Origin of the sequence: Actinophytocola sp. (genome assembly GCF_049647105.1) — a bacterium.
Lineage (GTDB): Bacteria > Actinomycetota > Actinomycetes > Mycobacteriales > Pseudonocardiaceae > Actinophytocola.
Genome location: NZ_JBARWZ010000036.1, coordinates 57,672 through 101,742 on the forward strand (window position 1 = coordinate 57,672; position 44,071 = coordinate 101,742).

Annotated in this window: 40 protein-coding genes (1 of these 40 running past the window's edge); 19 read left to right on the top strand and 21 right to left on the bottom strand. The window is 71.3% G+C overall.

The features are described 5' to 3' along the window. The 7 genes from WBA97_RS05330 to WBA97_RS05360 form a co-directional block, all read left to right on the top strand. Nucleotides 1–440: the final stretch of an ABC transporter permease gene (locus WBA97_RS05330; RefSeq protein WP_424229554.1), read on the top strand. It extends 619 nt beyond the left edge of the window; the window shows 440 of its 1,059 coding nt (coding positions 620–1,059); the start codon falls outside the window, past its left edge; it ends in the stop codon at nt 438–440. Further along, nucleotides 433–1,287 carry an ABC transporter permease gene (locus tag WBA97_RS05335; RefSeq protein WP_424229555.1) on the top strand — a complete coding sequence of 285 codons (855 nt, stop codon included), beginning with the start codon at nt 433–435 and terminating at the stop codon, nt 1,285–1,287. The genes WBA97_RS05330 and WBA97_RS05335 overlap by 8 nt, the downstream gene beginning before the upstream one ends. Nucleotide 1,288: 1 nt before the next feature. Next, complete coding sequence (locus WBA97_RS05340; RefSeq protein WP_424229556.1) at nt 1,289–2,104, top strand: ABC transporter ATP-binding protein; 816 nt, start codon at nt 1,289–1,291, stop codon at nt 2,102–2,104. Continuing rightward, nucleotides 2,101–3,099 carry an ABC transporter ATP-binding protein gene (locus WBA97_RS05345; protein WP_424229557.1) on the top strand — a complete coding sequence of 333 codons (999 nt, stop codon included), beginning with the start codon at nt 2,101–2,103 and terminating at the stop codon, nt 3,097–3,099. Before WBA97_RS05340 ends, WBA97_RS05345 begins: the two co-directional genes overlap by 4 nt. Continuing rightward, entirely contained in the window at nt 3,096–3,908 is an 813-nt protein-coding gene (locus tag WBA97_RS05350; RefSeq protein ID WP_424229558.1) for an alpha/beta fold hydrolase, read from the top strand. The genes WBA97_RS05345 and WBA97_RS05350 overlap by 4 nt, the downstream gene beginning before the upstream one ends. A 117-nt stretch (nt 3,909–4,025) precedes the next feature. Continuing rightward, entirely contained in the window at nt 4,026–5,465 is a 1,440-nt protein-coding gene (locus WBA97_RS05355; RefSeq protein WP_424229559.1) for an MmgE/PrpD family protein, read from the top strand. Further along, on the top strand, nt 5,458–6,921 hold the full coding sequence (locus WBA97_RS05360) for a dihydroorotase (protein WP_424229560.1): 1,464 nt from the start codon (nt 5,458–5,460) through the stop codon (nt 6,919–6,921). Before WBA97_RS05355 ends, WBA97_RS05360 begins: the two co-directional genes overlap by 8 nt. A 5-nt stretch (nt 6,922–6,926) precedes the next feature. Here WBA97_RS05360 and WBA97_RS05365 read toward each other — a convergent pair whose 3' ends face one another. The 6 genes from WBA97_RS05365 to WBA97_RS05390 all read right to left on the bottom strand — a co-directional run bounded on the left by WBA97_RS05365 (nt 6,927) and on the right by WBA97_RS05390 (nt 14,313). After that, nucleotides 6,927–7,928 (bottom strand): sodium:calcium antiporter, encoded by a 1,002-nt coding sequence (locus WBA97_RS05365; protein ID WP_424229561.1) that lies wholly within the window; start codon nt 7,926–7,928, stop codon nt 6,927–6,929. A gap of 86 nt (nt 7,929–8,014) precedes the next feature. Next, complete coding sequence (locus tag WBA97_RS05370) at nt 8,015–9,223, bottom strand: cation:proton antiporter (RefSeq protein ID WP_424229562.1); 1,209 nt, start codon at nt 9,221–9,223, stop codon at nt 8,015–8,017. Between the two features lie 14 nt (nt 9,224–9,237). After that, a complete protein-coding gene (locus WBA97_RS05375; protein ID WP_424229563.1) occupies nt 9,238–10,725 on the bottom strand; it encodes an FAD-binding oxidoreductase in 1,488 nt (495 codons plus the stop codon). A gap of 2 nt (nt 10,726–10,727) precedes the next feature. Next, nucleotides 10,728–12,503 carry an NAD(P)/FAD-dependent oxidoreductase gene (locus tag WBA97_RS05380; protein ID WP_424229564.1) on the bottom strand — a complete coding sequence of 592 codons (1,776 nt, stop codon included), beginning with the start codon at nt 12,501–12,503 and terminating at the stop codon, nt 10,728–10,730. 20 nt (nt 12,504–12,523) lie between these two features. Next, nucleotides 12,524–13,327 carry a TauD/TfdA dioxygenase family protein gene (locus tag WBA97_RS05385; RefSeq protein ID WP_424229565.1) on the bottom strand — a complete coding sequence of 268 codons (804 nt, stop codon included), beginning with the start codon at nt 13,325–13,327 and terminating at the stop codon, nt 12,524–12,526. Then, nucleotides 13,327–14,313 carry an L-tyrosine/L-tryptophan isonitrile synthase family protein gene (locus WBA97_RS05390; protein ID WP_424229566.1) on the bottom strand — a complete coding sequence of 329 codons (987 nt, stop codon included), beginning with the start codon at nt 14,311–14,313 and terminating at the stop codon, nt 13,327–13,329. Before WBA97_RS05390 ends, WBA97_RS05385 begins: the two co-directional genes overlap by 1 nt. 228 nt (nt 14,314–14,541) lie before the next feature. On the opposite strand from WBA97_RS05390, the gene WBA97_RS05395 reads away from it, so the two are divergent. Next, a complete protein-coding gene (locus WBA97_RS05395; protein ID WP_424229567.1) occupies nt 14,542–15,039 on the top strand; it encodes a pyridoxamine 5'-phosphate oxidase family protein in 498 nt (165 codons plus the stop codon). Nucleotides 15,040–15,042: 3 nt separating this feature from the next. Here the strand turns inward: WBA97_RS05395 and WBA97_RS05400 are convergent, their stop codons facing one another. The 3 genes from WBA97_RS05400 to WBA97_RS05410 are packed head-to-tail and all read right to left on the bottom strand — an operon-like array spanning nt 15,043 to nt 17,641. After that, nucleotides 15,043–15,699 (bottom strand): maleylpyruvate isomerase family mycothiol-dependent enzyme, encoded by a 657-nt coding sequence (locus WBA97_RS05400; RefSeq protein ID WP_424229568.1) that lies wholly within the window; start codon nt 15,697–15,699, stop codon nt 15,043–15,045. Further along, complete coding sequence (locus tag WBA97_RS05405; RefSeq protein ID WP_424229569.1) at nt 15,696–16,535, bottom strand: fumarylacetoacetate hydrolase family protein; 840 nt, start codon at nt 16,533–16,535, stop codon at nt 15,696–15,698. The genes WBA97_RS05400 and WBA97_RS05405 overlap by 4 nt, the downstream gene beginning before the upstream one ends. After that, nucleotides 16,532–17,641 carry a cupin domain-containing protein gene (locus tag WBA97_RS05410; RefSeq protein WP_424229570.1) on the bottom strand — a complete coding sequence of 370 codons (1,110 nt, stop codon included), beginning with the start codon at nt 17,639–17,641 and terminating at the stop codon, nt 16,532–16,534. Before WBA97_RS05410 ends, WBA97_RS05405 begins: the two co-directional genes overlap by 4 nt. Nucleotides 17,642–17,688: 47 nt before the next feature. Here WBA97_RS05410 and WBA97_RS05415 point away from each other — a divergent pair, with 47 nt between their 5' ends. The 5 genes from WBA97_RS05415 (at nt 17,689) to WBA97_RS05435 (ending at nt 22,204) form a co-directional block, all read left to right on the top strand. Continuing rightward, entirely contained in the window at nt 17,689–18,432 is a 744-nt protein-coding gene (locus tag WBA97_RS05415; RefSeq protein WP_424229571.1) for an IclR family transcriptional regulator, read from the top strand. A gap of 62 nt (nt 18,433–18,494) precedes the next feature. Then, the gene (locus WBA97_RS05420) at nt 18,495–19,397 is read left to right on the top strand and encodes a transporter substrate-binding domain-containing protein (protein WP_424229572.1); all 903 of its coding nucleotides are present in this window, start codon (nt 18,495–18,497) and stop codon (nt 19,395–19,397) included. Beyond that, on the top strand, nt 19,394–20,272 hold the full coding sequence (locus tag WBA97_RS05425) for an amino acid ABC transporter permease (RefSeq protein ID WP_424229573.1): 879 nt from the start codon (nt 19,394–19,396) through the stop codon (nt 20,270–20,272). Before WBA97_RS05420 ends, WBA97_RS05425 begins: the two co-directional genes overlap by 4 nt. Then, nucleotides 20,269–21,069 (top strand): amino acid ABC transporter ATP-binding protein, encoded by an 801-nt coding sequence (locus tag WBA97_RS05430; protein ID WP_424229574.1) that lies wholly within the window; start codon nt 20,269–20,271, stop codon nt 21,067–21,069. The genes WBA97_RS05425 and WBA97_RS05430 overlap by 4 nt, the downstream gene beginning before the upstream one ends. Then, complete coding sequence (locus WBA97_RS05435) at nt 21,062–22,204, top strand: CapA family protein (RefSeq protein WP_424229575.1); 1,143 nt, start codon at nt 21,062–21,064, stop codon at nt 22,202–22,204. The genes WBA97_RS05430 and WBA97_RS05435 overlap by 8 nt, the downstream gene beginning before the upstream one ends. A 4-nt stretch (nt 22,205–22,208) precedes the next feature. On the opposite strand, the gene WBA97_RS05440 is transcribed toward WBA97_RS05435, so the two are convergent. The 8 genes from WBA97_RS05440 to WBA97_RS05475 all read right to left on the bottom strand — a co-directional run bounded on the left by WBA97_RS05440 (nt 22,209) and on the right by WBA97_RS05475 (nt 31,044). After that, nucleotides 22,209–23,132: a PaaX family transcriptional regulator C-terminal domain-containing protein gene (locus WBA97_RS05440; protein WP_424229576.1), complete on the bottom strand. Its 924-nt coding sequence runs from the start codon at nt 23,130–23,132 to the stop codon at nt 22,209–22,211. A 65-nt stretch (nt 23,133–23,197) separates the two neighbouring features. After that, the gene (locus WBA97_RS05445) at nt 23,198–24,316 is read right to left on the bottom strand and encodes a CapA family protein (protein ID WP_424229577.1); all 1,119 of its coding nucleotides are present in this window, start codon (nt 24,314–24,316) and stop codon (nt 23,198–23,200) included. Further along, nucleotides 24,313–25,785, bottom strand: coding sequence for an MmgE/PrpD family protein (locus WBA97_RS05450; protein ID WP_424229592.1), 1,473 nt, complete (start codon nt 25,783–25,785; stop codon nt 24,313–24,315). Before WBA97_RS05450 ends, WBA97_RS05445 begins: the two co-directional genes overlap by 4 nt. Further along, nucleotides 25,782–26,720 carry an ABC transporter ATP-binding protein gene (locus WBA97_RS05455; RefSeq protein WP_424229578.1) on the bottom strand — a complete coding sequence of 313 codons (939 nt, stop codon included), beginning with the start codon at nt 26,718–26,720 and terminating at the stop codon, nt 25,782–25,784. Before WBA97_RS05455 ends, WBA97_RS05450 begins: the two co-directional genes overlap by 4 nt. Next, nucleotides 26,717–27,703 carry an ABC transporter ATP-binding protein gene (locus WBA97_RS05460; protein WP_424229579.1) on the bottom strand — a complete coding sequence of 329 codons (987 nt, stop codon included), beginning with the start codon at nt 27,701–27,703 and terminating at the stop codon, nt 26,717–26,719. The genes WBA97_RS05455 and WBA97_RS05460 overlap by 4 nt, the downstream gene beginning before the upstream one ends. Beyond that, nucleotides 27,700–28,506: an ABC transporter permease gene (locus WBA97_RS05465; protein WP_424229580.1), complete on the bottom strand. Its 807-nt coding sequence runs from the start codon at nt 28,504–28,506 to the stop codon at nt 27,700–27,702. Before WBA97_RS05465 ends, WBA97_RS05460 begins: the two co-directional genes overlap by 4 nt. Next, nucleotides 28,503–29,510 carry an ABC transporter permease gene (locus tag WBA97_RS05470; protein ID WP_424229581.1) on the bottom strand — a complete coding sequence of 336 codons (1,008 nt, stop codon included), beginning with the start codon at nt 29,508–29,510 and terminating at the stop codon, nt 28,503–28,505. The genes WBA97_RS05465 and WBA97_RS05470 overlap by 4 nt, the downstream gene beginning before the upstream one ends. A 4-nt stretch (nt 29,511–29,514) precedes the next feature. Beyond that, nucleotides 29,515–31,044 carry an ABC transporter substrate-binding protein gene (locus tag WBA97_RS05475; RefSeq protein WP_424229582.1) on the bottom strand — a complete coding sequence of 510 codons (1,530 nt, stop codon included), beginning with the start codon at nt 31,042–31,044 and terminating at the stop codon, nt 29,515–29,517. Between the two features lie 209 nt (nt 31,045–31,253). On the opposite strand from WBA97_RS05475, the gene WBA97_RS05480 reads away from it, so the two are divergent. The 4 genes from WBA97_RS05480 to WBA97_RS05495 all read left to right on the top strand — a co-directional run bounded on the left by WBA97_RS05480 (nt 31,254) and on the right by WBA97_RS05495 (nt 37,425). Then, nucleotides 31,254–33,284 (top strand): acetate--CoA ligase family protein, encoded by a 2,031-nt coding sequence (locus tag WBA97_RS05480; protein WP_424229583.1) that lies wholly within the window; start codon nt 31,254–31,256, stop codon nt 33,282–33,284. Further along, on the top strand, nt 33,281–34,498 hold the full coding sequence (locus tag WBA97_RS05485; protein ID WP_424229584.1) for an FAD-dependent oxidoreductase: 1,218 nt from the start codon (nt 33,281–33,283) through the stop codon (nt 34,496–34,498). The genes WBA97_RS05480 and WBA97_RS05485 overlap by 4 nt, the downstream gene beginning before the upstream one ends. A 31-nt stretch (nt 34,499–34,529) precedes the next feature. Then, nucleotides 34,530–36,134, top strand: a complete 1,605-nt coding sequence (locus WBA97_RS05490) for a long-chain-fatty-acid--CoA ligase (RefSeq protein WP_424229585.1) — start codon at nt 34,530–34,532, stop codon at nt 36,132–36,134. Between the two features lie 115 nt (nt 36,135–36,249). Continuing rightward, entirely contained in the window at nt 36,250–37,425 is a 1,176-nt protein-coding gene (locus WBA97_RS05495; RefSeq protein WP_424229586.1) for a thiolase family protein, read from the top strand. Nucleotides 37,426–37,448: 23 nt separating this feature from the next. Here the strand turns inward: WBA97_RS05495 and WBA97_RS05500 are convergent, their stop codons facing one another. The 4 genes from WBA97_RS05500 to WBA97_RS05515 all read right to left on the bottom strand — a co-directional run bounded on the left by WBA97_RS05500 (nt 37,449) and on the right by WBA97_RS05515 (nt 42,684). Next, nucleotides 37,449–38,582, bottom strand: coding sequence for an ABC transporter ATP-binding protein (locus WBA97_RS05500; protein ID WP_424229587.1), 1,134 nt, complete (start codon nt 38,580–38,582; stop codon nt 37,449–37,451). Then, complete coding sequence (locus tag WBA97_RS05505; RefSeq protein WP_424229588.1) at nt 38,579–40,354, bottom strand: ABC transporter permease; 1,776 nt, start codon at nt 40,352–40,354, stop codon at nt 38,579–38,581. Before WBA97_RS05505 ends, WBA97_RS05500 begins: the two co-directional genes overlap by 4 nt. Next, nucleotides 40,335–41,387, bottom strand: a complete 1,053-nt coding sequence (locus WBA97_RS05510) for an ABC transporter substrate-binding protein (protein ID WP_424229589.1) — start codon at nt 41,385–41,387, stop codon at nt 40,335–40,337. Before WBA97_RS05510 ends, WBA97_RS05505 begins: the two co-directional genes overlap by 20 nt. Nucleotides 41,388–41,496: 109 nt before the next feature. Further along, complete coding sequence (locus WBA97_RS05515; RefSeq protein WP_424229590.1) at nt 41,497–42,684, bottom strand: cytochrome P450; 1,188 nt, start codon at nt 42,682–42,684, stop codon at nt 41,497–41,499. Between the two features lie 71 nt (nt 42,685–42,755). Here WBA97_RS05515 and WBA97_RS05520 point away from each other — a divergent pair, with 71 nt between their 5' ends. Together WBA97_RS05520 and WBA97_RS05525 are read left to right on the top strand one after the other, a co-directional pair. Further along, a complete protein-coding gene (locus WBA97_RS05520) occupies nt 42,756–43,940 on the top strand; it encodes a cytochrome P450 (protein WP_424229591.1) in 1,185 nt (394 codons plus the stop codon). 20 nt (nt 43,941–43,960) lie between these two features. After that, nucleotides 43,961–44,071: SDR family NAD(P)-dependent oxidoreductase (locus WBA97_RS05525; protein ID WP_424229593.1), on the top strand; the 111-nt coding region annotated here is incomplete at its 3' end.

Sequence of the window (44,071 nt, forward strand, 5' to 3'; positions counted from 1 at the left end):
GCGGCGACCTCACGACCTTCGGTTCCGCGATGGCGCACGCCGCGCTGCCCGTGCTCGCGCTCGGGCTCGTCTACTCCGCCTACTTCGCGAAGACCGCGCGCGGCAGCATGGGTGCCGCGCTCACCACCCCGCAGGTCGAGTTCGCGCGGGCGTGCGGGCTGCGGGAGCGCACCGTCGTGCGGTACGCGTTCCTCGCCTCGCGCACCACGGTCATCACCTACGTCGCCATCCTGTTCGGCTCGCTGCTTGGCGGCGCGGCCATCGTGGAGCGGGTGTTCAACTGGCGGGGCATGGGCCAGTGGGCGCTCGAAGGCGTGCTCAAGGTCGACGTGCCGGTCATCCAGGGCTTCGTGATCACCGCGGGCCTGATGACCCTGACCCTGTTCCTGCTGCTGGACCTGCTGGTACTGGCCCTGGACCCGAGGGTGAGCTATGAGTGAGCCGACTCTGACAAGGCCAGGGCCCGGTGCGGTGACCCGGTGCTGGCTGTTCCTGCGTGCCAACCCTGGCATCACGTTCGGCGGCGGGATACTGCTCCTGATGCTGCTGGCCGCGTTCTTCGCGCCACTGCCGTACGGGCCGACCACGCCGGACCCGACGAACGTGCTGCAGACCCCGTCCGGCGCGCACATCTTCGGCACCGACGCCAACGGCTTCGACGTGTTCTCCCGGGTCGTCGCGGCCGGGCGGCGGGACCTGCCGCTCGCGCTGATCGGCACCCTCGCGTCCCTGGTGATCGGCCTGCTGGTCGGGCTGCCGCTCTCCACGAAGAGCCCGTGGAGCGAGCGGCTGATGCGTGCACTCGACGCGTTCCAGTCGTTCCCGCTGATCGTGCTTTCGGTGACGATCGTGTCGCTGACCGGCAACAACATCCAGAACATCGTCTACGCCATCGTGATCATCAACGGGCCGCGCTTCATCCGGCTGATCCGCGGCGAGGCACTGTCCATTCGCGACGGACGGTTCATCGAGGCCGCGGTCGCGACGGGCGCGCGGCCGAGGCGGATCGTGTTCCGCCACATCATGCCCAACGTCGTCCACGTGTGCCTGGTGCAGTGCTCGCTCACCGCCGCCAACGCGGTGATCGTCATCGCGGCGCTGAACTTCCTCGGCGTCGGCGTGTCCCCGCCCGACCCGACGTGGGGGTCGATGGTGCAGGTCGGTGCGCAGGGCATCTCGACCGGGCAGTGGTGGGTCGCGATGTGGCCCGGGGTGGCGATCTTCATCGCGATCGCGAGCCTGAACGTGCTCGCCAACGGGATCCAGCGCAGGGTGGAGGGGAGCTGACATGCTGAGCGTTTCCGGGCTCACGACCGAGTTCCGCACCCGCGTGAGCGGGGTGCGGGCCATCGAGGACATCTCCTTCGAGGTGCCGCAGGGCGTCGCGGTCGGGCTGGTCGGCGAGACCGGCTCCGGCAAGTCCGTGACGATCAGGTCGATCCTCGGCCTCCTGCCCGCCAGCGGCCGGGTCGTCGCAGGCCGGGCCGACTTCGACGGGGTGGACCTGTGCACGGCGAGCCGCAAGCAGCTGCGCGGCATCCGCGGCAGGCGGATCGGTTTCGTCGCGCAGAACCCGTTCGGCTCGCTCAATCCGGTGCTGTCCATCGAGAAGCAGTTCGCCAACGTGATCCGCGCGCACCGGAAGCTGAGCAGGGCCGACGTCCGCTCGCTGGCGATGGAGCGACTCGACTCGGTTCAGGTCCGAGGGCCGGAGCGGGTGCTGCGCGGGTACGCCCACGAGCTGTCCGGTGGCATGGCGCAACGGGTGGTGATCGCGCTCGCGATGCTGCACGATCCACCGCTCGTGATCGCCGACGAGCCGACCACGGCGCTGGACGTCACCGTGCAGCGCCAGATCCTCGACCTTATCGACGGGCAGGTCTCGGCAGGCAACCGGTCGCTGCTGCTCGTCACCCACGACCTCGGTGTGGTCGCCCAGTACTGCAGGCAGGTCGTCGTCATGAAGTCGGGACACGTGGTGGAGACCGGCGCGGTCGCCGACGTGTTCGGGGACCCTCAGCACGCCTACACCAGGCAGTTGCTGGCCGCGGTGCCGCCAGCGCCGTGGTCGATGGCCGCGAAGGCGGAGGTGACGGGCGCATGAGCGAGTCATCTTCCCGGCAGCTGATGGAACTGACCGACATCCGGCATGTCTTCCGCCGCGGCGGCAAGGAGGTGCACGCGATCAACGGGGTCTCGCTGTCGGTCGGTGCCGGCGAGACGGTCGCGGTGATCGGCGAGAGCGGGTCAGGCAAGTCGACGCTCGGCCGGGTCGCGCTCGGGCTGATCACCCCGTCGGCGGGCTCGGTGACCTTCGACGGGACCACGCTCGGCGGGCTGTCGAAGACGGAGCTGCGCGGGATGCGCTCCCGCATGCAGGTGGTGTTCCAGGAACCGTACGAGTCGCTGAACCCGCGCATCAGGGTCGGCGACATCGTCGAGGAGCCGTTGATCATCCACCGAGGCGAGCTGTCCAGGTCGCAGCGCCGCGCGAAGGTCACGGCGATGCTCGAACGGGTCGGCCTCGCGCCGGAGCACGCCGAGCGCTACCCGCGCAACCTGTCCGGCGGACAGCAGCAGCGGATCGGGATCGCGCGGGCCATCATCACCGAGCCGGAGCTGGTGGTGCTGGACGAGCCGACGTCCTCGCTGGACGTCTCGGTGCGGGCCCGCGTGCTCGACCTGCTGCGGGACCTGCAGCGGGAACAGGGCATCTCCTACATCTTCATCTCCCACGACCTCGCCACCGTCGGGCTGATCAGCGACCGCGTCGCGGTGATGTACCTCGGGCAGATCGTCGAGCAGGGGCCGACCGAGGAGGTGCTCGGCAACCCGAAACACCCGTACACCAAGGCGTTGCTGTCGGCGACGCTCTCCACGGTGGTGGGGGAGAAGCGCGAGCACGTGCCGTTGCGCGGCGAGATCCCCAACCCGTCGTCGGCCCCGGTCGCCTGTGTCCTCAGTGGACGCTGCCCGATCGAGATCGAGGAGTGCTCCTCGGGACCGGTCGCGCCGCGCCGGATCGCGGAGCGGCACGACGTGGCCTGCCTGCGTGCGGAGCGGGTCGACAGCCTGCTCGCCGTCGGGGAACCGGAGTGAAGGCCGGCTATCTGCGTGCCCCGTGGGGCCTGGTGCACTACCGGGCGGCCGAGGAACAGGTCCATGACGATCGGCCGTTGCTGGTGATGCTGCACCAGAGCCCGCTGTCGTCGCGCCGGTACCGCAAGGTGCTCGGCGAGCTCGCCAGGTTCTGCGTGCCCGTCGCCGTGGACACCCCGGGATACGGGTGTTCCGAGGTGGGCTCCGGCGTCGGCAGGGACGAGTGGACCGTCGACCGGTACGCCGACCTGGCGTGGTTCGTCGCCGACGCGTTCGGCGCCGAACGGCCATGGCTGTTCGGCAGGGCCACCGGCGCGGTGTTCGCACTGCACGCCGCCGCCCGGCGCCCGGGTCGGGCGGCGGGTGTGGTCCTGCACGGTGTGCCGGTCTACACCGAGGAGGAGAAGGCGGCCAGGCTCGCCGACTTCGCGCCGCCGTACACGCCGACACCGGACGGGGCCCACCTGGACTGGATCTGGCGGCGGGTCACCGGCGAGTACCCGTGGGCCGGGCCGGAGCTGGTCACCGACCTGGTGCGGGACTACCTGCACGCCGGCCCCGACTTCGCGTCGTCCTACCGGGCGATCTGGCGCCACGACCTGCACGCGTCCGCACGGCGGGCAGGCAAGGTGGACCTGTTGCTCGCCGGCTCGGCCGACCGGATCGGCTACATGCACGAACGGGCGGTCACCGCGATCGAGCACCGGGAGGCCCGGGTGCTGCCGGGTGCCACCGACTTCGTGGCCGAACAGGACCCGGCCGCGTTCTGCCGCGCACTCGCGGCCGTCATCGAGACCAAGGGGGCATGAGCACGTGAGTGACGGACCGCTGTCCGCGCACCGGGTACCGCTGGTGGAACGGGGTATCCATCTCGTCGAGACGCTGGACCTCGAGGAACTGGCCGTGGTCCAAGGGGAGGTGCACCAGTGACCGAGCAGACGACCGAACCGACGCTGAGCAGGCGACTCGCGTGCTTCGCCGACACCGTCCGGCGCACGACGCTGCCCGAGGAGGTCGCATCGAGTGTGCGCGACCGGATCCTCGACGTGCTCGGCCTGTGCGTCGCGGCGCGACGGCTCGACACGAGCGCCGCCGCACTCGCGTACGTGCGTGAGCAGGGCGGCGCCGGGCAGGCACACGTGATCGGCGACGCGACGCTCGTGCCAGCGGCGCTCGCCGCGCTCGCCAACGGGGTGCTGGCGCACTCGCTGGACTACGACGACACGCACCTGCCGTCGGTGCTGCACCCCAGTGCGTCGGTCGTGCCCGCCGCGCTGGCCGCTGCCGAGGCGGCGGGCGCGGACGGGGACGCGGTGCTCGCCGCGGTCGCCGCCGGGCTCGAGGTGTGCGTCCGCCTCGGCATGGCGGGCTACGACCGGGACGCGAAGAACTCGACGTACTTCGAGCACGGCCAGCACGCCACGTCGATCTGCGGCGCCATCGGCGGCGCGGTCGCGGCGGCGATGCTGCTGGGCCTTGACGAGGACGGCATCGCCAACACCATCGGGGTGTCCGCGTCGATGGCCGCGGGCGTGATCGAGGCCAACCGCACCGGCGGCACGGTGAAACGGCTGCACTGCGGGTGGGCGGCGCACGCCGCGGTGAGTGCGGCACAGCTGGTGCGGCACGGCTTCACCGGCCCGCCGACCGTCCTGGAAGGCCGGTTCGGGTTCTTCGAGGCGTTCCTGCGCGGCGAGTTCGACCCGGCCGAGATCACCGACGGGCTTGGTGAACGCTGGACCGTGCCGGGCATCTTCTTCAAGCCCTACCCGGCGAACCACTTCACCCACACCATCGTCGACGCGGGTCGCGCGCTGCGCGAGCAGGGCGTCGACCCGGCGGAGATCGAGTCGCTGACCATCGGGGTGCCCGCCGCCGTGGTGCGCACGGTCGGCGAGCCGATCGCACGCAAGCGCACCCCGGCCACCACCTACGAGGCGCAGTTCAGTGGCCCGTACGCCGCGGTCGTCGGGCTGCTCGGCGGCGCGGGCCTCGGTGCGTCCTACGCGGACTACGCCGAGGCGCTGCTCGGCGAACCCGCTCGCGTCCGGCTGATGGCGTGCACCGACGTGGTCGCCGACGACGAGTGCTCGGCGATCTTCCCGTACCAGTTCCCCGCCGTGCTCCTGGCGCGAACCCGCGACGGTCGCGAGTGGACGGCCAAGGTGCTCGTCAACCGCGGCGGCCCCGACCACCCGCTCACCATCGACGAGCTGCGTGCGAAGTTCCGCGACAACGTGGCCGGTGTGCTGACCGACGACGCGGCGGGTGCCGTCGAGAAGTGCGTCGCCGGACTGGGGAACGGCACGCGCCCCGACGAACTGCTCGCGCTCGCCCACGAACAGAAGGAACAAGGGGATGTCTGAGTACGACCTGGTACTGCACAACATCGAGCTGGTCCGGCCGGGCGCCGACGCACCGGAGCGCACCGCGATCGCGGTACGCGACGGGAGGATCGCCGGTGTCGGTCCCGAGCTGGCCGGCGCGGCCGCGACCGAGGTCGTCGACGGCGGCGGGAAGCTCGCGTTCCCCGGCGTCGTCGACGCACACCAGCACTGGGGCATCTACAACGAGCTGGGTGCCGACACCGAGTCGGAGAGCAGGGCGTGCGCGCAGGGCGGGGTCACCACCGCCCTGACCTACATGCGGACGGGGCAGTACTACCTGAACAAGGGCGGCGAGTACGGCACGTTCTTCCCCGAGGTGCTCGCCACCAGCGAGGGCCGGTCCCATGTGGACTACGGGTTCCATCTCGCGCCGATGATGAGCAGGCACATCGAGGAGATCCCCGAGCTGGTCGAGAAGTTCGGCGTGCCGTCGTTCAAGGTGTTCATGTTCTACGGCTCCCACGGCCTGCACGGCCGGTCCAGCGACCAGAGCAAGTTCCTCATGATCCCCGATGGCGAGCGGTACGACTACGCGCACTTCGAGTTCGTGATGCGCGGCATCCAGGCCGCGCGTGAGGCCTTCCCCGACCGCGCCGACGAGATCTCCCTTTCGCTGCACTGCGAGACCGCCGAGATCATGACCGCGTACACGAAGATCGTGGAGCGCGACGGGAAGCTGACCGGCCTCGAGGCGTACTCGGCGTCCCGCCCAGCGCACTCGGAGGGCCTCGCGATCTCGATCGCGTCGTACCTGGCGCACGAGACCGGGCTCGCGAACATCAACCTGCTGCACCTGAGCTCCCGCAAGGCGGTCGACGCCGCGCTGCGGATGGCGGAGGCGTTCCCGCACATCGACTTCCGGCGCGAGGTGACCATCGGGCACCTGCTCGCGACGTTCCGCACCGCGCACGGCATCGGCGGCAAGGTGAACCCGCCGCTGCGCGACCAGGACGACGTGGACGCGCTGTGGGAGTATGTCCTGGACGGCACCGTCGACTGGGTGGTCAGCGACCACGCCTGCTGCCGCGACGAGACGAAGTTCGGTTCGCCGCGCGAGGACGTGTTCGTGGCGAAGTCCGGGTTCGGCGGCACCGAGTACCTGCTGGCAGGCCTGGTGTCGGAGGGCCGACGGCGTGGCCTGCCGCTGGGCCGGGTCGCGGAGCTGATCTCCAGGAACCCGGCGCGGCGGTACGGCCTGCGTACCAAGGGCGACGTCGCGGTCGGCTTCGACGCGGACATCGCGCTGGTGGACCCGGACCACACGTGGGTGGTCCGCGCGGCCGACTCCGAGTCGACGCAGGAGTACACCCCGTTCGAGGGCTTCGAGCTGTCCGCCCGGGTCACCGACACGTTCCTCCGGGGCCGGCGGGTACTGGCGGAGGGCAGGGTGACCGGTGAACCGGCGGGCCGGTACCTGTCCCGCCCGACGGCGTAGGGCCATCACACCCCGACGAACAGGTACACCAGTACGCCGCCGTACAACGCGGCCCACGTGAGGATCCACGGTGTCGTGAACCGGCCGGTGCGGCGCACGTTGACCAGTGCGAGCGCGCCGCCGACGAACGCGCACGCCATGGCGATCACGGCGGCGGGCTCCAGCTGCCACGAGACGAACACGAGGCCGATGGAGACGGGGATCGCGGTCTGGAAGACCATCGCGCCGGTGATGTTGCCGAGGGCGAGCGCGTCCTTGCCCTGCCGGACCCACAGGATGCTGTTGAGCTTCTCCGGCAGCTCGCTGGCCAGCGGCGCGAGGGCGAGCGCGAGCACGAGTGCGGTGATGCCGAGCGCCTCGGAGAGGCGTTCGACCTCGTGCACGAACAGTTCCGCGCCGCCGACGATCAGGGCCAGGCTCACGATCACCTGCGCGATGACCAGGATGTTCCTTGGCGACGACGGCCTTGCCGGGTCGAAGTACAGCCTGCCGAGGTCCTCGTCGTCATCCGAGTCGCCCGCGCGGACGACCGTCCGCCAGACGTAGACGCCGTAGGCGATGACGAACACGCCTGCCATCACGACGTGCACGGTCTTGCCGACGGGCACCACACCGAGCACGAGCCCGGCGCTCAGCAGCACCAGGAACACCGACAGGTCCCGGATGGTGGACGACCGGTGCAGCTCCAGCTGGATGCCCTGGTCGCGTCGCCCGCGTGCCAGCCAGGTCGAGGTGCCCACCACCACCATGCCGAGGGTGGCGAGCAGGAACGGCGCCCCGATGATGGCGCCGATCGCGATCTGCCCGGACTGTTCGCCCGCGATGATCGCCATGACCGGGATCGTGGACTCCGGCAACGCGGTCGCGACGGCGGCCAGCACACTGCCCACCGCGCCGTGCCCGAGGTTGAGCCGCATGCCCGCCCACTCGACGGCGTTGGTGAACGCGATGGCTCCGGCGAGGATCATGGCGAAGCTCAACGCCAGCCAGGCCACTGTGAGCACCATCTGGTCGGCCCTTTCGTGTGCCCGGGTGTGTCGTTTCGACGAGTAGTAGTTCCCGCGAAACGCCCGGCCAACCGTCCTCGCCGAGTTCAGGCGGCGAGGACCTCGCGTGGCTGGGGGACCAGCCGCAGCAGGGGAGCCGCCATCAGGGTCGTCACGAGCGCCATCAGCAGCATGATCGTGAACAGGGTCGGCGTGATGACACCGAGCTCAAGGCCCACGGTGAGGATGACGATCTCCGTCAGGCCCCTGGTGTTCATCAGCAGGCCGATCGTCGCCGAGGACTGCCAGGTCTCGCCTGCGGCGCGGGCCGCCAGTGCCGCGCCGCCGAACTTGCCCGCGACGGCCACCACGATCACCAGCGCGGTGACCCCCCAGAGAGCAGGCGAGGTGAGCAGGTCGACGCGGGTGCCGAGGCCCACGACCACGAAGAACACCGGCAGCAGCAGGTAGGTGACCGTGGTTTCGAGGCGGTCGTGGACCTCCTGGCGCCACGGCTCGCGTCGCGGCATCACCACCCCGGCCAGGAACCCGCCGAAGATGGCGTGGATGCCGATCTGCTCGGTGGTCCACGCGCTCACGAGCAGGAGCACCAGCACCGCCCACAGCGGCACGCGCTCGAACCTGGTGAGCAGCGGGGCGATCACCTTGAGCATGACGAGCACGTACACGACGGCCAGCCCGATGGTCGCCGCGGCGTCCCACATCCCGGAGGACGACGTGGTGGCCACGACCACCGCCAGCAGGCACCACGCCGTCACGTCGTCGATCGCCGCGCAGGTCATCGCCAGCACGCCGGTCCGGGTCCTGATCAGACCGGTCTCCTGCAACAGCCTGGCCAGCACCGGGAACGCGGTGATCGACATCGCGGCGCCGATGAACAGGACGAAGGCCAGCCGGTCGACACCGGCGCCGTAGGCCGGGTACAGCCACAGTGCCAGCGCGGCACCGAGCAGCATCGGCACCACGATCGACGCCTGGCTGATCGCCACCGCTCTGCGCCCCTGGCCGCGCAACGACCGGAGGTTCAGCTCGATCCCGATCAGGAACATGAACAGGGTCAGACCGAACTGGGCCAGCACCTTCAGCGCGCCGATCACCCCGTCCGGGAACAGGAACCCGAACGCCTCCGGCCAGAACAGTCCCAGCACGCTGGGTCCAAGCAGGATGCCCGCGATGATCTCGCCCATGACCCTCGGCTGGCCGACCTTCGCGATCAGCCAGCCGACGGTACGGACGCTCACCACGACCGCGCCGACCGACAGCAGCGCCTGAACGTTCGCCGCGGCAGCGGACATCCTGTCTCCTCCGGTCAGAGCCTGCCGTAGCGGCCCGGCGCGATGACGTGGTCCGGGTCCAGCGCGTTCTTGAGCAGCTCACCGGCGGCCCAGACCGGGGTGTCCTGACCGGTCAGGTAGGCCATGTTCGCGATGTCGACGCGGTAGAAGCGGAACCCGTCCTCGTACAGCGCGCGGTGCAGCGCTGCACTGCACGCGTGGGCGTTGCGTACCTGCGCGGCGTCGGTCGTGTCGAAGTAGACGTTGATCACCGACTCGAGCGCGTTCGCGTCGACCGGGTTGAGTGCGATCGCGGGCACGAGGTCGTACTGCGCGCACACCTTCTCCACCAGCTCGACGGCCTCGGTGACCACCGGGCCGTCCGCGGGCAGGAACGGCATGCACGCGAGCATCCCGTACCGCGTCGCGTCGAGGTCGTCGGGATCGGCGACATCGGACCCGTCTCCGAGCGTCTGGTAGAGCCCGTTCATGAACACGCTGTTCGACTCGCCGCTGTGCACACGGAACATGCCGTCGACCATCGGGTCGGCGCCCGCCATGTCCTCCTGGGAGAAGAACGTCACGGCGCCGCCCAGCGGCGCGAGCGCCGCGGTCAGCTCTTCCCGCGCGAACGCCACATAGGCGGCGGAGCCGTCGATCGCGGTCACCCCGGTCCACGTGGCCGACTCGGTGCTGGCGCTCATCGTGAGGATGCGCTTGTCGTTGAAGACGTGCACGATCGAGCGCAGCGTGCGGTCGCGGAACAGGCCGGACACGGTGTCGATGGCGTCCGCGAGCCGGGGGTCAGGGAAGGTGAACATGAGCATCCGCATGGCTTCCTGTGCGGGCACCAGGTTCACCACCGCGGAGGTCACCACGCCGTAGTTGGACTGCGTGAACAGCCCGTCCAGGTACGGGCCCATACCGTACTTGTAGTGGTGCGCCTCGCGGATGTTGTCGTCGTTGCCCCAGTACCCGGTGCGCACCAGGTCACCGGTGCCGAGCACGACCTCGACGCCGCGCACGTCCTCCGTGCGGTGGTTGCGGAAACCGGTGCCACGTTCGATCGCGTTGCCGAGCACGCTCGACTTCGGCGAGGACCCGGTGACGTTGAGCAGCAGCCGCAGCCCGCGTTCGCGGAGGTACTCACCGAGCTGTTGTTGCGTCACACCGGGTTCGATGATCGCGTAGTGGTGCTTCTCGTTGACCTCGCGGATCCGGTTCAGCTTGCCGAGGTCGAGCAGCGCGCACCCGTCCCTCGGTGGCACCCGCGAGCCGAGGCCCCAGTTCTTGCCGGTGCTGTACGGGTAGAGGGGCACGCCGGTCTCGCGGGCGATCCGCACGACCGTGATCACGTCGTCGACCGAGTCCGGCCGCAACGCGGCCACAATGGACCGTGGGCCGTAGGCGGTCGTGTTGCGCAGCAACGCGTCCAGGCCGTCCTGGTCGCTGGTGACGGCGTCATCGCCGAGCAGGTCGCGCCACTGACCGATGGCGCGTGCGTGGTCGGGAGTGGTGGTCATGGTCACGCCGCCTCCGCGGTCGGCGCGGCCGACGCCACGGTCACCACACCGGCCAGGTACAGCCGCTTGAACAGCTGTAGCTGGGGGAGTGTCAGCGTGTCGAGGAGTTCCTGGTAGCGCACCGGCCCACTCGCGAGCAGCGCGGCCAGCTCAGCGGCGCCGTCGCGGTCGAGCCCTCGGATCTCCTGGGTCGGCGTCTCGAACCGTTGGCAGGGAATCGGTTCGGCCGTCGGCGACGGTGCGACGTGCCCGTTCGCGACCGGGTCCTCCCAGTACTTCGCGATGGCCTCCTTGACCGGCGGTGGCAGGTCGAACGGCGGTGGCGGGATGAACGCCTTGAACCCCGGCACGTCCAGCCCAGGACCGGGCCGCACCCGGACGTCCGCCGCCAGCTCCAGTTCGGTGTCCGGCGTCAGGTCCTCCGGTTCGGCGAGCGCGGCGGCCGCGGCGAACGGGCCGTTGCGGTCGAGGTCGGCCATCCGCCTGCTGCCACTGGTGATCACCTGCAGCAGGTCGGGGGTGAAGCCGGTGTTCAGCAGGGCGTCGAAGGTCCGCTCCTGGATGCCGAGGTCGACCGTGTTCCCCCTGCTCTGCCAGTAGACGCTGCCGGGGTTGTTCTTGCCGATGGCGTGATACCACTGGTCGATGGACAGCGCGTAGGTCTTCGCCATCCCGTGCCAGCCCTCGTCGTAGTCGTGCCAGAGGTCGCGGGCCTCGCGCTCGGAGGTGGCCGGATCGGCGCTCTGCTTCAGCAGCAACGCGGCGGTGGCGGCCTGGTTGGCCGCGAACGCGACGCCGGAGGAGAACAGCGGGTCGACGAAGTAGGACGCGTCGCCGATGAGCAGCCACCGCTCGTCGTAGTTCGCGAACTGGTCGTTGATCATCGAGTAGTTGGTGGCGGTGAGCATCTTGTCGGCGATCGGGGTGACGTCCTGGATCAGCTCGCCGAGCAGCGGCACCTGCTTCACCGTGTCGATGAAGACGTCCTGCCTGGTGAAGTCCTTGCCAGCCAGCTTGAGCACGGCCGGGTTGGTGACGATGCCGATGGAGTGGGTCAGCACCCGCTTCCCGTCGACGAACTTCGGCACCGGGATGTACCAGCACCAGCCGTCGGGGAAGGCGAAGCAGCCGATCGGTGACACGTTCGGCTCGTGGAAGACGTTCCAGTCCTCAGGCATCGACTGCACGGACTGTCCGCCGAGGAAGTGCTGCCAGATGGCGATGTTGCGGTAGCCGGACAGCCACTCGCGCTTCTGCTTGGCGGCGATGCTGTTGCGTCGGCCGGACGCGTCGACGAAGTAGCCGCCGCGCACGGTGGTGCCGTCCTTGAGCGTCACGACGCACCCGTCGCCGGTCGGCTCGAACTTCGAGACCGACACGCCCTGGAAGACGTCCACTCCCGACTCCGCGGCGTGGTCGAGCAGGATGTGGTCGAACTCGGCGCGGTTGACGTGCATGGCCCATCGGTGCACGCCGTCGTTGACCCAGTTGGCGTGGTCGAAGAACGCGACCTTCGGGTCACCGTCCTCCCAGTTGAACACGCCGCCGTACTTCTTCACCCAGCAGTCGCTCGCGAGCACCTTCTCCAGTGCGCCGCTCTCCTCCAGCACCGGGATGAGCGGGTGCGCGAAGGACTCCCCGATGTGCTCGCGCGGGAAGACCTCCTTCTCGAAGACGCACACCCGCAGGTCGCTCTGCCGCGCCAGCAGCGCGCCGAGCGTCGAGCCGGCGGGCCCGCCACCCATGATGATCACGTCGTACTCTGGCCGAACATTCATCGTCTGTCCCCTCGCGGTGCTCAGATGACCTGGATGCGCTGCAGGTGCCTGGACGGGTCGCCTCGGAACGCGTTGCGACCGTGCACCAGCGCGTGGTTGTCGACGATGACGATGTCGCCGTCGCGCCACTCGTGGTGGTAGCAGACCTCGGGGTCGTGCAGCCGGTCCCGGAGGTCGGCCATGAACGGGCCCGCGTCCTGGGCGGGGACACCGGACATGGTGAGGAAGAGCGGGTTCAGGTACCGCGCGGGGTCGAGCGGCTCCGCGTAGCGGATGGTGGTCTCGCCGGTCACCGGGTGGGTGGACAGCAGCGGTTGCGTCACGTTGCCGCCGTAGTGCGCGAGCTTGTCGGTGCGGTAGGTGACCTCGACGGACTCCCACGTCCTGCGCAGTTCCGGACCGGCCCGGCGGACGACCTCCGCCGTGTCGCAGAAGACCGTCTCCCCACCGGTGCCCGATGGCGGGGCACTGACGCACTGGAAGAGGAACAGGCTGGGGGTGGCGCGTGCGAACGCGCCGTCCCAGTGGAACGGCACGTCTCCCCGGCTGAACAGGTAGTTCGACGGGTCGTCGTGGATCACGAGGTCGAGCACCGCGCCGAAGTCCCAGGTGAGGATCTCGCCCCAGTTCTCGCAGTAGCCGACGAGCTGGTCGGTCTCCAGCAGGTCGAACCCGCGCAGCACCACCACCTTGGACTCGATCGTCCAGTCCCGCAACAGGTCGGGCGGGATCCGGCGCACGTCGGCACCCGGTTCGGCTTGCACCACCCGCCCGAACGGTCGCAGGTCGGTGCGGATCAGGTCTGGTGATACGGATCGTGTCATCAGGCGGCCTTCCCCTGAAGCTCGGTCATCTCGGTCGCTGCGGGACGGACGAAGTGGCTCGGTCTGCTGTTGCGCCAGATCAACGAGGCCCGCATGTTCTCCGCGTCGCTCCGCTTGACGAGCGTGAACCTGTGGCCGTCGTCGACGACCACGCCGTGCCACGGGGTCAGCCAGCTGTCCGTGGTCCTGATCATGTGGAACCCGATCTTCTGCCCGTGGCGTTCCTGCGGGTGGATCGAGAGCCGCAGCGAGGCGGGGAACACGTCGCCGATCAGTTCGCCCCAGGCGTTGCTGCGCTGGATGACCTGGTAGGCCATCTCCTTGCAGTGGGTGCGGAGCTTGGTGCGGGAGAGCTCGGGCCGCAACGCGGTCTGGTCCTCGACCATGAAGCGGTGGATCCCGTTGAACAGCCCGCGTCTGGCCGGCAGCTCCTTGACCTGCATGCGGATCTCGTCGATCGACTGCGCGTACTTGAGCAGCAGCGTGTCCCGCATGTCGGCGAACGACGCCGAGCGGAACGCGTCGTCGAGAGAGTAGATGTCCACCGAACCACCACCGGTGGCGCGGATCATCCTGCGCAGCTCGGTGCGGTATTCCAGCACGTCGTCGTCGGGAATCCCGAGTACGTCGCTGAACACGTGGCCGTCCGAGCAGATGGTGATCCGCGCGCCGGGCGGGTAGACGTGGCTCAGCTGGTCGCAGAAGGACTCCAGGAACCCGATGGCAAGGTGTTCCCCGAGATCGGGCAGCGTGCCGAGCACCTTGTTCGGGTTGCGGGACTTCGCGGGAAACGCCGGAAGCACGAAGTGCACCGGTCTCCCCGCGACGACGAAGTCCCTGACCTTGTCCCGGTGCACCGCGAAGCAGGTCTCACATGGCCGCTCCGCACACGGACCGGCGGTGTCGTCGGTCCGCCGGAACTCGAAGATCAGCTGAAGAAGTTGCCGGACCGTGTCGTCCGTGGAAAGGGGTGGAGCAGTCCGCATTGGTCACTCCCTGTTCAAGACCACGACCGTTCGTAAGCGCTCGCAGACCATGTCTACGGCAGACTGCTTTTCTTCTGTTGGTGACGAAGTGGTCATGCGGTGGAATCGGCATGAGTACGGCTCGAAGCCCACGGTCAGGACGTTGCCCGCGCCACGGGCCGGTGATGCCGTCGGCGACGGCGTAGTCTCTTTTGTGGCGTTGTCTCACCTAGTGACAAAGGGGTGCTCATGGGTGTGAACCAGCGCGACCAGGTCGTGATGTCCGACGACGAGATCGCCAGGTTCCTGTGTGAGCAGCGGGTGGCGACCCTGGCGACGATCGGCCCGTCCGGCCAGCCGCACCTGGTGGCGATGTGGTTCGCCGTGATCGACGGCGTGGTGTGGTTCGAGACGAAGGCCAAGTCGCAGAAGGCGGTGAACATCCGCCGCGACGGCCGGGTGACCGTGATGGTCGAGACCGGCCACACCTACGACGCACTGCGTGGTGTCGCGCTGGAGGGGCACGCCACCATCGTCGACGATCCGGCCGCGCTGTGGGCGGTCGGCGTGAACGTCTGGGAGCGGTACAACGGCCCGTACAGCGAGGAAGTGCGGCCGATGGTCGAGTTCATGCTCGCCAAGCGGGTCGCCGTGCGCATCGACGTCGCGCGCACCCGGTCGTGGGACCACCGCAAGCTCGGTCTGCCCGCCTTGGAGCTCGGCGGTACCACGGCCGAGTACCTGTAGGGCTCAGAGCCACCGTGGCAGCGCCGGGAGCGACGGCTCCCGGCGACGTCCGCTGAGCCACGCCGCCAGCTCGGGCACGGGCATGGTGACGTGCACGGGTGTGCCGTCACCGGCGATGTCCCAGGTCCGGTCGGCGGAGGTAACCGTAAGAGCCGGTCCGTTCCCCTGCTTGTCGCGCCACCGGGCGATGTCGGTCACCAGCGCCTCGCACACCCCGTCGGGCAGGTCGGCGAAGTCGGTGCCCGCCGCCAGGTCCACCGCGTGGACCGCGACCTCCCTGGTGCGCAGCCATGGCAGCTCGGTCGCCCGCACCGTGCGGCCCTGCGCCGTCACGACCTCCGCCTCCCACCGGGCCGCCGGCAGGCCGGCGAGGTCCGTCGCGAGGGCGGCGGCCGAGGCGTGCGCCGTGGCACGGAGGTCCGCCGGACTCCTGCGGGCACCCAGCTCGATCTCCTGGTCCCGTTCGTCCGGTGAGGCGTACATCGGTGTCCGGACGCCGGTCCTGGCCCACGTGACCAGTCGCCGCAACGCGTCCGCGTTGGCGGCGACATGGGCGACGACATGCGCGCGGGTCCAGCCGGGCAGCACCTCGACGGCGAACTCGTCGTCCGCGATCTTGTCCATTGTGGACAGGAACAGCCCGGTGGCGGCCTCGATCACGCCTGCACCGGGGCCTGCGCACGGGCGACGTTGGTCAGCGTGCCGATCCCCTCGATCTCGGTGCTCACGGTGGCCCCGTCGGTGAGGTACCGCCGAGGGTCCCTCGCGTGGCCGACGCCGCCGGGTGTGCCGGTCGCGATGACGTCCCCCGGGCGCAGGGTCACGATCTCGGAGACGTACCGGACCAGTGCCACCGGGTCGAAGACGAGATCCTCTGTGGTCGACTCCTGGACGATGACGCCGTCGACCGCGCACCGCAGCGCGAGAGCGGGCCGGACACCGCCCGGCAGCTCGTCCGGCGTGACCAGCACCGGGCCGAACGGGGTGCTGCCCTCGAAGGTCTTGCCCTGCAGCCACTGCGGTGTCCGGTACTGCCAGTCCCGCATGGTGATGTCGTTGAGCACCGAGAAACCGGCGATCGCGGCCGCGGCCTGCGCCTCGGTCGCGCGGCGGACCGGTGCGCCGATGACCACCGCGAGCTCGGCCTCCCAGTCCACCGCGTCGGACGCGGGGTCGAGCGCGATGTCGTCCTGGGGGCCGACCAGCGCCTCGGCGTACTTGGCGAACAGCGTCGGGTGGGCAGGCAGCTCGCGCCCCATCTCCAGGATGTGGTTGCGGTAGTTCAACCCGACGCACACGATCTTGCCCGGCCGGGGGACCGGCGGCGCGAGGTCGGTGACGGGGTGGTGTGCGCCGTCGCGGGCCGCGACGGTTCGCCAGCCGGGGTCGGCCAGCAGCGCGCCGAGATCCGGCGCTGGTAGCTCGACCGCGGTCGTGTCGTCGAGCAGGCGGGCGGCGGTGGTCCGGCCTGCCAGCCGCAGCGTGGCGAGCCTCATTCGTCACCCTCCTGAACCCGGTAGGCGTGCAGACTCTCGAAGATCGGGGTGTCGCTGAAGCGGAACAGGTCCACCTCGGACTCGGCGGTCACCGCGAACGGCACCCAGGACGGCACCGCGACGAGGTCGCCGCGTTCGACCCGCCATGCCCGGCCGCCGAGCGAGACCCGGCCGGTGCCGTCGAAGACCTGCCAGACCGACGAGCCGACCTCGCGCCGGGTCGTCGTGGTGGTGCCCGCGCACACCCGGTGCATCTCGGCGCGGATGGTGGGCAGGACGTCGCCGCCCGTCGTGGGGTTGCTGAACCGGACCGCGGCGTGGCCCCGTTCGACCACGCCGGGCCTGCCCTCGGCCGCCAGTTCCAGCTGCGCCGACAGCGCGGCGTCGGTGTGTTCCCACCGGTAGGCGGTGATCGGGGAGGAGGGTGTGGCGCCCGGCTGGGAGACCGGGCGCAGCCCGGGGTGTGCCCACAGCCGCTCCGCGTATGAGCGGGCCGGCGTCGAGCGGTTCTCGACGACGTCCGGCCCCAGCTCGAAGAACGCCGAGCCCGTGGCGTGCACGAACGGGATGTCCAGCCCGTCGAGCCACGCCATCGGGGTGTCGCTCTGGTTGTGGTGGCCGTGGAAGCGCCACCCTGGCGTGAGCAGCAGGTCGCCGCGGCGCATCGCCACCGCGTCGCCGTCCACGACCGTCCACACGCCCTCGCCCTCGACGACGAACCGGAACGCGTGCTGCGTGTGCCGGTGGACGGGGGCGTCCTCGCGCGGGTTCAGGTACTGGATCGCCGCCCACAGGGTCGGCGTCGCGTACGGGGCCCCGCCGAGGCCGGGGTTGGCGAGCGCGATCGCCCGCCGTTCGCCGCCGCGTCCCACCGGGACCAGTTCGCCGGACCGGCCCGCGATCTCCAGCAGCCGTGCCCACCGCCACACGTGCGGGGCCGCGTCCGGCTTCGGGCTCGTCGGCATCAGGTCGCCGATCTCGGTCCACAGTGGAACGAGCAGCTCGCTCTCGAAGTCGCGGTAGAGGCGCGCGAGGTCGGGGGAGGGCGTTGGCTGACCTGGTGCGTCCGGCATCGCGAGCCGGACGGGGGACTCGGTCGACGTCATGGCCCGACGCTAGCGCCGTTCTGCTCACCGGCATCTAGGATTCTGTTGTGCGGAACAAACCGGCCTACAGCATCGAGTCCGTCGACCACGCGCTGCGTCTCGCGGTGCTCCTCCAGCAGGAGGGGCCGCTGCGGGGCAGCGAGGTGGCGGAGCGGCTCGGCGTGGCCCGCTCGACCGCGCACCGGTTGCTCGCGATGCTCGTGTACCGCGAGTTCGCCGTGCAGGACCAGGACAAGCGCTACGCCGCGGGACCGGTGCTGTCCCACCCCGTCGCGGCGGAACCGGTCACCAGCCTGCGCGAGCTGGCGCTGCCACACGTGCGGGAGCTGGTCCGCCGCTGCGGGGAGACGGTGAACCTCACCGTCCTCCACGGCGCCGACGTGCGGTTCGTGGTCAGCGTGGAGTGCGACCAGGTGCTGCGGGTCGGTGACCGCGAGGGGAGGCTCCTCCCGGCCAGTCTCAGCTCCGGCGGTCTCGCGATCCTCGGCGCACGCGGCGAGGAGGGCCTCGAGCGGTACTGCGCGGGCGACGCCGACCTCCCGGCGCTGCGCAGGGAGGTGCGCCGGGTGCGCCGCCAGGGGTTCGCGGTCAACGACCAGCGCACCGAGGCGGGGGTCACCGCCATCGGCCGGGCGCTGCGGGACCAGGCGGGCTCGCCGGTCGCCGCGGTGTCGATCGCCATGCCCACGGCCCGCTACGACCGCACCCGCCTGCCCGAGTGGGTCGCGTTGCTCACCGCGACCACCTCGGCGATCGAGCGAGCATCCGGCCTTGACACAACCCGGGCCTGACGTTAGACACTATTGCTCACGCACGTAATGTGTAATCACATATATCAACGGCGGGAGCACCGATGCTCAAGTCCCGTGGAACCCTTCTCGCGTCGCTGGCCGTGGTGCTCGTGACCACGACCGCCTGCGGCGGTTCGTCCGACGACCCCGGCCAGGCACCCGCGGACAACGCGGGCAACGCGCACCACGACAAGCTTCCCCAGCAGTTCAAGGACTCCGGCGTCATCCGCTTCGCCGGCGACTCGCACCCGCCGTACCGGATCGTCGGCGCGGACGGCAAGACCGTCACCGGCATCGACCACGACATCCAGCAGGCACTCGGCGAGGTGCTTGGCGTCCGCACCGAGATCGTCATCGTGCCCGGCCTTCCCGCCGCGCTGTCGGGCATGCTGTCCGGCCGCTACGACGCGTTCAACGGCCCGGTGAAGGACACCGAGGAACGGGAGAAGCAGTTCGACGCCATCGTCTGGATGGTCACCAGGACCGCATACCTCGTCCCGAAGTCCGGCGCGGGCGACATCAGGTCCAGCGACGACCTGTGTGGCAAGCGGGTGTCCGGTGTGGACGGCAGCATCATCGAGGACCAGACCACCCGGCTGTCGGACTGGTGCGCGGACAACGGGAAGCAGGCCGTGGAGTTCGTCGGGCTCGCCGACACCAACGGCACGATCCTCGCCGCCAAGTCGGGCCGCGCGGACGCCGTCGGCATGACCGAGAGCGCCGCCCTCGACGCGATGGCGGCGGCCAAGGGCGAGTTCGGCTATGTCACGCAGACCGACGAGCAGGGCGCGGGCGTCGACCAGCTCGCCATGCTCGTGCCGAAGTCCGGCGGGCTCGGCCCGGTCATGCTCGAGGCGTTCGAGGAGATCTTCGCGAACGGCGCGTACGACAAGATCATGAAGAAGTACGGGCTGGAGAAGGTCGCCGTCGAGGAGCCGAGGCTCAACACGGCGGCCGCGCAGTGACCACCACCGTCGCCCCGGTGCCACCGGACGTCGACGTCGCCACCGCACGCCCCCGTCCCCGGCCGCTGCGCTGGCTCGGTGGCGCGGTGCTCGTCGTCCTCGCCGCCCAGGTGGCCTGGTTCGTCACGCACAACGACCAGCTGGAGTGGCCGGTCGTGGCCGAGTACCTGTTCGACCCGAACGTGCTGGCCGGACTGGGCACCTCGGTCCTGCTGACCGTCGTCGCGATGGTCGCCGGCTCGGTGCTCGGCGTGCTGCTCGCCATGGGGCAGCTGGCCGACTTCGCGCCGGTGCGCTGGGTGTGCACCGTCTACGTAGGACTGTTCCGCGGCATCCCACCGCTGGTGCAGCTGCTGTTCTGGTTCAACCTCGCCTACCTGCTGCCGCGCCTGTCGATCGGGCTCCCGTTCGGGCCGACGTTCGAGTCGTGGTCGACGAACGAGGTGATCACCCCGCTCACCGCCGCGCTGATCGGGCTGACGCTGCACGAGGCCGCGTACATGGCCGAGATCGTCCGCGCGGGCATCCTCTCGGTGGACTCCGGTCAGCGGGACGCGGCGATGGCGATGGGTTTCACCGGCGGGCAGACGTTCGTCCGCGTGGTGCTGCCCCAGGCGATGCGGGTGATCATCCCGCCGAGCGGCAGCCAGTTCATCTCGCTGCTGAAGGGCACGTCGCTGGTGAGCGTGATCGCCATGACCGACCTGCTGCACGCGGTCCAGTCCGTCTACAACCAGACCTACCAGATCGTCCCGCTGCTGATCGTCGCGTGCTTCTGGTACCTCGTCGTGGTCACCGCGCTCTCGTTCGGGCAGCAGCGCCTCGAACGACGGTTCGGCCGGGGGCAGCGGACCGCGGGCGGGAGGCGGTCGTGACCCCGGTGCTGAGCGTGGCGAACATCCGGCGGAGCCTCGGTGCGCACGCCGCGCTCGACGACGTGAGCCTCGACGTGGCGGAGGGCGAGGTCGTCGCCGTCATCGGGCCGTCCGGTTCCGGCAAGTCCACGCTGGTCCGGTGCGTGCACCAGCTGGAACCGATCGACAGCGGCGCCATGTACCTCGACGGCGAGCTGCTCGGCCACGAGCGGGACGGCGCGACGCTGCGCCCGCTCCCACCGCGCAGGGTCGCCGGCCAGCGGCGCCGGATGGGCATGGTGTTCCAGCAGTTCCAGCTCTTTCCACATTGGACGGTGCTGCGCAACATCACCGAGGCCCAGGTGCGGGTGCACGGCCTCGGTCGCGAGCAGGCGCGTGAGCGGGCGATGGAGCTGCTCGGCAAGGTCGGCCTGACGGAGAAGGCGGACGCCCACCCGAGGCAGCTCTCCGGCGGCCAGCAGCAGCGGGTGGCGATCGCCAGGGCACTCGCCACCCGGCCGCGGATCATGCTGCTCGACGAGCCGACCAGCGCGCTGGACCCGGAGCTGGTCGACGAGGTGCTCACCGTGGTCCGCGACCTGGCGGCGGCGGGCATGACGATGGTCATCGTCACTCACGAGATCGCCTTCGCCCGTGAGGTCGCCGACCGCTACGTGTTCATGGACCGCGGCCGGGTCGTCGAGCAGGGTCCGGTCGGCGGCGTGCTCGGGGACGGCACGTCGGACCGGCTGCGTGCGTTCCTGTCCCGCTACACCAGCCAGCTCACCGCCTCCCGAGGAGCGCAGACCGATGCCTGACCCGATGACCGTGCTCTCGGTCGGGGACCTCGTGCTCGACGAGCCGGACCCGGCCTCCTTCCTCGCGCCGGCCAGGGCGGTGCTCGCGGGCGGCGACGTCGTGATCGGGCATGTCGAGGTCCCGCACAGCACCTCGGACGTACAGATCAGCACGGACATCCCGGCGCCACCGGCCGACCCGGCCGCGCTGCACGCCTTGGCACAGGCCGGTTTCCATGTCGTGACGCTGGCGGGCAACCACGTGTACGACGTCGGCGACATCGGCGTGACCGACACGATCGCGCACGCACGCGCCGCCGGGCTCGTGACCGCGGGCGCCGGTACCGACCTCGACGGCGCACGGGAACCGGCCGTGCTCGAACGCGACGGGCTGCGGATCGGGGTGCTGAGCTACAACCTCGTCGGCCCGCGCGAGTCGTGGGCCACCTCCCGCAAGGCGGGCTGTGCGTACGTGCGGGTGCTCACGCACTACGAGCTGGACCACGCGACCCCGGGCGGGCCGCCCAGCGTCTACACCTTCGCGGACCCCGCGAGCCTGGCCGCGATGACCGACGACATCGCCGCGCTCGCGGAGCGGGTCGACGTCGTGGCGGTGTCGATGCACAAGGGGGTCGGGCACACGCCCTCGGTGCTCGCGATGTACGAGCAACCGGTCGCACGGGCCGCGGTCGACGCGGGCGCGCACGTCGTGTTCGGCCACCACGCACACATCATGCGCGGCATCGAGGTCTACCGGGGACGGCCGATCTTCCACGGCCTCGGCAACTTCGTGACCGTCACCCACGCGCTCACCCCGACCGGCAACGACAGCGCCGAGCGGGCCGCGTGGGCACGCAGGCGGGTGGAGCTGTACGGCTTCACGCCCGACCCGGACATGCCGTGCTACCCGTTCCACCCGGAGAGCAGGAACACGGTCGTCGCCGTGTGCCGCTGCACCCGGGACGGCATCGTCTCCGCCGGGTTCGTGCCGTGCTGGATCGACGACGCGGGCCGCCCGGTCCCACTGTCGCGTGTGGACGGCGGCGATGGTGTCGCCGACTACGTCGGCCGCATCGGCAAGGAGGCGGGCCTGGACACGGTGTTCGAGTGGGACGGCGACCAGGTCGTGCTGCCCGAGGTGGGCACCGTCGGCTGAGACCTCAGCCCGCGAAGTCGGAGCCGTGGCCGAGGACCAGCGCGGCCACGTCCTTGTCGAACTGGCCGACGACCTGCTTGACCCGCTGCTCGGCGAGCCACGCCAGCTCGTCGTACAGCTCGGCGAACAGCTCCCTGGCCCGCGCCCTCGGCCACGGCCGAGGCAGCAGGGTCGCGGGCAGTTCCGGGTCGAGCCCTGGGAACCGCCGCCACGCGTCCATGAGCGCGGTGCGGACGACCAGCGCCTCGGCCGTGCCGATCCGTCCTGCCCGCAGGCGCTGCCGGACCGACTCGTACTCGGTGACGAAGGCGACGTAGGAGGCCTGCAACGCGTCGAGGTCCCACGCGTTGATCGGGTGCCCACCGGCCGGGCTGCCGTCCGCAACCTCGGACCGCAGCACGGTGGCCGTGTCGATGGTCAGTTCGTCGAGGACCCCGGTGATCTCCGCGACGCGCTCGTGCGGGGACACCCACACCCCGTCGAACAGGGACGCGAACCCGAGCCAGCCCAGGCGGGTGCGCAGGGTGTGCCGCAGGTCCCGCTGGTCCTCCGGCACCGAGAACACCGCGACCGTCCACTGTCCAGACCAGGGTTCCTCCGTCGCGCCGAACGTCGTGATGTGGCGGAGGCCCTCCGCGAGCACCCGTGCCGCGCGGCTGCTCAGCGCGTACGACGTGTGGCGGCCCGCCCGTGACAGCTCCAGGAGGCCGCGGCGGGACAGCCTGCTCAGCGCCGCCCGCGCGCTGATCTCGGTGATGGCGAACTCGCCGAGCAACGCCACGAGCGCCGCGGACGGCAGTGGTGCGCGCTGGCCGTACCAGTAGTCGCCGAGCAGGGTGAGGAGCAGGTGCTGGGGGCTGCCGCCGGACTGCATCCTGGGGAGGTCGAGGTCGGCTCGCGCAGGCGGGTCCTGGGGGGCGGCGGTCATGCCGTTACTGTACAGTTTGGTGTCCGCTCGACACGAGTTACGTTTGCTGTCGTGCGACGAGTGGCTCATGCCGGGGCGGCGACCAGGACGTGGTCGCCGTCCACCGTGAAGGCCGTGTCCAGTTCCTGGTCCGTGCCCGCCGCGGCGAGGTAGCCGACCACCTCGCCGAACCTGGGGTCCTCGGGGGACAGCAGCTCCGGCACGGACTGCCTGCTGATGTCGGCGGGCCGGAAGCCGACCGACGTGATCCGCCCGCCCTCGATCACGCAGCGGACGAGGACCGTCTTGCGGGAGTCGGGCGGGAAGTTGTAGCTGCTGCCGAGGTCCGGCTCCCAGCCTGGGTGCAGGCGCAGCAGTTCGCGGAAGCTCGGCCGGGCGGCGTGCTCTGCGGTCATGGGCAGGTCCATCGCGAAGTTGCCGAGGCTGTAGAAGATCGCCTTGCCGCGGTACACCTCGACGCCCTTCAGGAGGTGCGCGTGGTGGCCGAGGATCAGGTCCGCACCCGCGTCGACCGCGGCGTGCGCGACCTCGCGCTGGTAGTCCGCGAGCACGGCGGGCACGAAGTGCACGCCCCAGTGCAGCGACAGCACCACCACGTCGGCCAGTGCGCGTGCCTTTCGCACGTCGTCGAGCAGTGCGGCAAGGTCGTCGCGGTGCGCGTAGGTGTGCACGCGGGCCGGGGTGCCCGGCTGGTCGGGTTCGACCTGCTCGTAGTAGGTGTGGGCGCGTAGCGGTGCGCAGCCCGGCCGGGTGTCCGTGGCCCAGTACCCGGCCGGAAGGATGCTGCAGTAGGCCAGGAACGCGACCGTGGTGCCGTCGTGCTCGACGATTCGTGGCGTGCGGGCCGAGGAGAGGTCCGCGCCGACACCGGCGACGGTGACACCGGCTCCCGTGAGCGCGTCGATGGTGTCGTGGAAGCCCTCGGGTCCCCAGTCCATGCAGTGGTTGCCCGCCCACGAGAGGACGGTGAAGCCGGCGTCACGCAGGTCCTGCGCCGCGCGTGGGTCGCACCGTGCGGTGTGCCGGGCCTGCGGCAACCGGGTGCCGCGCCGGGTCAGGTTCATCTCCAGCTGACCGAAGACGATGTCCCCGCCGCGCAGCGTGTCCCGGACCCGGCTGAACAGTGACGCCGGGTCGGCGCGTTCGGGGCCGAGGTCGCCGACGGCGTACAGGGTCGTGGTCATGGTGTCTCCTCGATGGTGCGGCGCAGGGGAGCGGTGACCGCGTCGACCGGACCGTCGTCACGCAGCGCGTCGACCGCCGCGACCACCGCCGCCGCCGTGCGGTCACCGACGACGGGTGCGGCGAGGCCGGTGAACTTGGCGCGGACCTCGTCACCGGACAGCGGCAGGGCGGGGGTGCCCCGTGCCTCGGCCCGCGCGGTCAGCTCACGGCCACCGGCCCGGATCGTGACCCGCGCGAGGAGCCGGTGGGGGAACACGGCCTCGGCCTGCGCGTCGACCTCGAGCCGGACCCGCTCGGCGACCCTGGTCACGTCCGGCAGGTCGAACCCGGCCGCGCGCAGGCGGGCGTACTCGGCAGGCCCGTTGCCGCCGAGCACGAGCCGGGTGGCGACGGCGTGTTCGGCGCTGAACTGCGCGCCGGTCATGTCCTTCGGCCGGGGGCCGATCGCGCCGACGTGGTGGCGTGTCGCGGCGTCCGTCCCGACCACGACCTCGTCCACGGTGGACAGGTCGAGGCCGGGACGTAGCGCGGCGGCCGCCTCGATCGGGGCGTGCAGGCCCGCGCACACGCAGAACCGCTTGACCGCGAGGCCGTGCACCCGCCACGCGGTACCCAGCTCGTCGGTGAGTGCTTCGGGGCGGGCGTTGGCGACGAAGGCGTGCAGCAGCCCGCGTTCGCCCTCGATCGCCGTCGGCGGGCCGGGGAACCCCTCGGCTGCCAGCCGTGCCGCGCGGATGCCACCCATCGCGGCGAGCCCGGCGTGCAGCCGCTTCACCTCACCGCCGGAGCGCGTGTATTCGGTGACGCCACCCGCCTGGCTCGCCGCAAGCCCGAACGCGGAGGCCATGGTGGCCGGGTCCAGCCCGGCGAGCCGGCCGGCGACCGCGGCGGCGCCGAACACCCCGTGCACGCCGGTGACATGGAACCCGCGGTCCGAGGTGAGCGACGGCGTGGTGGCCAGCCCCAGGCGCAGCACCACCTCGAAACCGGCCGCCAGCGCGGTGAGCGCGGCGTGACCTCGGGCGCCACGCGACTCAGCCACCGCGAGCGCGGCGGGCACCACCACGCAGCCGGGGTGGGCGAGCGCGGGCAGGGCGTAGTCGTCGATCTCGAAACCGTGGCCCGCCGTGGCGTTCGCGAGTGCCGCCCATTCTGGGCGCCCGGTCCCGGTGGCGCCGAGGATCGTGCACGGTCCGTCCGGGGTCTCGCCGAGTGCGTACCGGCGCACCACTGCGTTCCACGGCATGGTGGCGCCGAGCAGTGCCGCGCCAAGGTGGTCGAGCGTATGGGCGAGCACCCGGTCCACCACGTCGTCGGGCAGGGCGTCATGGGTCAGCCCGGCGACGAACGCACCCAGTGCGGCCGTTGCTCCGCCGTGTTGGTGATTCGCTCCGCGAGTTCCGCCGTGTCGATGATTCGCTCCGCAAGCTCCGCCGTGTTGATGATTCGCTCCGCAAGCTCCGCTCATGCGAAGTGGCACGCGGCGGCATGATCCTGGCCGACCTCACGCAGTTGCGGCACGCGTTCCGCGCACACGGGTTCGGCGAGCGGGCAGCGGGTGCGGAACCGGCAGCCGGACGGTGGGTTCATCGGTGAGGGCACCTCTCCGGTCAGCGCGGGCTCCGCCGGTGGCGCCTCGGGGTCGGGCACGGAGGCGAGCAGCGCGCGGGTGTAGGGGTGGGCGGGGGAGTCGAACACGGCCGCCGCGTCGCCGGTCTCCACGATCCTGCCGAGGTACATCACCGCGATCCGGTCGCTGACGTTGTGCACCACGGCCAGGTCGTGGGAGATGAACAGCATCGCGAGACCGTGCCCGGCCTTCATGTCCTCGAGCAGGTTGAGCACCTGCGCCTGCACCGACACGTCCAGCGAGGCCACCGGCTCGTCGCACACCAGCAGGTCCGGCCCGACGACCATGGCCCTGGCGATCGCGATGCGCTGGCACTGCCCGCCGGAGAACTCGGCCGGCCTGCGGTCCCCGGTGCGTGCCGGGTCGAGACCGACCTCGGTCAGTGCGGCGTCGACCAGGGCACGGACCTCGTCCTTGGGTCGCCCCGCGATCGTCAGGCCCTCGCCAACGATGTCGCGGACGCGGCGGCGCGGGTTCAGCGCCGACCTGGGGTCCTGGAAGATCATCTGGAGCTTGCGCCGGGTGGCGCGCAGACCCGCACGGTCGAGGGCGGCGAGGTCCTGGCCCGCGAACCGCACCTCGCCCGCGTCCGGCGGCGGGAGGCGCAGCACGGCGCGGCCGGTGGTGGACTTGCCGCAGCCGGACTCACCGACCAGGCCGAGCGTCTGGCCGCGGTCGACGGTGAAGCTCACGCCCGACACCGCGTCGACCGTCCCGCCGCGGACCCGGAACCGCTTGACGAGGTCGCGCACGGACAACAGGGGCTCGGTCATCGCACCTCCTGGGCGGCGACGGGGACGGGGACGAGACAGGCGTGTTCGTGACCGTCCACACCGGACAGTGCGGGCACCGTCGCGCCGCACCCGGGTTCCGCGTGCGGGCACCGGGCGGCGAACGGACAGCCAGGCGGCGGGTCGTACGGGTCGGGTGGCGCTCCCGCGATCACACGCAACCGGCTGTGCGGCGCCTGGTCGAGCCGGGGGACCGCGGCGAGCAACGCCTCCGTGTAGCGGTGGCGCGGCGTGGTGAACACGGCGGCCGCACGACCCCGCTCGACGATCCGCCCGCCGTACATGACCGCGACGTGGTCGGCGCGGCCCGCGACGACGGCGAGGTCGTGGCTGACGAGGATCATCGCCATGCCGCGCTTGCCCGCCAGGTCGGCGAGCAGGTCGAGGATCTGCCGCTGCACGGTCACGTCGAGCGCGGTGGTCGCCTCGTCGGCGATCAGCAGGTCCGGCTCGCACGACAGGGCGATCGCGATCGTGACGCGCTGCCGCAGACCGCCGGAGAACTGGTGCGGGTAGTGCGAAAGCCGCCGCACGGGATCCGGCACACCCACCTGTGCCAGCAGGTCGACCGCCCGCTCCCGTGCTTCGCCCCGGCCGAGGCCGAGGTGGTGACGCATGCCCTCGGTGAGCTGCCGCCCGACCGGCACCACCGGGTTGAGCGCCGTCATCGGGTCCTGGAACACCATGCCGATCCGCTTGCCGCGCAGCCGCCGCGCCCGCGCGGGCGGCAGCGTCGCCGGGTCGACGCCGTCGAGCAGGACCTCGCCGGTGACCCGGTGGCCGGGCCCGAACGCGCCCGCGATGGCCCGGACCAGCGTCGACTTGCCGCAGCCGGACTCGCCGACCACGCCAAGCACCTGCCCGCGTGCGACCGACAGCGACACGTCCTCGACCGCGCGCACGGTGCCCGCCGCGGTGTCGATGTGGCAGCTCAGGCCGCGCACGGCCAGCAGCGGCCCGGTCATCGCGCCTCCTCGCCGGACAGCCGCGCACGAAGGCGTTCGCCGACCGTGTTGAACGACAGCACGGTCAGGAAGATCACCACGCACGGCACGAGCACCAGATAGGGCGCGGTGTAGAGGAAGTCCTTGCCCTCGGCGATCATCGCGCCCCAGCTCGGCGCCGGTGGCGGGATGCCGACGCCGAGGAAGGACAGCGACCCCTCGACGACGATCATCAGCGCCATCATCACGACCGCGTACGACGCGACCGGCGGCACCGTGTTCGGCAGCAGCTCACGGAACAGCAGCCTGCCGTGGCCCGCGCCCATCGCCCGCGCGGCCAGCACGTAGGTCCTGGTCAGCTGGCTGAGCGCGGTGGCGCGGGCGATCCGTGCGAACGGTGGCAGGAACAGCAGCCCGAGGCTCACCACCAGCGTCCCGACGCCGGGGCGCGCCACGGCGGCCAGCGCGAGCAGGAGCAGCAACGGCGGGAACGCGAGGATGGTGTCGGTGACCACGCCGACGACCTCCTCCACCGCACCCCGCCGGTACGCCGACAGCAGGCCGAGCAGGGTGCCGAGCACGCACGCGGTGACCGTGGCGCCGAGCCCGACCATCAGTGAGATCTGGGTGCCGTGCACGAGTCGCGAGAGGACGGACCGGCCGATCCCGTCGGTGCCGAGGAACTCGGGGAAAGCCGAGAACGGTGGCCGCGCGGGCGGACCGACCGGCGCGTCGTAGGCCGCGATGGGCAGCACGTCCGCGGTGAGTGCCAGCACCACCAGCAACCCCAGCCATCCCACCGCGAGCAGGCCGGTGCGCGTCATCGGGCCCTGATCCTCGGGTCGAGCACGGCGTAACAGGCGTCCACCGCGGCGTTGACGAGCACGTACCCGACCGCGACGAGCACCACGAGCCCCTGCACGGTCGGGATGTCCTTGGCGGGCACGGACTGGATGGCCAGCCCGCCGAGCCCGGGCAGCGCGAACAGGCTCTCTACGACGATCGACCCCGCGAGCAGGCGGCCGAGCGCGACCCCGGCGACGGTCACGAGTGACAGCGACGACGGCCGCAGCACGTGCCGGAAGAGGATGTAGCGCGGCGGCAGACCGCGGGCGGTGGCGGTGCGGACGAAGTCCTCCCGCATGGTGGTCGCCACGTCACCGCGCAGCAGCCGCAGGAACGCGGGCAGCTCGCCGACGGCGAGCGCGATCGCGGGCAGCAGTGCGTGACGCAGGTTGTCGGTGAGCCCTTCCGACAGCGGGGACCAGCCGCTGACCGGGAACCAGCGCAACTCCACGGCCAGCAGGTAGATCAGCACGACGGCGGCGACGAACACGGGGACCGCGAGCAGCGCCGACGAGGTGGCCGACACGAACCGGTCGAACCGCCCACCCGCCCGGTACCCGCTGTAGACGGCCAGCGGCACGGCGATCAGCAGGGAGATCGCGAGTGCCAGCAGCGTGATCTCCAGTGTGACCGGCAGCCGGGCCAGGATCGTGTCCAGGACCGGCTGCCTGGACTGGATCGAGTTGCCGAGATCGCCGGTGAGCGCGCTGCCGAGCCAGTCGAGGTAGCGGGTGGGAAACGGCCGGTCGAACCCGTACTCGGCGTCCAGCGCGGCGACCTGGTCCGGGGTGGCGGTGGGGCCGAGGATCGCCGCGGCAGGGGAGCCGGGGATGAGGTCGACCAGCGCGGTCGCGGCGAGGGTGACCAGCAGGAGCACGGCGAGGAGCCGGAGGAGCCCTCGGACCAGCGGCACCCCCGGCCGGGACCGGCGCCCGGCAGGCGTCGCGGTCCCGGCCGGGGACTCCAGGGTGGGAACGCTCATGCGCTCAGCCCGCGAGCCCGAGCCGGTCGTAGCGCAGGCACCCGTCGCCGTGCAGTGACAGGCCGACCAGGTCCTTGCTGTGCACCGTGTAGCCGGCCTGGTTGCGGAACGGCAGGATCGGCACCTCCTGCGCCACCAGGCGTTCGACCTCCGCGTACGCCTCCGCGCGGGTGGCATCGTCGGTGCTCTGCCGCCCGGCGTCGAGCGCCTCGTCCATCTCGGGCGAGGAGTAGCTCATGTAGTTCGTCTGCCCGTCGCTGTGCAGCAGCTTGTGCAGGTTGGGTTCCGGGTCAGGGACCGGCACGATCTGTGCGGAGAGGTCGAAGTCCTTTGCCTGGAACACCTTCCGGTCCAGCGACGCGTTGTCGAGCACCTCGATGGCGACCTCGACGTCGCTGAACTGGCTCAGCCTGCTCTGCAGGTACTCGGCGGTGCGGCGGAAGAACCCGCTCGCCGGCATGCTGACCGTGAACCGCGCGGGCTTGCCGTCGGCGGCCAGTTCGCTGAACAGCCGCTGCGCCTCGTCCTTGTCGTACTCGGGGAGGACGCGCTTGTCCGGATGGAACGGCGATCCGGGGCCGTAGAGGCTGTCCGGCGCCGACGAACCGGGATCCACGACGGCGGCCATGTCCTTGCCGTCGATGGCGAGCGCGACCGCGCGGCGGGCGCGGACGTCGTCGAACGGGGCACGGGCGGTGTTGAACATCATCGTCGGCCCGCCGCCCGCCTCCGCGCGCGTGACCGCGAGGCCGGAGCCTTCCGCGCGCTGGGCGAACGACAGCTCGGAGCCGGGCACGGCGGCCTGCGCCTGACCCGTGGTCACCGCGTTGATCCGCTGCACCGGGTCGGCGATGACCTTGAACGTCACGCTGTCCAGGTAGGGCCTGCCCTCCTGGTAGTAGTCCGGGTTGCGCGCCAGGGTCATGTGGTCGTCGCGCACCCACTCCTTCAGCACGAACGGGCCCGCGCCGACCGGTTTCTCCGCGAACGCGGCCGGGTCGGCGCGCAGGGCGGCCGGGGAGCCGATGTGGGTCAGGTTGAGGGCGAGCGTCCGGTCGAACTGGTTGTTGGGCTCCGGCAGCGTGATCGTGAGCGTGCGCTCGTCGGCCGCCGCGAACGTGACGCCCTCGACCAGCCCGGCGAGCGGGGACTTCGTCGCGGGGTCGGCGATCCGCTCGTAGTTGTACCGCACGGCCGCCGCGTCGAACGGGGTGCCGTCGGAGAAACTCACCCCGGCGTGGAGCTTCATCGTCCACACGCGACCGTCGGCGTCCGGGGTGATGCTCTCGCCGATGCCAGGGGTGACCTCGCCGGTGGCCGCGTCGGCCGCGAACAGCACGTCGAAGATCGCCGACATCCGGTTGGCATCCCCGGACGGGGTGAGGTTGAAGAGGGCAGCGGGATCGAGCCCGCGTGCCGCGTCGACGCCGAGCACGATCGTGGCATCGCCACCTGTGCTCGGTTCGGCCGACGCCGTTGTTGGTTCGGGGCCCGCACCACAGGCGGTCGCGACGAGCGCGACCCCCACTGTCACGGACGCGAGTCCCCATCGACACCTGTTCCGCATCGGCCAAATATGACACATGCATCGGTACGTTCGTCAAGCAAACTGCGTTACTTGATCGCGTCACCTCCCGATATAGCCGGAGTTGCTGTCCGACAGCCACCGAGAAGCCGCTCTGGTCGACGATGACGTATGACACTCTTATTGACGAGCATCGCGCAGATAGCAATACTCGGCGGGTGCATCTCGGTCCTCTGTTCCACCCACGCGGCATCGCCGTCGTCGGCGCGAGCGACTCGCCAGGCAAGGCGGGCTACGCGCTGACCCGGACGCTGTCCGGGTTCGCCGGTGACCTGTACCCGGTCAACCCGGCGGGTGGTCATATCGCGGGCAGGCGGGCGTACCCGGCCGTCACCGACATCGGCGCGCCGGTCGACCTCGCGGTGCTCACCGTCCCGCCCCGGGCGGTCCCCGGCGTGCTGACCGACTGCGGCAAGGCGGGCGTGCCCGCCGCGATCGTGTGCTCCGGTGGCTTCGCCGAGGCGGGCGCCGACGGCGCCGCGCTGCAGGACACCGTCACCGCCATCGTCCGCGAACACGGCATCCGGCTGCTCGGCCCCAACACCTCCGGCTACGTGAACCCCCGCGACGGCGTGTTCGCCACGTTCGTGCCGAGCGTCGCCGGCCTGCGTCCCGGTCCCGCGGCGATCCTCGCGCAGAGCGGCGGCGTCAACCTCGCGCTCTGCTTCCTCGCGGCCGCCGAGGGGCTGGGGGTCCGGCTCGGCGTCGGCCTCGGCAACGCCGTGGACGTCGGGTTCGCCGACGTGCTCGACCACCTCGCCGCCGACGACGAGACCGCCGTCATCGGCCTGCACGTCGAGGGCGTGTCCGACGGACGAGGGCTCGTGGACGCCGTGGCGCGGGCCGCGGCCAGGAAGCCGGTCGTCGCGCTGAAGGTCGGCCGCACCGACGTCGGCGACTTCGCCCGCTCGCACACCGGCGCCATCACCGGACCGTTCGCCCTCACCCGCGCCGCGCTCGTGCAGGCGGGCGCGGTCGTCGTGGACGACCCGACCGAGCTGGTGGACGCGCTGCGGGCCCTCGCCGTCTGCCGCATCCCGGCCACCGCCCGTCCCGGGGTGGGGGTGCTGACCGGCCAGGCCGGTCCCGGGTTGATCATCGCGGACGCGCTGCACGCCGAGGGGGTGTCGGTGCCCGCGCTGACCCCGGCGAGCCGCGACCGGGTGGGGGAGTTGCTCCCGCCGCTGACCTATCAGGACAACCCGGTCGACACCGGGCGGCCGTCGGACACCTTCCCGGAGATCGCGGCCACGGTCGCCGCCGATCCCGGCATCGACGCACTCGCCGTCTACGCGCTCGACGAGCCGGACGCGCTCGACCTCGCCGCCACCGTGCGTGCCGTGGGGGGCACCGTCCCGGTGCTCGTCGCGAGCGGCGGCCCTGCCGAGGTGCTCGACACCCGGCAGGCCGGGCTGGCCGTGCCGCTGTTCCGGTCACCCGACCGGCTCGCGCGGGCGATGTCCGCGCTCGTCGCCGACGCGGCCGCCGCGCATCGCATCGGCCACCGCGCCGACGCCTGCCCTCCGGCCCGGCGACGTCTGGGCGAACCCGTCGACGAGGACCGCGCCAAGGAGCTGCTCGCCGGGTTCGGGCTGACGGTGCCGCAGCGGTTCGCGTGTGACAGCCGGGCGGACGCCCATCGCGCGCTCGACACGCTCGGCGGCCCGGTCGTGGTCAAGATCCGCGACGCCGCGCTCACCCACAAGTCCGAGGTGGGCGGTGTCCGGATCGGGGTGCGCACCGCCGCCGACCTCGACGACGCGCTGGACGGGTTCGGCCGGGCCGCCCGCTACCTCGTGGAGCGCCAGGCCCCGCCCGGCCAGGAGCTGATCGTCGGCGGCACGCGCGACGCCGCGTTCGGGCCCGCCGTGCTGCTCGGCATCGGCGGGGTCGGCGTCGAGCTGGCCCCCGACCCGGTCCTGCGGCTGGCCCCGTTGTCCGAGGTGGACGCCGAGGACATGGTCGCGGCACTGCCGAAGGCGTTGCTGGCCGGGTACCGAGGCGCGGCACCGGTCGACCGGGCCGCGGTCGCGGCCGCGATCCGGTCGGTGGCCGCGCTGTTGCTGCACTACGACGACATCGCCGAGGTGGAGATCAACCCGTTGCGGTTGACGCGGGACGGCCCCGTCGCGCTGGACGCGGTGATCGTGCTCGGACAACCGGCAGGCGAGAAAGAGGTGGGTTCGTGACAGGGGACAGGCACGAGGCGCTCGTGGTCGGCGCCGGACCGGTCGGCATGACCGCCGCGCTGGCTTTGCGGTCGCTGGGGCGGTCGGTGACCGTACTGGAGGCCGGCGCGCAGGACCGGCTGCGACCCGGCAGCCGGGCGATCTTCGTGCACGGCGTCACCCTCGGCGTGCTGGACCGGTCGTGCCCCGGCCTCGCGGCCACGCTCGCCGCCCACGGCGTCCTGTGGCACACCAAGCGCACCTTCTACGAGGGCCGCGAGGTCTTCCACCGCGGCTACGCACCACCCGCGCCGGGCAGTCTGCCGCACTTCACGAGCCTGCCGCAGGTGGACACCGAGCGGCACCTGTTGGCCGCGTGCAAGGAGGCAGGCGTCGAGTTCGCCTGGAACAACGCCGTGACCGCCGTCGAGTCCACGCCGGACGGTGTGGTGCTCGAGACCGCCGCCGGTGCGCGGTGGCGGGCCGACTATGTCATCGCCGCCGACGGCGCGAGCTCCTCGGTGCGCAAGGCCGTGGGCACGGTCATGGACGGCAACCGGTCCGAGGGCTGGTACATCGTCGTCGACACCGAGGAGGACCCGGCCGACCCGCTGCCGGTCGAACGGGTCTTCCACTACGGCCACCCGGCCGTCGACGGCCGCAACGTGCTGCTGGTGCCGTTCGCCGGTGGCTGGCGCGTCGACCTTCAGCTGCACGACACCGACGACCCGGAGGAGCTGCGCCAGGGCGACGGCCTGCGCGACTGGATGCGTGCGGTCATGCCACCCGCGTACGCCGAGCGGGTCACGTGGGCGTCGTCGTACCAGTTCCTGCAGGTGGTCGCGGACGACTTCGCCGACTCGCACCGCAGGGTCCTGCTCGTCGGCGAGGCGGCGCACCTGTTCGCCCCGTTCGGTGCACGGGGCCTGAACTCGGGTGTGCCGGACGCCGACGCGGCCGCCACCGCGGTGCACCTCGCGCTGTCCACCCCGGTCCGGGCCCGCGCGGTGGCCGCGGTCGAGGACTTCGCCATCTCGCGTCGTCGCGCCGCCCTGTTCAACCGCGACGCGGCCGGGGTGTCGCTCGAACACCTGCGACCCGACGACGAGGTGCTCGCGAGGCAGCGGGCCGCCGCCGAGGGTGCCTCGGCCGACGAGAAGCTCGGGCACTGGCTGGACATCGCGCCGTACGGGCCGCGCGAGGCGCCGCGGGCCAACACGATCTACCGGTACTGAGGGGGCACGCGTGCAGGGCACGATGGGACGGATGCCGCTGTCGCTCGCGATGGTGCTGCGGCGCGGTGCGGCCTTCGGCACCCACGCCCGGCTCGTCGGCGTCGACCCGGCGGGCAGTACGACCCGCACGTGGCCGGAGGTGGCGCGGCGGGCCCGCAGGCTCGCCGCCGCGCTGCCGTCGCTCGGGGTGGCGCCGGGGGAGCGGGTCGGCACGTTCTCGTGGAACCGCCTGCCCCACCTGGAACTGATGTACGGCGTGCCGCTGTCCGGCGCGGTGTTGCAGCCGCTCAACGTGCGGCTGTTCGGCGAGCAGATCGCGTGGATCGCGGGCCACGCGGAGGACCGGGTGATCTTCGTCGACGCCTCGCTCACCCACCGGCTCGCGGAGATCAGGCCGTTGCTGTCCGGTGTGGACCGGTACGTGGTGATGCCGGACGGCACGGCGCCGCACCCCGGCTTCTCCGACGCCGTCGACTACGAGGAGCTGCTGGCCGCCGCACCCGACGACGAGCAGGCCGAGCCGGACGAGTGGGCCGCCGCCTGCCTCTGCTACACCAGCGGCACCACCGGCAACCCGAAGGGCGTCGTCTACACCCACCGCTCGCTCACCCTGCACGCGATGAGCGCGCTGTTCGCCGACTCGTTCGCGGTCCGGGAACGCGACGTGCTCCTCCCGCTCACGCCCCTGTTCCACGCCACCGCGTGGGGCCTGCCGTACGCGGCCGCGCTCGCCGGGGCGTCGCTGGTGCTCGCGGGCCAGGACACGAGCCCGAGGGCCATCGTGGACCTGGTGCGTGGCGAGGGCGTGACCATGGCCGCGGGGGTGCCGACGTTCTGGCTGGCCGTCGACCAGCTCGCCGACGCCGATCTCGGTGGCCTGGAACGGATCCTGTGCGGTGGCTCGGCGATCCCGCTCGACCTCGTCGCGCGCTACCACCGCCGCGGCGTGCGGATGCAGCAGGGCTGGGGCATGACCGAGATGTCCCCGTCCGGCAACCTCACCAACGTCCGCGCCCGGCTCGAGGGCCTGCCGGAGGAACAGCGGCACGCCCTGCACGCCACCCAGGGGCTCACCACGCCCGGCGTCGAGCTGCGGGTGGTCGGCGACGACGGCACCCCGCTGCCGTCCGACGGGGTGTCGGCCGGGGAGGTCGAGGTGCGTGGCCCGTGGGTCACCGAGTCCTACCACCGCCCCGACGACGACAGCAACGAGACCCGGTTCCGTGACGGCTGGCTGCGCACCGGCGACGTCGGCACCGTCGACGCCGACGGCTACCTGCGGGTGCTGGACCGCACGAAGGACCTCATCAAGTCCGGTGGCGAGTGGATCAGCTCGATCGAGCTGGAGAACCACCTCATGGACCATCCCGGGGTCGCGCGGGCCGCGGTCATCGCGGTGCCGCACCCGGAGTGGGTCGAACGGCCCGCCGCGCTGGTCGTCGCGACCGGCGACGTGACCGCGGGGGAGCTGCGGGACCACCTGCGCGGGCGGGTGGCCGGCTGGTGGGTGCCGGAGCTGGTCGAGTTCGTCGACGACCTCCCGCTGACCGCCACCGGCAAGTTCGACAAGCGCCGCATCCGGCAGCTCTGGCAGACCACGCTCACCGCGCCGCACGAGTCGAGGAGGACTTCATGAGTGGAGCTTGCGGAACGAATCATCAATGTTCATGCCGCCCGCGCGTCCGCGGAGGGCGCTGGAGGAGCGGAGCCTGCGGAGCGTTCCGGCGCCACGCAGCGGGCGAGGGGGTGGCATGAGACTGGACAACGTGGCCGTACCACTGGGACTGGGCTGGTCGTCGCCGTTCACCCGGTGGCAGGGGCCGCTGTCGGAACTGTCGAGCATCGACCTGGCCGTGGACGTCACCGGCCGGGCACTGTCCGCGCGCGGGTTCGACCCCGCCGAGGTCACACACGCCGTCCTGGGCACGACCGTGCCGCAGGAGACCGGGTTCTACGGGGTCACCTCCGTCGCACCGCGCCTCGGCATGCCCTCGGTGACCGGGCCGGTCATCTCGCAGGCATGTGCCACGTCGGCCGCCGTGCTGCAGGCCGCGGCCGTGCAGGTCCAGCTGGGCGCGCACCGCACGGTTCTCGCCGTCGCCGCCGACCGCACCAGCAACGGCCCGCTCATGGTCTACCCGTCACCCGTCCGCCCAGGCGGCGCGCCACGCACCGAGCACTGGGTGCTCGACCCCATGGGCACCGACCCGACGACCGGCGACTCGATGCTCGCCACGGCCGAGAACGTCGCCGCCGACGAGGACTTCACCCGCCAGGAGCTGGACGACGTGACGCTGCTGCGCCACGAGCAGTACCGGTCGGCGCTGGCCGAGCAGGGGCGCTACCTGGTCGAGGTGCACGTCCCCGGCCGCAAGGGACACACGGTGGTGGCCGAGGACGTCGGCGTGCACCCGGCCACGCAGGAGGGCCTCGCGAAGCTGGCGCCGGTCACGCCGGGCGGCGTGGTCACCTACGGCTCGCAGACCCACCCCGGCGATGGCACCGCGGGGGTCGTACTGTCCACTGTGGACGCGGCGCGGGCGCTCGGCGGTGGGGTGGCGAGGATCCTGGCCGTGGCGTTCGCGAGGGTCGAGCCCGCCAGGATGCCGAAGGCGCCGGTCCCGGCCGCCAACGCCGCGCTCACGGACGCGGGGCTGGCCATCGAGGACATCGACGTGGTCACCACGCACAACCCGTTCGCGGTCAACGACCTCTACTTCCACCGGCAGACCGGGTTCCCCCTCGAGGACATGAACCCGTACGGCTCCAGCCTCGTGTACGGGCACCCACAGGGGCCGACCGGACTGCGTGCCGTGGTGGAGCTGATCGAGGCACTACGCACCCGAGGCGGCGGCCGGGGCCTGTTCACCGGCTGCGCGGCGGGCGACACCGCGGGCGCACTCGTCATCGAGGTCGACGACCGGTAGGGACGGCCCCGAAGGGCCTTGGGTCAAGTCGGGAGGATCAGTACGTCCTCCGCGCGGACGGTCACGGTCGCCGACTCACCCTGCGCCACATCATGGTCGCCCAGCAAGCGGAACGACTGCTCACCCGCCTTCGCAAGAGTCTCCGTATGCGCGCCAAGGAACAGCACCGCCGTCACCGTCACGGGCCAGGCGTTGTCACCAGCTGTGTCCCCGAGCCGCGTCCGTTCCGGCCGGAACAATGCCACGGCCTCGGTACCGACCGCGAGGTCGGCGCGCACGCCGGTCACCTCACCGAGGTCGGTCGACAGCGTCGTGGTCCGGTCGTCGTGCCGGGTCACCGTGCCGGTGAGCTCGTTGCTGGTGCCCACGAAGTTCGCGACGTAGCGGGAGACCGGCCGGCGGTAGATCGTCGCCGGGTCGGCCAGCTGCCGCACGCTGCCCTGGCCCATCACCGCGATGCGGTGCGCGAGCTCCATCGCCTCGGTCTGGTCGTGGGTCACGTACACGGCCGCGAACCCCAGCTCCCGCTGCATCGACAGCAGCTCCAGCCGCAGCTGCTCCCGCACCTTCGCGTCCACGTTGGACAGCGGCTCGTCGAACAGCACCAGGTCGTCGCCGCCGACGATGGCGCGGGCGAGCGCGATCCGCTGCTGCTGCCCGCCGCTCATCTGGTTCGGATACTGCCGCGCCAGCTCCGGCGTGCCCACCATCTCCAGCACCTCGCGCACCCGGCGGTCCACAGTGGCCCTGCCGGGCCGAGGGCGGGCGTTGCGCAGCGGGTACGCGATGTTGTCGTACGCGGTCATGTGCGGCCACAGCGCGTAGGACTGGAAGATCATGGAGAGCCTGCGCCGCTCGGGTGGCAGATCGATGCCACGCGAAGCCGAGAACACCTCCTGCCCGCGCAACGAGACGCTGCCCGCGTCGGCGCGCTCCAGCCCGGCGATGATGCGCAGCAACGTCGTCTTGCCGCACCCGCTCGGTCCGAGCAGCACGAGGAACTCGCCGGACCGCACGTCGATGGACACGTCGTCGACCGCGTTCGCGATCGTGCCGTCGGCGCGGCGGAACGCCTTGGACAGGCCGCTGACCCGGACCACGGGCTCCGCGCCGTCCGGAACGGGGCGGGTGGCGGAGTCCTGTGCCATGAGTGTCATCTCGCTCCTGTCGGGGTCGTCGGTGTGCTCCACCGCGCGCTCCGCCTGCTCAGCACCATGACCACGAGCACGACAGCACAGCTGATCACCGTGAGCACAGTGGACAGTGCGGCGAGCGTGGCGTACGAGCCGTTCTGGTAGATCTCGAGGATCCGGAAGCCCACCACCGGGTTGCCGGTCCCCGCGAGGATCGACGACGCGGTGAGGTCGCCGATCATCCGGACGAACAGCAGTGCCCAGCCGGTGATCAGCCCGGGCAGCATCAGCGGCAGGTAGACGCGCCGGAACGTGCGTGCCTCGCCAGCACCGCCGACCCGGGACGCCTCGGGCAGCTCACCGCCGACCTGTGCCACGGCGGCGTCGGCCGCGACCGCCGCCTGCGGCAGGTACAGCGCGAGGTAGGCGAGCAGCAGGATCGTGAGCGTGCCGCCCAGTTCGAACGGCGGACCGGCCAGCGCGAGCACGAACCCGACGGCGAGCACGATGTGCGACAGCGTCGAGGGGAACTTGATCGCGCCGTCGAGGAACCGGCCGAGCCTGCCCGCCTTGCTCACGTACAAGGCGACGACGGCCGCCACGCCGATGCCGATGGTGGCACCGAGCAGGCCGAGCCCGAGGCTGTTGAGCAGCGCCTCCTGGGTGGTGGAGTCGTCGATGATCGCCCTGCGCAACGCGTCGAAGCCCAGCGCGCCCCAGTTGATCTTCGTGGTCCAGAACCCGGTCAGCGAGACGATCAGGAGGGCGACCAGGGGTAGCACGGTCGTCACCACCAGGTACAGCACCATGAGCGCGCGTACCGGGCCGCGCCACCGGCCGAGCCGGATCCGGCTCACCCGCTGCCCCTTGCCGCCCACCGTGGCGTGCCTGCCCCGGCCCACGACCAACCGCTGCGCCCACCACGCGAGCGCGACGAACACGACGACGATCAGGCTCAGCCCCACCGCGACCCCGGTTCGGGACGGGTACTCGGCGAGCGACTCCACGATCCGCACGGACAGGATGTCGATGTCCGCGCCGGTGCCGATGACCGCGGGGATGGAGAACAGCCCGAAGCCGCTCCACAGCATCAGCAGCACCGCTCCCGCGAGACTCGGCTGCACGCCGGGCATCGTGACCTTGCGCAGTGTCCTGAGTGGACCGGCGCCGCTGACCCGGCTCTGCTCCTCCAGGCTGGGGTCGAGGTTGCGCAGCCCGGCGGAGGCGAGCATGAACGCGTAGGGCACCTGGTAGATCGTGTAGACACCGATCAGGCCGTACCAGGAGTAGATGTCGAACGGCCCCTCGGTCATGGTGATCCCGACCGCCCCGAGCAGGTCCCGCAGCACGCTGTTGAGGTAGCCCGCGCGGGGGGAGAGCAGCAGAACCCAGCCGATCGCGCCCGCGACCGGCGGCAGCAGGAAGGGCACCATCGGCAACGCGTCGGTGAGCACGCCCATCCGCGCGTCGGTGCGCTCGTTGACCCACGCGAGCACGGTGCCGATCACCAGTGCGATGGCGGTGCTGGCGACGACCACCACGATGGTGTTGACCAACAGCGCCACCAGCCCCGGCTCGGCGAGCGTCTCCCGGATCGGGCCGAGGTCCAGGCTGCCGCCGGAGAACAGGAGGCGGTGCACCACGGCGCCGAGCGGGTAGAGCGCGAGGGCCGCGAACAGGACGGCGATCCCGATGCTGACCTTGCCGAAGGCCGAGACCGGCCGTCGCCGGGGACGGCGGGCCGGCCGGTCGGTGGACCGAGGGACGGGTCGCAGGTCAGTCGGCACCGAGGGCACCGAGGATCTCCTTCTCCAACTTGGCGGCGTCCGCGTGGGAGACGCGGGTGAACTTGGCGGGCATCTTGGCCTTGTCGTACGGCGACACCGATCCAGGCTGGCTGTTGAGGATCTTGTTGCCCTCCTCGGACAGCACGAAGTGGGTGAACAGCCGGGCCGCGTTCGGGTGCTCCGCCTCGGTCGCGATCCCGGCGACGATCTCGGGGCCGTTGGTGAGGTCCGGGACGTTGATGGCGACCGGGGCGCCCTTGTCCTTGACCGGCTGCACGGCCGAGGTCACGTTCGGCACGGTGATCGCGCCCTCACCCGCCGCCATCGCCTCCGTGAGCGGCACCGTGCCGTCGTAGAAGCGGGCGACCTGCTCGCCGAGGTCTTCGAGGTAGTCGATGCCATACTCTTGCTCGATCATGTACCAGAAGTCCACATAGGCCGGTGAGGACTTCGGGTTCGCCATGAGGATCTTGCCCTTCCACTTCGGGTCGAGCAGGTCGGGCCAGTCCTTCGGGGCATCGGCCTGCGACACCTCGTCGGTGTTGTAGCCGAAGCCGGACGGCTGCACCTGCACCACGGCGGTGCCCGGGTCGGCGAGCACGAAGTCCTCAGGCAGCCCGGCCGGGTAGTCGGGGATCTCCGCGTCCGGCAGCGGGGTCAGCCAGTCCTTGGCGACGCCGTCGGCGTAGAAGGGGGAGTTCGACACCATGATCATGTCCGCGCCCGGCTTGCCTGCCTCCGCCTCGGCGGAGAACCGCTGGGCAAGGGGCGCGGCGGTGAGCCGGACGAAGCTCGCGTCGATGCCGTACTTCTCGGTGAACGCGTCGGCGAGCGCCTGGGCCACGTCCTCCGGCGGTACCGAGTAGAAGGTGACACCGCCTTCCTCGCGTGCTTTCGTGATGAGGTCGGCCAGCGCCTTGTTGCCCGCCTTCGCGGCCTCGTCGGCGGCCGCCTCGCCGTCGCCGCCGCCACCGCAGGCGGTCAGGCCGAGGAGGGCGACGGCCGCCAGCGCGGCCCCGAATCTGGTGCGTAGAGCCATCATTGCTCCTTGGCGAACTGGGCCTGCACTGCGTGTCAGGTCACATACATTGACGCTGATACAAAGAAGTGTCAAGAGCTTGCTGAGCTGGTCGCGTGGCGTGCGTGGCCCCTCACGCTGGGCGTGCGACGATCCGCAGCGGCACCCGCTGTGCGCCCAGCTCGGGCATGCGGGTCGGCTCGATGTCGCCCGCCAGCGTGAAGTGGCTGGTCCTGGCCAGCAGCTCGGTCAGCGCCACCCGAAGGGACAGCCTGGCGAGTGCCATCCCGGCGCAGCGGTGCGGGCCACGCCCGAATGCCAGGTGTTGACCGATGTTCGGGCGGTCGAGACGAAAGGTGTCGGGTTCGTCGAACACGCTCTCGTCCCGGTTGGCCGACGCGTACACCAGCGTGACGGGCTCGCCTGGCCGGATCCGCCTGCCGTGCAGCTCGACGTCGTCCGAGACGGTCCGCGCGAACCCGCGGTAGGGCGTGTAGAGGCGCAGGAACTCCTCGAGTGCCGCCGGGATGAGGTCCGGCTCGGCCCGTAGCCGGTCCTGCAACTCGCGGTCGCGGGACAGGTGCACGCAGATCCCACCGATGAGCAGGGGCGGGGCGACCAGCCCGACGACGAGCGACTGACGCAACGCGCCGACGACCAGGTCGTCGGACAGTGGCTCTCCGTCATAGGTCTCCGACAGCAGGGAGCTGGCCGGGTCCTGTTCGGGGTCGCGTGGTGACTGCTTGCGGTCGGCGACCAGCTCGCGGGCCATCCGGTACATCTCGTTGCTCTTCTCGGTGACCAGGTCACCGTCCTGCTTTCGCCACGCGGCGATCCAGGCGGCGGCGGTGGCCGCGAGGTGGCGGACCTGCTCGGCGGGCAGGTTGAGCCACTCGGCCGCCACGAACGCCGGGTAGGTGCTGCCGAACTGCGCGGCGATGTCCCCGCCGCCCTCGGCCAGCAGCGGCGCCAGTTCGCGGGCCGCGTGCTCGGTGAGCACGGGTTCGAGTGCCGCGAGCCTGCGCCGGTGCAGGGTGCGCTCGAGCGCCTTGCGGAACGGGGTGTGTGCCGGCGCGTCGAAGTTCAGCGGTGGCCGCCGGATCCCGCGCGGGTCGCTAGGCACGACGGCGCGGACCGACGAGATGAACAGGCCGGGGTCCCCCGCGGCCGCCTTCACGTCGGCGTAGCGGGTGAGCGCCCAGAAGCCGCCGTACGCCGACGTGTGCGCGACCGGGCAGCGGGCCCGCAGGTCGCGGTAGACCTCGTGCGAGCTGTCGAAGGTCTCGGGGGCGAGGGGGTCGAAATCGTCGCTGTCGGGCATGTCCGGCACAATACTTGACACTTGTTGTTTCTAGTGGTGATCTATCCGTCGAATAAAGAGAGGGGGCTTGGATGGGATCGAGTGACCACGACTTCGACCCGCTCGCGGCGGAGACGTTCACCAGCGCGCACGAGACCTACCGGCGGATGCGCACCGAGTGCCCGGTCGCGCACAGCACCACCTATGGCGGGTTCTGGGCGCTGTTCCGCCACGAGGACGTGCTCCGCGTGCTGACCGACACCGACACGTTCACCACGTCGGTGCAGAACGTGGTGCCGAAGTTCGCCTTCACCGGCCGCCGCCCGCCACTGCACTTCGACCCGCCGGAACACACGGTCTACCGCCGCGTGATCAACCGCGCGCTGACCCAGCGCAAGGTCGCGGAGCTGGCGCCGAAGGTGCGCGAGCACTGCGCTGCCGTGCTCCAGCCGCTCATCGACGCGGGCATCGGCGACGTGGCCGCCGACTACGCCCAGGTGTTCCCCGCACACGTGTTCGCCGAGTTCTTCCACGTGCCGCTGCACCTGTCGGCGCGGATCAAGCAGATCAGCGCCGAGTACGTGGCCGCCATCCAGGTCGTTGACGACGAGAACGTGAAGCGGCTGTCCCGGGTGCTCTACGACATCGCCGCCGAGGTGATCGAGGCCCGCAGGTCCGACGGCTGGGCGGCCGAAGACGACCTCACCACCGCGCTGCTCGCCGAGACCCACGACGGCGAGCCGCTGCCACCGGAGCTGGTGCACGGCTGCGTGCGCCAGCTGCTGGTCACCGGCATGGTCGCGCCCAGCGTCTTCATCGGCACCATGCTCGCCCACCTGGCCCAGCACAAGGATCTCCAGCGGATGCTGCGTGCCGAGCCGGACCGGATCGACGCGGCCGTCGAGGAGTACCTGCGGCTCTACACGCCCTACCGCGGCATGTCCCGCACGGCACGCCACGACGTCGAGATCGGCGGCAGGCTGATCCGCGAGGACGAGCCGATCGCGCTCGTCTACACCTCGGCCAACCGGGACGAGACCGTGTTCGGCGACGGCGAGAGCTTCGTGCTCGACCGGCCGGAACTGCGTCGCTCGATCGCGTTCGGCGCCGGTATCCACTCCTGCCCTGGCGCACCGCTCGCGCGCCTGATGCTGCGCACGACGGTGGCCGAGCTGCTCGCCAGGACCAGCGACTTCAGCGTCGCGGGGGAGATCGAGATGGCCCGCTGGGCGGAGTGGGGCACCCACCGCGTCCCGCTGAGCTTCCAGTCGGCATGAACAACAGGGAGGAACCCGACATGGACCTGACCGGGAAGGTCGCGGTGGTCACCGGGGCAGGCCGCGGCCTCGGCCTCGCCTACGCGACCGCGCTGGCCGGCCGGGGCGCCGCGGTCGTGGTGAACGACGCC

Excerpts from the sequence above, each read along its gene's own strand:
- WBA97_RS05405 (WP_424229569.1), bottom strand. The coding sequence starts at position 16,535 with ATGAGGCTCGCCACGCTGCGGCTGGCAGGCCGGACCACCGCCGCCCGC.
- WBA97_RS05500 (WP_424229587.1), bottom strand. The coding sequence starts at position 38,582 with ATGACACTCATGGCACAGGACTCCGCCACCCGCCCCGTTCCGGACGGC.
- WBA97_RS05345 (WP_424229557.1), top strand. The coding sequence starts at position 2,101 with ATGAGCGAGTCATCTTCCCGGCAGCTGATGGAACTGACCGACATCCGG.
- WBA97_RS05335 (WP_424229555.1), top strand. The coding sequence starts at position 433 with ATGAGTGAGCCGACTCTGACAAGGCCAGGGCCCGGTGCGGTGACCCGG.
- WBA97_RS05495 (WP_424229586.1), top strand. The coding sequence starts at position 36,250 with ATGAGACTGGACAACGTGGCCGTACCACTGGGACTGGGCTGGTCGTCG.
- WBA97_RS05470 (WP_424229581.1), bottom strand. The coding sequence starts at position 29,510 with ATGAGCGTTCCCACCCTGGAGTCCCCGGCCGGGACCGCGACGCCTGCC.
- WBA97_RS05490 (WP_424229585.1), top strand. The coding sequence starts at position 34,530 with ATGCCGCTGTCGCTCGCGATGGTGCTGCGGCGCGGTGCGGCCTTCGGC.
- WBA97_RS05510 (WP_424229589.1), bottom strand. The coding sequence starts at position 41,387 with ATGATGGCTCTACGCACCAGATTCGGGGCCGCGCTGGCGGCCGTCGCC.
- WBA97_RS05445 (WP_424229577.1), bottom strand. The coding sequence starts at position 24,316 with ATGACCACGACCCTGTACGCCGTCGGCGACCTCGGCCCCGAACGCGCC.
- WBA97_RS05460 (WP_424229579.1), bottom strand. The coding sequence starts at position 27,703 with ATGACCGGGCCGCTGCTGGCCGTGCGCGGCCTGAGCTGCCACATCGAC.
- WBA97_RS05375 (WP_424229563.1), bottom strand. The coding sequence starts at position 10,725 with ATGACCACCACTCCCGACCACGCACGCGCCATCGGTCAGTGGCGCGAC.
- WBA97_RS05395 (WP_424229567.1), top strand. The coding sequence starts at position 14,542 with ATGGGTGTGAACCAGCGCGACCAGGTCGTGATGTCCGACGACGAGATC.
- WBA97_RS05370 (WP_424229562.1), bottom strand. The coding sequence starts at position 9,223 with ATGTCCGCTGCCGCGGCGAACGTTCAGGCGCTGCTGTCGGTCGGCGCG.
- WBA97_RS05380 (WP_424229564.1), bottom strand. The coding sequence starts at position 12,503 with ATGAATGTTCGGCCAGAGTACGACGTGATCATCATGGGTGGCGGGCCC.
- WBA97_RS05455 (WP_424229578.1), bottom strand. The coding sequence starts at position 26,720 with ATGACCGAGCCCCTGTTGTCCGTGCGCGACCTCGTCAAGCGGTTCCGG.
- WBA97_RS05515 (WP_424229590.1), bottom strand. The coding sequence starts at position 42,684 with ATGCCCGACAGCGACGATTTCGACCCCCTCGCCCCCGAGACCTTCGAC.
- WBA97_RS05410 (WP_424229570.1), bottom strand. The coding sequence starts at position 17,641 with ATGACGTCGACCGAGTCCCCCGTCCGGCTCGCGATGCCGGACGCACCA.
- WBA97_RS05440 (WP_424229576.1), bottom strand. The coding sequence starts at position 23,132 with ATGACCGCCGCCCCCCAGGACCCGCCTGCGCGAGCCGACCTCGACCTC.
- WBA97_RS05420 (WP_424229572.1), top strand. The coding sequence starts at position 18,495 with ATGCTCAAGTCCCGTGGAACCCTTCTCGCGTCGCTGGCCGTGGTGCTC.
- WBA97_RS05340 (WP_424229556.1), top strand. The coding sequence starts at position 1,289 with ATGCTGAGCGTTTCCGGGCTCACGACCGAGTTCCGCACCCGCGTGAGC.
- WBA97_RS05360 (WP_424229560.1), top strand. The coding sequence starts at position 5,458 with ATGTCTGAGTACGACCTGGTACTGCACAACATCGAGCTGGTCCGGCCG.
- WBA97_RS05520 (WP_424229591.1), top strand. The coding sequence starts at position 42,756 with ATGGGATCGAGTGACCACGACTTCGACCCGCTCGCGGCGGAGACGTTC.
- WBA97_RS05435 (WP_424229575.1), top strand. The coding sequence starts at position 21,062 with ATGCCTGACCCGATGACCGTGCTCTCGGTCGGGGACCTCGTGCTCGAC.
- WBA97_RS05450 (WP_424229592.1), bottom strand. The coding sequence starts at position 25,785 with ATGAGCGGAGCTTGCGGAGCGAATCATCAACACGGCGGAGCTTGCGGA.
- WBA97_RS05385 (WP_424229565.1), bottom strand. The coding sequence starts at position 13,327 with ATGACACGATCCGTATCACCAGACCTGATCCGCACCGACCTGCGACCG.
- WBA97_RS05465 (WP_424229580.1), bottom strand. The coding sequence starts at position 28,506 with ATGACGCGCACCGGCCTGCTCGCGGTGGGATGGCTGGGGTTGCTGGTG.
- WBA97_RS05390 (WP_424229566.1), bottom strand. The coding sequence starts at position 14,313 with ATGCGGACTGCTCCACCCCTTTCCACGGACGACACGGTCCGGCAACTT.
- WBA97_RS05365 (WP_424229561.1), bottom strand. The coding sequence starts at position 7,928 with ATGGTGCTCACAGTGGCCTGGCTGGCGTTGAGCTTCGCCATGATCCTC.